The 54,168-nt window shown below is 63.2% G+C and carries 57 protein-coding genes and 1 pseudogene (1 of these 58 cut by a window edge); 33 read left to right on the forward strand and 25 right to left on the reverse strand.

Annotation, left to right across the window (positions count from 1 at the left end; all coding sequences use genetic code 11):
* Nucleotides 1–40, reverse strand: partial view of an EAL domain-containing protein gene (locus AC3CCE_RS04065; protein ID WP_352626121.1) — the 5' portion only. Its footprint begins 821 nt before the window's first position; only the first 40 of its 861 coding nucleotides appear in the window; it begins with the start codon at nt 38–40; the stop codon falls past the left edge of the window.
* Nucleotides 37–936: an EAL domain-containing protein gene (locus AC3CCE_RS04070; RefSeq protein WP_352626120.1), complete on the reverse strand. Its 900-nt coding sequence runs from the start codon at nt 934–936 to the stop codon at nt 37–39. The genes AC3CCE_RS04065 and AC3CCE_RS04070 overlap by 4 nt, the downstream gene beginning before the upstream one ends.
* 276 nt (nt 937–1,212) lie before the next feature.
* Here AC3CCE_RS04070 and AC3CCE_RS04075 point away from each other — a divergent pair, with 276 nt between their 5' ends.
* The gene (locus AC3CCE_RS04075; protein ID WP_352626119.1) at nt 1,213–2,415 is read left to right on the forward strand and encodes a pyridoxal phosphate-dependent aminotransferase; all 1,203 of its coding nucleotides are present in this window, start codon (nt 1,213–1,215) and stop codon (nt 2,413–2,415) included.
* Nucleotides 2,416–2,474: 59 nt separating this feature from the next.
* Here AC3CCE_RS04075 and AC3CCE_RS04080 read toward each other — a convergent pair whose 3' ends face one another.
* A complete protein-coding gene (locus tag AC3CCE_RS04080) occupies nt 2,475–2,870 on the reverse strand; it encodes a (R)-mandelonitrile lyase (RefSeq protein WP_352626118.1) in 396 nt (131 codons plus the stop codon).
* A 48-nt stretch (nt 2,871–2,918) separates the two neighbouring features.
* Nucleotides 2,919–3,470, reverse strand: coding sequence for a methyltransferase family protein (locus AC3CCE_RS04085; protein WP_352626117.1), 552 nt, complete (start codon nt 3,468–3,470; stop codon nt 2,919–2,921).
* 147 nt (nt 3,471–3,617) lie between these two features.
* On the opposite strand from AC3CCE_RS04085, the gene AC3CCE_RS04090 reads away from it, so the two are divergent.
* The 3 genes from AC3CCE_RS04090 to AC3CCE_RS04100 all read left to right on the forward strand — a co-directional run bounded on the left by AC3CCE_RS04090 (nt 3,618) and on the right by AC3CCE_RS04100 (nt 7,999).
* A complete protein-coding gene (locus AC3CCE_RS04090; RefSeq protein ID WP_352626116.1) occupies nt 3,618–4,478 on the forward strand; it encodes an alpha/beta fold hydrolase in 861 nt (286 codons plus the stop codon).
* 247 nt (nt 4,479–4,725) lie between these two features.
* Nucleotides 4,726–6,777 (forward strand): elongation factor G, encoded by a 2,052-nt coding sequence (locus AC3CCE_RS04095; RefSeq protein WP_352626115.1) that lies wholly within the window; start codon nt 4,726–4,728, stop codon nt 6,775–6,777.
* A 724-nt stretch (nt 6,778–7,501) separates the two neighbouring features.
* The gene (locus AC3CCE_RS04100) at nt 7,502–7,999 is read left to right on the forward strand and encodes a methyltransferase family protein (protein ID WP_352626114.1); all 498 of its coding nucleotides are present in this window, start codon (nt 7,502–7,504) and stop codon (nt 7,997–7,999) included.
* Nucleotides 8,000–8,021: 22 nt separating this feature from the next.
* Here AC3CCE_RS04100 and AC3CCE_RS04105 read toward each other — a convergent pair whose 3' ends face one another.
* Together AC3CCE_RS04105 and trxB are read right to left on the reverse strand one after the other, a co-directional pair.
* On the reverse strand, nt 8,022–8,918 hold the full coding sequence (locus AC3CCE_RS04105) for a LysR family transcriptional regulator (RefSeq protein ID WP_023671970.1): 897 nt from the start codon (nt 8,916–8,918) through the stop codon (nt 8,022–8,024).
* An 80-nt stretch (nt 8,919–8,998) separates the two neighbouring features.
* Nucleotides 8,999–9,973 (reverse strand): thioredoxin-disulfide reductase, encoded by a 975-nt coding sequence (trxB, locus tag AC3CCE_RS04110; protein WP_352626113.1) that lies wholly within the window; start codon nt 9,971–9,973, stop codon nt 8,999–9,001.
* 256 nt (nt 9,974–10,229) lie between these two features.
* On the opposite strand from trxB, the gene AC3CCE_RS04115 reads away from it, so the two are divergent.
* Nucleotides 10,230–10,709, forward strand: coding sequence for an Lrp/AsnC family transcriptional regulator (locus tag AC3CCE_RS04115; protein ID WP_023713930.1), 480 nt, complete (start codon nt 10,230–10,232; stop codon nt 10,707–10,709).
* Nucleotides 10,710–10,714: 5 nt separating this feature from the next.
* Here AC3CCE_RS04115 and AC3CCE_RS04120 read toward each other — a convergent pair whose 3' ends face one another.
* The 4 genes from AC3CCE_RS04120 to AC3CCE_RS04135 all read right to left on the reverse strand — a co-directional run bounded on the left by AC3CCE_RS04120 (nt 10,715) and on the right by AC3CCE_RS04135 (nt 14,186).
* Nucleotides 10,715–11,362, reverse strand: a complete 648-nt coding sequence (locus tag AC3CCE_RS04120) for a D-glycero-alpha-D-manno-heptose-1,7-bisphosphate 7-phosphatase (protein WP_352626112.1) — start codon at nt 11,360–11,362, stop codon at nt 10,715–10,717.
* Nucleotides 11,355–11,927, reverse strand: coding sequence for a D-sedoheptulose-7-phosphate isomerase (locus AC3CCE_RS04125; RefSeq protein ID WP_352510497.1), 573 nt, complete (start codon nt 11,925–11,927; stop codon nt 11,355–11,357). The genes AC3CCE_RS04120 and AC3CCE_RS04125 overlap by 8 nt, the downstream gene beginning before the upstream one ends.
* A gap of 8 nt (nt 11,928–11,935) precedes the next feature.
* A complete protein-coding gene (rfaE1, locus tag AC3CCE_RS04130) occupies nt 11,936–13,429 on the reverse strand; it encodes a D-glycero-beta-D-manno-heptose-7-phosphate kinase (protein ID WP_352626111.1) in 1,494 nt (497 codons plus the stop codon).
* Nucleotides 13,430–13,553: 124 nt separating this feature from the next.
* Complete coding sequence (locus AC3CCE_RS04135) at nt 13,554–14,186, reverse strand: LysE family translocator (RefSeq protein ID WP_023671977.1); 633 nt, start codon at nt 14,184–14,186, stop codon at nt 13,554–13,556.
* A gap of 134 nt (nt 14,187–14,320) precedes the next feature.
* Here AC3CCE_RS04135 and rfaD point away from each other — a divergent pair, with 134 nt between their 5' ends.
* Genes rfaD through waaC form a run of 3 tightly spaced genes read left to right on the forward strand, consistent with a single transcriptional unit; the run spans nt 14,321 to nt 17,222 of the window.
* On the forward strand, nt 14,321–15,271 hold the full coding sequence (rfaD, locus tag AC3CCE_RS04140; protein ID WP_023691545.1) for an ADP-glyceromanno-heptose 6-epimerase: 951 nt from the start codon (nt 14,321–14,323) through the stop codon (nt 15,269–15,271).
* Complete coding sequence (gene waaF, locus AC3CCE_RS04145; RefSeq protein WP_023821652.1) at nt 15,244–16,251, forward strand: lipopolysaccharide heptosyltransferase II; 1,008 nt, start codon at nt 15,244–15,246, stop codon at nt 16,249–16,251. Before rfaD ends, waaF begins: the two co-directional genes overlap by 28 nt.
* Entirely contained in the window at nt 16,248–17,222 is a 975-nt protein-coding gene (waaC, locus tag AC3CCE_RS04150; RefSeq protein WP_352461932.1) for a lipopolysaccharide heptosyltransferase I, read from the forward strand. Before waaF ends, waaC begins: the two co-directional genes overlap by 4 nt.
* A gap of 24 nt (nt 17,223–17,246) precedes the next feature.
* Here waaC and greA read toward each other — a convergent pair whose 3' ends face one another.
* Nucleotides 17,247–17,720 carry a transcription elongation factor GreA gene (gene greA / locus AC3CCE_RS04155; RefSeq protein WP_023671981.1) on the reverse strand — a complete coding sequence of 158 codons (474 nt, stop codon included), beginning with the start codon at nt 17,718–17,720 and terminating at the stop codon, nt 17,247–17,249.
* A gap of 288 nt (nt 17,721–18,008) precedes the next feature.
* Nucleotides 18,009–18,545, reverse strand: coding sequence for a tetratricopeptide repeat protein (locus tag AC3CCE_RS04160; RefSeq protein ID WP_023689712.1), 537 nt, complete (start codon nt 18,543–18,545; stop codon nt 18,009–18,011).
* A 226-nt stretch (nt 18,546–18,771) separates the two neighbouring features.
* Here AC3CCE_RS04160 and AC3CCE_RS04165 point away from each other — a divergent pair, with 226 nt between their 5' ends.
* The 3 genes from AC3CCE_RS04165 to AC3CCE_RS04175 all read left to right on the forward strand — a co-directional run bounded on the left by AC3CCE_RS04165 (nt 18,772) and on the right by AC3CCE_RS04175 (nt 21,394).
* Nucleotides 18,772–19,197, forward strand: a complete 426-nt coding sequence (locus AC3CCE_RS04165; protein ID WP_023683751.1) for a DUF3775 domain-containing protein — start codon at nt 18,772–18,774, stop codon at nt 19,195–19,197.
* Between the two features lie 198 nt (nt 19,198–19,395).
* Nucleotides 19,396–20,472 carry an extensin-like domain-containing protein gene (locus AC3CCE_RS04170; RefSeq protein WP_352626149.1) on the forward strand — a complete coding sequence of 359 codons (1,077 nt, stop codon included), beginning with the start codon at nt 19,396–19,398 and terminating at the stop codon, nt 20,470–20,472.
* A gap of 130 nt (nt 20,473–20,602) precedes the next feature.
* Nucleotides 20,603–21,394, forward strand: coding sequence for an extensin-like domain-containing protein (locus AC3CCE_RS04175; protein ID WP_023695766.1), 792 nt, complete (start codon nt 20,603–20,605; stop codon nt 21,392–21,394).
* On the opposite strand, the gene AC3CCE_RS04180 is transcribed toward AC3CCE_RS04175, so the two are convergent.
* The gene (locus AC3CCE_RS04180; RefSeq protein ID WP_023821585.1) at nt 21,391–22,134 is read right to left on the reverse strand and encodes a gamma-glutamylcyclotransferase; all 744 of its coding nucleotides are present in this window, start codon (nt 22,132–22,134) and stop codon (nt 21,391–21,393) included. The genes AC3CCE_RS04175 and AC3CCE_RS04180 overlap by 4 nt on opposite strands.
* A 112-nt stretch (nt 22,135–22,246) precedes the next feature.
* Here AC3CCE_RS04180 and AC3CCE_RS04185 point away from each other — a divergent pair, with 112 nt between their 5' ends.
* Both AC3CCE_RS04185 and AC3CCE_RS04190 read left to right on the forward strand, forming a co-directional pair.
* Nucleotides 22,247–22,954, forward strand: a complete 708-nt coding sequence (locus AC3CCE_RS04185; RefSeq protein ID WP_023728212.1) for an LssY C-terminal domain-containing protein — start codon at nt 22,247–22,249, stop codon at nt 22,952–22,954.
* 70 nt (nt 22,955–23,024) lie between these two features.
* Nucleotides 23,025–24,335 carry a hemolysin family protein gene (locus AC3CCE_RS04190; RefSeq protein WP_023728213.1) on the forward strand — a complete coding sequence of 437 codons (1,311 nt, stop codon included), beginning with the start codon at nt 23,025–23,027 and terminating at the stop codon, nt 24,333–24,335.
* Nucleotides 24,336–24,363: 28 nt separating this feature from the next.
* On the opposite strand, the gene AC3CCE_RS04195 is transcribed toward AC3CCE_RS04190, so the two are convergent.
* The gene (locus tag AC3CCE_RS04195; protein WP_352626110.1) at nt 24,364–25,242 is read right to left on the reverse strand and encodes a DMT family transporter; all 879 of its coding nucleotides are present in this window, start codon (nt 25,240–25,242) and stop codon (nt 24,364–24,366) included.
* A 258-nt stretch (nt 25,243–25,500) separates the two neighbouring features.
* Here AC3CCE_RS04195 and AC3CCE_RS04200 point away from each other — a divergent pair, with 258 nt between their 5' ends.
* The gene (locus AC3CCE_RS04200) at nt 25,501–26,796 is read left to right on the forward strand and encodes a glucoamylase family protein (RefSeq protein WP_023733329.1); all 1,296 of its coding nucleotides are present in this window, start codon (nt 25,501–25,503) and stop codon (nt 26,794–26,796) included.
* A 165-nt stretch (nt 26,797–26,961) separates the two neighbouring features.
* On the opposite strand, the gene AC3CCE_RS04205 is transcribed toward AC3CCE_RS04200, so the two are convergent.
* The gene (locus AC3CCE_RS04205; protein ID WP_023671992.1) at nt 26,962–27,567 is read right to left on the reverse strand and encodes an NADPH-dependent FMN reductase; all 606 of its coding nucleotides are present in this window, start codon (nt 27,565–27,567) and stop codon (nt 26,962–26,964) included.
* 89 nt (nt 27,568–27,656) lie between these two features.
* On the opposite strand from AC3CCE_RS04205, the gene AC3CCE_RS04210 reads away from it, so the two are divergent.
* Complete coding sequence (locus AC3CCE_RS04210; protein WP_023683744.1) at nt 27,657–28,025, forward strand: winged helix-turn-helix transcriptional regulator; 369 nt, start codon at nt 27,657–27,659, stop codon at nt 28,023–28,025.
* 500 nt (nt 28,026–28,525) lie between these two features.
* Here AC3CCE_RS04210 and AC3CCE_RS04215 read toward each other — a convergent pair whose 3' ends face one another.
* Nucleotides 28,526–28,921: an acyl-CoA thioesterase gene (locus AC3CCE_RS04215; RefSeq protein WP_023671995.1), complete on the reverse strand. Its 396-nt coding sequence runs from the start codon at nt 28,919–28,921 to the stop codon at nt 28,526–28,528.
* Nucleotides 28,922–29,144: 223 nt separating this feature from the next.
* On the opposite strand from AC3CCE_RS04215, the gene AC3CCE_RS04220 reads away from it, so the two are divergent.
* The 3 genes from AC3CCE_RS04220 to AC3CCE_RS04230 are packed head-to-tail and all read left to right on the forward strand — an operon-like array spanning nt 29,145 to nt 32,886.
* Nucleotides 29,145–30,761, forward strand: coding sequence for a GMC family oxidoreductase (locus tag AC3CCE_RS04220; RefSeq protein WP_023701603.1), 1,617 nt, complete (start codon nt 29,145–29,147; stop codon nt 30,759–30,761).
* Complete coding sequence (locus AC3CCE_RS04225) at nt 30,758–31,972, forward strand: mandelate racemase/muconate lactonizing enzyme family protein (protein WP_023711165.1); 1,215 nt, start codon at nt 30,758–30,760, stop codon at nt 31,970–31,972. Before AC3CCE_RS04220 ends, AC3CCE_RS04225 begins: the two co-directional genes overlap by 4 nt.
* Complete coding sequence (locus AC3CCE_RS04230) at nt 31,969–32,886, forward strand: NAD(P)-dependent oxidoreductase (protein ID WP_023713938.1); 918 nt, start codon at nt 31,969–31,971, stop codon at nt 32,884–32,886. The genes AC3CCE_RS04225 and AC3CCE_RS04230 overlap by 4 nt, the downstream gene beginning before the upstream one ends.
* Nucleotides 32,887–32,978: 92 nt before the next feature.
* Here AC3CCE_RS04230 and AC3CCE_RS04235 read toward each other — a convergent pair whose 3' ends face one another.
* Nucleotides 32,979–33,917, reverse strand: a complete 939-nt coding sequence (locus AC3CCE_RS04235; RefSeq protein WP_023744313.1) for a diacylglycerol/lipid kinase family protein — start codon at nt 33,915–33,917, stop codon at nt 32,979–32,981.
* A 658-nt stretch (nt 33,918–34,575) separates the two neighbouring features.
* On the opposite strand from AC3CCE_RS04235, the gene AC3CCE_RS04240 reads away from it, so the two are divergent.
* Nucleotides 34,576–34,812, forward strand: a complete 237-nt coding sequence (locus tag AC3CCE_RS04240) for a hypothetical protein (RefSeq protein ID WP_352626109.1) — start codon at nt 34,576–34,578, stop codon at nt 34,810–34,812.
* 118 nt (nt 34,813–34,930) lie between these two features.
* Here the strand turns inward: AC3CCE_RS04240 and AC3CCE_RS04245 are convergent, their stop codons facing one another.
* Nucleotides 34,931–35,563 (reverse strand): hypothetical protein, encoded by a 633-nt coding sequence (locus AC3CCE_RS04245; protein WP_352626108.1) that lies wholly within the window; start codon nt 35,561–35,563, stop codon nt 34,931–34,933.
* A gap of 285 nt (nt 35,564–35,848) precedes the next feature.
* Here AC3CCE_RS04245 and AC3CCE_RS04250 point away from each other — a divergent pair, with 285 nt between their 5' ends.
* From AC3CCE_RS04250 to AC3CCE_RS04260, 3 genes are all read left to right on the forward strand, one after another.
* Entirely contained in the window at nt 35,849–36,364 is a 516-nt protein-coding gene (locus AC3CCE_RS04250; RefSeq protein WP_352626107.1) for a hypothetical protein, read from the forward strand.
* Nucleotides 36,365–36,464: 100 nt separating this feature from the next.
* Nucleotides 36,465–36,959 (forward strand): YegJ family protein, encoded by a 495-nt coding sequence (locus AC3CCE_RS04255; protein ID WP_352626106.1) that lies wholly within the window; start codon nt 36,465–36,467, stop codon nt 36,957–36,959.
* 11 nt (nt 36,960–36,970) lie between these two features.
* Nucleotides 36,971–37,972, forward strand: a complete 1,002-nt coding sequence (locus AC3CCE_RS04260) for a serine hydrolase domain-containing protein (RefSeq protein WP_023691556.1) — start codon at nt 36,971–36,973, stop codon at nt 37,970–37,972.
* A 28-nt stretch (nt 37,973–38,000) separates the two neighbouring features.
* Here AC3CCE_RS04260 and AC3CCE_RS04265 read toward each other — a convergent pair whose 3' ends face one another.
* Nucleotides 38,001–38,978 (reverse strand): hypothetical protein, encoded by a 978-nt coding sequence (locus AC3CCE_RS04265; protein WP_352626105.1) that lies wholly within the window; start codon nt 38,976–38,978, stop codon nt 38,001–38,003.
* A gap of 46 nt (nt 38,979–39,024) precedes the next feature.
* Nucleotides 39,025–40,071, reverse strand: a complete 1,047-nt coding sequence (locus tag AC3CCE_RS04270) for a CapA family protein (RefSeq protein WP_352626104.1) — start codon at nt 40,069–40,071, stop codon at nt 39,025–39,027.
* 146 nt (nt 40,072–40,217) lie between these two features.
* Between AC3CCE_RS04270 and AC3CCE_RS04275 the strand changes: the two genes are divergently transcribed.
* The 4 genes from AC3CCE_RS04275 (at nt 40,218) to AC3CCE_RS04290 (ending at nt 46,970) form a co-directional block, all read left to right on the forward strand.
* Nucleotides 40,218–41,483, forward strand: coding sequence for a hypothetical protein (locus AC3CCE_RS04275; RefSeq protein WP_352626103.1), 1,266 nt, complete (start codon nt 40,218–40,220; stop codon nt 41,481–41,483).
* 122 nt (nt 41,484–41,605) lie between these two features.
* Nucleotides 41,606–44,782, forward strand: coding sequence for an excinuclease ABC subunit UvrB (gene uvrB, locus AC3CCE_RS04280; protein WP_352626102.1), 3,177 nt, complete (start codon nt 41,606–41,608; stop codon nt 44,780–44,782).
* 339 nt (nt 44,783–45,121) lie between these two features.
* Nucleotides 45,122–46,648, forward strand: coding sequence for an ABC-F family ATP-binding cassette domain-containing protein (locus AC3CCE_RS04285; RefSeq protein WP_352626101.1), 1,527 nt, complete (start codon nt 45,122–45,124; stop codon nt 46,646–46,648).
* Nucleotides 46,649–46,796: 148 nt separating this feature from the next.
* A complete protein-coding gene (locus AC3CCE_RS04290; protein ID WP_023672009.1) occupies nt 46,797–46,970 on the forward strand; it encodes a hypothetical protein in 174 nt (57 codons plus the stop codon).
* A 48-nt stretch (nt 46,971–47,018) separates the two neighbouring features.
* On the opposite strand, the gene AC3CCE_RS04295 is transcribed toward AC3CCE_RS04290, so the two are convergent.
* On the reverse strand, nt 47,019–47,633 hold the full coding sequence (locus AC3CCE_RS04295) for a glutathione S-transferase family protein (protein ID WP_023728227.1): 615 nt from the start codon (nt 47,631–47,633) through the stop codon (nt 47,019–47,021).
* A 220-nt stretch (nt 47,634–47,853) separates the two neighbouring features.
* Between AC3CCE_RS04295 and AC3CCE_RS04300 the strand changes: the two are divergent.
* Nucleotides 47,854–48,195: pseudogene (locus AC3CCE_RS04300) on the forward strand (VOC family protein); the annotation flags it as partial.
* Here AC3CCE_RS04300 and AC3CCE_RS04305 read toward each other — a convergent pair.
* Entirely contained in the window at nt 48,102–48,467 is a 366-nt protein-coding gene (locus AC3CCE_RS04305) for a hypothetical protein (protein ID WP_352630522.1), read from the reverse strand. The pseudogene AC3CCE_RS04300 and the gene AC3CCE_RS04305 overlap by 94 nt on opposite strands.
* Between AC3CCE_RS04305 and AC3CCE_RS04310 the strand changes: the two genes are divergently transcribed.
* Entirely contained in the window at nt 48,354–48,707 is a 354-nt protein-coding gene (locus AC3CCE_RS04310) for a DUF1428 domain-containing protein (RefSeq protein WP_023683729.1), read from the forward strand. The two genes, AC3CCE_RS04305 and AC3CCE_RS04310, sit on opposite strands and share 114 nt — an antisense overlap.
* A 7-nt stretch (nt 48,708–48,714) precedes the next feature.
* Here the strand turns inward: AC3CCE_RS04310 and AC3CCE_RS04315 are convergent, their stop codons facing one another.
* The gene (locus tag AC3CCE_RS04315) at nt 48,715–50,349 is read right to left on the reverse strand and encodes a tetratricopeptide repeat-containing sulfotransferase family protein (RefSeq protein WP_352626100.1); all 1,635 of its coding nucleotides are present in this window, start codon (nt 50,347–50,349) and stop codon (nt 48,715–48,717) included.
* Nucleotides 50,350–50,552: 203 nt separating this feature from the next.
* On the reverse strand, nt 50,553–50,735 hold the full coding sequence (locus AC3CCE_RS04320; protein ID WP_352626099.1) for a hypothetical protein: 183 nt from the start codon (nt 50,733–50,735) through the stop codon (nt 50,553–50,555).
* A gap of 319 nt (nt 50,736–51,054) precedes the next feature.
* Here AC3CCE_RS04320 and AC3CCE_RS04325 point away from each other — a divergent pair, with 319 nt between their 5' ends.
* The 3 genes from AC3CCE_RS04325 to AC3CCE_RS04335 are packed head-to-tail and all read left to right on the forward strand — an operon-like array spanning nt 51,055 to nt 51,762.
* Nucleotides 51,055–51,324: a hypothetical protein gene (locus tag AC3CCE_RS04325; protein ID WP_023748162.1), complete on the forward strand. Its 270-nt coding sequence runs from the start codon at nt 51,055–51,057 to the stop codon at nt 51,322–51,324.
* The gene (locus AC3CCE_RS04330; protein WP_023695785.1) at nt 51,321–51,587 is read left to right on the forward strand and encodes a hypothetical protein; all 267 of its coding nucleotides are present in this window, start codon (nt 51,321–51,323) and stop codon (nt 51,585–51,587) included. The genes AC3CCE_RS04325 and AC3CCE_RS04330 overlap by 4 nt, the downstream gene beginning before the upstream one ends.
* A gap of 37 nt (nt 51,588–51,624) precedes the next feature.
* A complete protein-coding gene (locus AC3CCE_RS04335; RefSeq protein WP_352626098.1) occupies nt 51,625–51,762 on the forward strand; it encodes a hypothetical protein in 138 nt (45 codons plus the stop codon).
* A 554-nt stretch (nt 51,763–52,316) separates the two neighbouring features.
* On the opposite strand, the gene AC3CCE_RS04340 is transcribed toward AC3CCE_RS04335, so the two are convergent.
* Nucleotides 52,317–52,733, reverse strand: coding sequence for a Kazal-type serine protease inhibitor domain-containing protein (locus AC3CCE_RS04340; protein WP_023748161.1), 417 nt, complete (start codon nt 52,731–52,733; stop codon nt 52,317–52,319).
* A gap of 484 nt (nt 52,734–53,217) precedes the next feature.
* Here AC3CCE_RS04340 and AC3CCE_RS04345 point away from each other — a divergent pair, with 484 nt between their 5' ends.
* The gene (locus tag AC3CCE_RS04345) at nt 53,218–53,430 is read left to right on the forward strand and encodes a cold-shock protein (RefSeq protein ID WP_006202520.1); all 213 of its coding nucleotides are present in this window, start codon (nt 53,218–53,220) and stop codon (nt 53,428–53,430) included.
* A gap of 352 nt (nt 53,431–53,782) precedes the next feature.
* Nucleotides 53,783–53,995 (forward strand): cold-shock protein, encoded by a 213-nt coding sequence (locus tag AC3CCE_RS04350; RefSeq protein WP_023672019.1) that lies wholly within the window; start codon nt 53,783–53,785, stop codon nt 53,993–53,995.
* The last annotated feature ends 173 nt before the right edge of the window (nt 53,996–54,168 follow it).

Genomic DNA, 54,168 nt, shown 5'->3' on the forward strand with positions numbered 1-54,168 from the left:
CTTCGCCGATATCGCGACGCCTCTCGCGCTGCCCGGTCATGGCCCGGTCCTGCGCCCGAACACCCTGCCCGGCCGCGCTGGAGGCGCTGCAGTCGGGCCGGCAGGCGTCTTGCCAGGCTCGGCCGCCGCGACAGATGGCTGCCCATCCTTGCCGAAAGCGCGAAAGCTGGTCGGCGCCAGTTCCGGCTTGGCCAGCACGAAGCCCTGCACCATCGATGCGCCGGATTTCTCGGCCAATTCAAGCTGCCAGCCTTCCTCGATGCCTTCGAACACCGTGCGGATGCCCTGTAGTTCGAAGTTCGTCACCATGGCAGTCAAGAGGGCAAAGCCGGCGCCGGATTCCATGAGCTGCGTGATCCAGTGCGCATCGAATTTGACGATGTCGGGCTTGAGCTCCTTGATGCGGTTGATGTCGGATTCATCGGCGCCGTAATCGTCGACGGCAATGCGAAAGCCATTGGCCCGCAGCGCCTCGACAAAGCTGTAGAGCGTTTCCTGCGACGCCGACTTCTGCTCGGTCACCTCGCAGACGATGCGGCGCGGATCGATCCCGGCTTCGTGCAGCACCAGCCGCATGTCGCGCAACGCGTTGTCGGCGATGGAGCGCTCGGTAAACACCGACGGATCGAAATTGACGAAGATCGAGGCTTCTTGCGGCAGGCAGGCGCCGGCGTTGAGCAAATGCAGCGTGCGCGTCAGCGCCTCGATGTGCAGGCGGTCGCCGGCCGGACAGGTGCGGAAGAAGTTCATCGGCGATTGCGGCTCGCCGTCACGAAACGGCCGGATCAGCCCCTCGAATGCTGCGATCGAGAGCTTGCCCTCCTTGAAGGCGAAGATCGGCTGAAAGGCGCTCTGCAGCGTGTAGGGACCCCAGACACCTGAAGCGGTGCCGTCATCGTGACGGATGATGTGGGCAAGCCCGGTGCTGCGCGACAAGGGTCCCTCGCTCCGCGAGACAGGCGAAATGGCTGGCGATCCTGCCGTCAAAGGTTTTAGCGGCCGTTGATGAATTTATTCTTGCCGGGGATAAGCCTATCGATTGCCGAGCCCGCTGCGCAGAGCGAAACCGTCATGCACGCGCTCCAAAAGCCGATCTTCACAGGTCCTTGACCCCTGGCTCATCCGACAACGCTTGCACTTGCCGGGTCGATGCGACATGAGAAGCGCCGCAGCTGTTTGCGGTTGCGCCGACCCCTCTGGAGATATCTGGTCATGGCCTTTCTTGCCGACGCCCTTGCCCGCGTAAAGCCTTCCGCCACCATCGCGGTGACGCAGAAAGCCCGCGAGCTGAAAAATGCCGGCCGTGACATTATCGGCCTCGGCGCCGGCGAACCGGATTTCGACACGCCCGACAACATCAAGAATGCGGCGATCGAGGCGATCCGCCGCGGCGAGACCAAGTACCCGCCGGTTTCGGGCATCGCGCCGCTGCGCGAGGCGATCGCGAAAAAATTCAAGCGCGAGAATAATCTCGACTACAAGCCCGAGCAGACCATTGTCGGCACTGGCGGCAAGCAGATCCTGTTCAACGCCTTCATGGCGACGCTGAACCCAGGCGACGAGGTCATCATCCCCCGCCCCTATTGGGTCAGCTATCCCGAAATGGTGGCGATCTGCGGCGGCACCTCGGTGTTCGCCGACACCTCGATCGACAATGGTTTCAAGCTCACTCCCGCCGCACTGGAAAAGGCGATCACGCCGAAGACCAAATGGCTGTTGATGAACTCGCCGTCGAACCCGTCCGGCGCCGCATACACGGAAGCCGAGCTGCGCGCGCTAGCCGACGTGCTCTTGAAGCATCCGCATGTCTGGACACTGACCGACGACATGTACGAACACCTGACCTATGGCGACTTCGCCTTCAGGACGATCGCCGAGGTCGAGCCGAAACTCTACGAGCGCACGCTGACCATGAACGGCGTCTCGAAAGCCTACGCCATGACCGGCTGGCGCATCGGCTATGCCGCGGGTCCCGTCCAGCTGATCAAGGCGATGGACATGATCCAGGGCCAGCAGACCTCGGGCGCCTGCACCATCGCGCAATGGGCCTCGGTCGAGGCGCTCAACGGCCCGCAGGATTTCGTCGCCAGGAACAAGGCGATCTTTCAGGGCCGTCGCGACCTCGTCGTGTCGATGCTCAACCAGGCGCGCGGCATAACCTGCCCGTCGCCGGAAGGCGCTTTCTACGTCTATCCGTCCTGTGCCCAGCTGATCGGCAAGAGGACCAAGGCCGGCAAGGTCATCGACACAGACGAGACCTTCTGCTCGGAACTGCTCGAGGCCGAGGGTGTCGCGGTGGTGTTCGGCTCTGCCTTCGGCCTCGGCCCCAACTTCCGTATCTCTTACGCCACGTCGGAGAGCCTGCTGGAGGAAGCCTGCACGCGCATCCAGCGGTTCACGGCATCGCTGACCTGAACTGGCGGCACCGAGACATGAAACCCGGCTTCGAGCCGGGTTTTTGTCAGGAGCAGACCTCAGCCGCCATACTGCTCGCTGGTGACCGCTTCCATCCAATCTGCGTGGACGCCGTCCAGCGCTTCCTGCATGGCGACGTGGGTCATTGTCGTCTTTGGAGCCGCGCCGTGCCAGTGCTTCTCGCCGGGCTCGAACGAGATCACGTCGCCCGCCTTGATCTCCTGGATCGGCCCGCCCCATGTCTGCGCAAGGCCCGCGCCCGCAGTGACATAAAGCGTCTGCCCCAGCGGATGCGTGTGCCAGTGGGTGCGCGCACCGGGCTCGAAGCTGACCAGCGTGGCTCTGAGCCGGGCCGGCGCTTCCTTCTCGATGATGGGCGTCTGCAACACGCGGCCGGTGAAATACTTCTCCGGTGCGATGATGGTCGGCACGCTGCCGCAGGCAATGATCTTCATCTCTGGTGATCCCTACGTTTGGCAGAAGCTACCCTGCTCCGGTGCCGGCTACCACCCCAGCCGGGGCCAGAACAGGCCGGCACGTACGCGATAGTCCGCGTAGGCTCCGGCCAGCGGCGTGCGCGAAAATTTCTTCTCTTCGTCCAGCGCCGCAAACACATAGAGGATAGCGATCCCGGCGACCGGCACCAACGCCCAGACCGACCAGGTCGCGATCCCCCAGCCGATCCAGAAGACGATGTAGGACGTATAGAAGGGGTGGCGGACATGGCCGTAGGGGCCGTGGGTCAGCAGGCTGTGCGGATCGTCGGGTGCGAAGACGAAGCGCAGCCGCACCTTGCGCGACGTGACGATCGCCCACCAGAACAGGGCAGAGCTCGCCAGTTCGACGGCAAGTCCGGTGAGCTTTGCCGAACCCGGCTGCGATTGGATCCAAAGGATGGCGAGAAAGAACAGCGCCGTGGCGATGACCGCCGCCGAAATCACCATGGCGCCTGGAGACATCGCCTGCGATTGGAAATGCGCCCGCATCGACCAGACATATTGGCCAAGCGTCGCGATGCTGCAGATCGAGACAAGAAGATCGAGGACTGGTTCCATTGTCGGGATTCCGCGCGTGATTGCCATGGAGCCAGCGATCGTGCCGGCTATCTCTTTAGAAATCCTTTCTTAACCACATGTCTAAAGAACATATAGAGCCAGCGATGCGATGTTGGCGGTCAGGCAAATCTCAAGGTCTAATCCAGCATGAGCATCACTCACCGCACCATCCGCACGCCGCAGGCCGACTTGCGCCTCAGCCAGTCGTCTGGTTCCGGCATGCCCATCGTCATGATCCACGGCTCGGGCAGTTCGCGCGCCGTGTTTGCCCGTCAATTCGACAGCCCGCTTGCCGACGCCCATCGGCTGATCGCCTTCGACCTTCCCGGCCACGGCGAGTCCTCCGATGCCCGCGACCCGGCGACCGCCTATACGATTACCGGCCTTGCCCAGACCACAGCCCGGCTTCTCGACGCTTTGGGCATCGGCCACGCCATCATCTTCGGCTGGTCGCTCGGCGGCCATGTGGCGGTCGAACTGGCCAGCTTTCACCATGCGGTCAGCGGCCTGGTGCTGACCGGAGCGCCGCCGGTGTCGCGGGGGCCGCTTGGCATGCTGCGCGGCTTTCACGCCAACTGGGACATGCTGCTCGCCTCCAAGAAGGTCTACTCCGAACGCGACATCGAGCGTTTTGAGGCTCTGTGCTACGGCGACACCGCCAGTCCGTCTTTCCGCGAAGCCATCAGGCGCACCGACGGCCGGCTTCGCGCCGGCGTGGCGCGCTCCATGTTTGCGGGCAAGGGCGCCGACCAGAAACAGGTGGTCGAGCACGCTCCGTTCCCGGTTGCGGTGATCAATGGCGAGCATGATCCGCTGGTGCGGCTGAGTTACTTCGAGACGGTGGCCTACAGCTCGCTGTGGGAACAATGCCATGTCATATCAGGCGCCGGCCATGCACCGTTCTGGGAACGCCCAGACCTGTTCAACCCGTTGCTGTCGCGCTACGCCGAGATGGTGGTGAAGCAGAGTGCAGCCGCCACGCCCACGCGCCGCACCCAGGCAAGCTGAAATCGCCGGACGGTTCTGATCCCGGGGTCTTGCCTCGGCCGCCTGACGGCGCACCGGATTCCTATTTTCCTTGCCCTGCCGGCTAACCCGTGGGACGATGGGCTTGGGCAGGTGGCTAAATGAAAACAACCCCGCCCGCGACGGTCGAACAGGCCGGCCGCCGCTCACGACAGGGTGCGATCGGCGCAAAACCGTTTCCACTTTTGCTGATCGCACTCCAAGGGCAACGCCTGAGTGGAGGTCAGCCATGGGTACTCGCGCCGGAGGACGACGCACGGGACCGAAATGCATTGCCATAGTCGGTCCCTTTGCAAGCGGTAAGACGACACTTCTCGAAGCCATCCTCGCCCGTACGGGCGCCATCCCCCGCCAAAATCCCGTTTCATCGGGAAGCACCGTTTCCGATCATTCGCCCGAAGCGCGGGCGCACGGCATGAGCGTCGAGGCGACCTTTGCCACCACCGAATTCATGGGGGAGCAGATTACCTTCGTCGACTGTCCCGGATCGATCGAATTCTCCTTCGAGGCCGAGCCGGTGCTGGCAGCCTGCGATCTCGCGGTGGTCGTCGCCGAGGCCGACGAGAAGAAGATCCCAGCCTTGCAGCTCATCATGCGCAAGCTCGACGATCTCGGCGTGCCGCGCATCCTGTTCCTCAACAAGGTCGACAAGGCAATCGCCGGCGTACGCGATACGCTGAAGATGCTGCAGCCGACGAGCGCGGCGCCGCTGTTGCTGCGCCAGATTCCGCTGCGCAAGGACAATGTGGTGATCGGTTCCATCGACCTGGCGCTGGAGCGCGCCTACATCTACCGCGAATATGCCGAAAGCCAGGTTGCCGAAATTCCAACTGACGACAAGGCGCGCGAACTGGAGGCTCGCTTCTCCATGCTGGAGACGCTTGCCGACCATGACGACCAGTTGATGGAGCAGTTGCTGGAGGAGATCGAGCCGCCGAAAGACGCGGTCTTCGACGATCTGTCCGCCGACCTGCGCGCCGGCGCCATAACGCCGGTGCTGATCGGCACCGCCGAAAAAGGCAACGGCGTGCTGCGCCTTTTGAAGGCGATCCGCCATGACGCACCGGATGTCGAGGCGACGCGCAAACGGCTCGGCGTCCCCGACGGCAATCACACCGTGGTCCAGGTGATGAAGACCATCCACACCGCGCATGGCGGCAAGCTGTCCGTGTCGCGCGTACTCTCCGGCCAGATCGCCGATGCAGCCGAACTCTATTTGTCGAATGGCGAGACGGCGAAGGTCTCCGGCATCTACAAGATGCTCGGCAAGGACCAATCCAAGCTCACCGCTGCCAAGGCCGGCGACACGGTGGCGTTGGGCAAGCTGGACGAGGTCAAGACCGGCCAGACGTTGAGCTCCACGAAGGGCGGTATCAAGCCGCTGGTCACGCTGACGCCGCCGCAGCCGGTCTTTGCCTTTGCCCTGCGGCCGAAGGAGCGCAAGGACGAGGTCAAAATGTCGGCGGCCATCCAGCGCCTGGCCGAGGAAGATCCCTCGCTCACCTTGCGCCACAACCAGGACTCGGCCGAGACCGTGCTGTCCGGCCATGGCGAGATGCATCTGCGGGTCGTGCGCGAGCGGCTGGAAGGCAAGAATCAGATTCCGGTCGAAGGCCATGCGCCTGCCGTCCCCTATCGCGAGACGATCCGAAAGACGGTGCAGCAGCGCGGCCGCCACAAGAAGCAGTCCGGCGGCCATGGCCAGTTCGGCGATGTGGTGATCGAGATCAAGCCGCTGCCGCGCGGCTCCGGCTTTCAGTTCTCGGACACCATCACCGGCGGCGTCGTGCCCAAGACCTACATCCAGTCGGTCGAAACCGGCGTGCGCGATTATCTGAAATCCGGCCCGCTCGGCTTCCCTGTCGTCGATGTCGCCGTCAACCTCTCCGACGGCTCCTACCACGCCGTCGATTCCTCCGACATGGCTTTCCAGATGGCGGCCAAGCTGGCCATGAAGGAAGGCATGGCGGCCTGCTCGCCGGTGCTGCTCGAGCCGGTCATGAAGGTCGAGATCGTCACGCCGTCCGAAGCCACTTCGAAGATCATCGCGCTGATCCCGCAACGGCGCGGGCAGATCCTTGGCTACGACGCGCGGCCTGACTGGCCGGGATGGGATGTCGTGGAGGCGACCATGCCGCAGGCCGAGATCGGCGGCCTGATCATCGAACTGCGCTCGGCGACCTCCGGCGTCGCCAGCTATCGTTGCGCCTTCGATCACATGGCCGAGCTGACCGGACGGTTGGCCGACGAAGCGATGAACGCCAACGGCAAGGCTGCCTGATAGGCCGAAGAATGATCCGCACAAAAAACGGCGCCCAGATGATCCGGACGCCGCTCTTATTGCGGACCGTCTTCTTGGGAGGAAAACGGCAGGTCCGCCGCACGTATCCGCCGCGCCATACGGCACTGACAGACGAATAGGTTCGGACGCGGTAGCCGCCTGAGCCCGGATCTTCCGAGTGATGCCCCCATCTCCCGGTCGAACCACACCGCGTCCTATGATCTGCTTAAACGATGAATCGCGCCTGCGGCATGTTACCTGAGGTTACATGTCACTGTTACGCGGCGATTTTGCTCGATTTTTCGCTGGCTACGGCAGGCCCGGAAACAAAAAAGCCGGATCAATGAAGATCCGGCTGAGTTTGATTGGAAGTGCCTGTTAAGGCTAACCTCCAGAGGGGAACACTCGAGGGCACTAATGGGAGGAGAACGCGCCCAGGAGATGATCTATATATGTGCTGTTCATGCCCAAGAAACAAGCATCTATTTTGCAACACACGCATGCAAAAAGGTACAGGCTGTGGTCTACCCATGTCTAGGGGCCATAGGACCACGAAAAGTTGCCAAATGAATGGCGCGACCGTGCTGTTGCCTTCGCAGAACCGCAAGTCGGGCTGATTCTCGCGCTCGCGGGCAAAAAGCCGAATGACGTTGAATCGGGCAACAGGCGTTTATTTTTGCGGCAGCGGGATGGGAAGGGTCGGCCGGAAGAAGGGAGACCTGACATGCGGACACCCCAGGCGATCGCCGGCAGCGCGGTCTTCTTCATCGCCGCACCTTGTGTCGTCGCCGGGCTGGTGCCCTGGCTGCTCACGGACCGCTACCGTCTGCCGCTGTCGACGGTGCCCGGCTTCGTGCCGGCCGGCTCCATCCTGATTGTCGCGGCCATCGCCCTGCTCGTCCATTCCTTTGCCCGCTTCGCGCTCGAAGGCCTCGGCACGCCGGCGCCTGTCGCGCCCACCGAGAGACTGGTGATCGGCGGCGTGTACCGCCATGTCCGCAACCCGATGTATGTCGCAGTACTGTCGATCATCCTGGGCCAGGCGTTGCTGTTTTCAAGCTGGAGCGTCGCTGCCTATGCTGCCATCGGCGTGATCGTCATGGGCTCTTTCGTCAGGTTCTATGAGGAGCCGACTCTCGCCCGCCGCTACGGTGGCGAATACGAGACCTACCGCCGCAATGTTCCCGGCTGGCTGCCACGGCTGACGCCGTGGCGGGGGTGACCAGCACCTCCCAAGGCCATGTTTAAAATGACCAGCTGCGCGCTTTGGCGATGATGAAGTCGCGGAAGACGTGCAGCTTGGCCTGGTTCTTCATTGCATCGGGATAGGCGAAATAGGTGTCGAAGGACGGCACCTCGGTCTCCGGCAAAAGCTGCACCAAATCCGATTCCTTGGAGATCACGTAGTCGGGCAGCATGGCGATGCCGGCGCCGCCCTGCACGGCGCGCTTGATCGACAAGATGTCATTGATCTGCAGCGTCGGCACCCTTTGCCCACCGTCGAAATCGCCGATCGTTTCCAGCCAGTTCAGCTCCGACAGATGCGACGGCACCGGCACGCCGAAAGTGACGATGCGATGGTTCTTCAGATCGGCGACCGAGGTCGGCTTTCCGTGCTTGCCGACATAGGACGGCGAGGCATAGAGGTGGAAATGCACGGTGAACAGGCGGCGCTGAATAAGGTCGGGCTGCTGCGGCTGGCGCAGCCGTATCGCGCAGTCGGCCTGGCGCATGGTGAGGTCGAGTTCCTCATTGGCCAGGATCAGCTGCAGGCTGATTTCCGGATAGAGCTCGATGAATTCCTGTACCCGCTCGGTCAGCCAGCCGGCGCCGAGCCCGACGGTGGTCGTTACCCTCAGCACGCCGGAGGGCCGGTCCTTGGCCTCGGTCAGCTTCGACTTGATGGTCTCCAGCTTCATCAGCACGTCATGCGCCGTGCGGAACAGCATTTCGCCCTGCTCGGTCAGCACCAGGCCGCGGGCATGGCGATTAAACAGCGGCACCCCGACATCATGTTCGAGCGCGCTGACCTGGCGTGAAATCGCCGATTGCGACAGGTGCAAAGTCTCGGCGGCATGGGTAAACGACCCAGCCTCCGCCGCTGCGTGAAACACGCGAAGCTTGTCCCAGTCCAACGCCATTGAGCTCCCCTCGTTCTGTTTTTGGCGTCTGAATGAAAAATCAGGCTTTTGAACGGCTTGCGACGCCGTCTTGATAGATTTTATTCCGCCGCTTCGCGGTGCACCTCGATGCCGGCCAGGTATTTTTCCGCCTCGAGCGCGGCCATGCAGCCGAGCCCGGCGGCGGTCACCGCCTGACGGTAGATATCGTCGGTCACGTCACCGGCGGCGAACACGCCGGGCACATCGGTGCGGGTCGAATTCGGCGCCGTCCACAGATAGCCGTTCGGCTTCTGCTTCAGCTTGCCGACAAACAATTCCACCGCCGGCGCATGGCCGATCGCCACGAACACGCCGTCCACCTGGAGATGGGTGACCTCGCCGGTCACCGCATTTCTGAGCTTCAGCCCTTCGACCGAAGGCGGCAGCGGCGTCTTGCCGAGCCGGCCGGTGATCTCGTCGACGATCGTGTCCCAGATGACTCGGACATTGTCCTTTTTCAACAGCCGCTCACGCAGGATGCGCTCGGCGCGGAAATCGTTGCGCCGGTGGATGACGGTCACGCTCTTCGCCAGATTGGAGAGATAGAGCGCCTCCTCCACCGCCGAATTGCCGCCGCCGATGACAGCGACATCCTTGCCGCGATAGAAAAAACCATCGCAGGTGGCGCAGGCCGACACGCCGAAGCCCATGAAGGTCTGTTCGGTGGGGATGCCCAGCCATTTCGCCTGCGCGCCGGTGGCAATGATCAGCGCGTCGGCCGTGTAGGTGGTGCCGGAATCGCCCGTGGCGCGGAACGGCCGCACATTGAGGTCAACCTCGGTGATGATGTCGTTGATGATATCGGTGCCGACATGCTCGGCCTGCTTCAGCATCTGCTCCATCAGCCACGGGCCCTGGATGGGATCGGCGAAGCCCGGATAGTTTTCGACATCGGTGGTGATCATCAGCTGCCCGCCCTGCTGCAAGCCTGCTACGAGCATCGGCTTGAGCATGGCGCGCGCGGCGTAGACTGCGGCGGTATAGCCGGCCGGGCCGGAACCGATGATAAGGACAGGCGCGTGCTTGGTGGTCATCTAAAGCCTCTGCGGGGCAGACAATCGAGTGTGCCTTGGAAAACGACGTGAAATGTTGCTGGTAATGTAAGGGTTGCCAACCACACCAGCAAGACGATCAGGCCGTCGTCCCCGGAAAGCTTCGGCCTACAGGCTTATTCGCGCAATGGCCGCTTTCGTTACGGTTGCGAAATCGCCCGACCAAAGGGCTGGCATCGACACAAAAGTCGTTTAAGGACGAGAGTGCGAAAGATTCTTGCGCTAAGCCGAGACCGCCATGCCCCTGAAAGCCGACCTCGACGCCATCGACTGGAAGATTCTGCGCGAGCTTCAGGCCGACGGGCGCATGACCAATGTCGAACTGTCGAGCCGTGTCGGCATTTCCGCCCCGCCCTGCCTGCGCCGTGTCCGGCGGCTGGAGGAAACCGGCATCATCAGAGGCTATCGCGCCTTGCTCAACGCGCCGGCGCTCGGCATGGATGTCGTCGCCTTCTGCCTGATCGGCCTGCATCACCAAGCCGACGCGGAGCTCAAAGCTTTCGCCGAGCGCACTCGCGGCTGGCCGATCGTGCGCGACGCCTGGATGGTCTCGGGCGAATCCGACTTCCTGCTGCATTGCGTGGCGAGCGATCTCGGCACGTTCCAGACCTTCGTCATTGAAGAACTGGCCTCGGCCCCCAATGTCGACACGGTGCGCACCGCGCTGACCATCCGCCGCGTCAAGGACGAAGGGCTGGTGGCGTTCAGCGCCCCATGATCGTCCTAGATTCGGGCGAGCGACTCGATAGCCCCCAAAAGCCATACCAGATCATCGGGGTTGCGCAGCGGCAGAACCTCGAAGCCCGGCTCATTACTTCCCTCGCCATCCACCAGCCAGCCGCGCGGCAGGCCGGCACGTTGTCCGGCCAGCATATCCGCGGGATTGTCGCCGACGATCAGCGAGCGTTTGAGATCGAGGCCGAGGCGCTGCCGGGCCTGTAGCAGCATGCCCGGATTGGGCTTGCGCTTCGGATGGTCGGCGACCGCCAGCGGACCGCTGCCCGCCTCGTGGTACGCGCAGGCCAGAACCATGTCGACGAAGGCATCGCGGGCGGCAAGCAGCTTGAGAACCCGGCCGTTGACCGCGGCAAATTCCTTCCAGCCGAAATAGCCGCGCGCGACGCCTGACTGGTTGGTGACGATGACCACCGGGATGTTGCCCCGGTTGGCGGCGGCGATGACCGGCACGATGCTGTCGCGCAGCGCCATTTTGGCTGGATCGTCGGGATAGCCGGTGTCGACATTGATGGTGCCGTCGCGGTCGAGGAACAGCGCCGGCGCGTTGGCTGGAAACACCCGCGAACCCACCCGCTCAACCCACAGGCCGGGCTCAGCCAGCGGGTATGGACCGTAGGCCCCGGTGTCAGCCATTCGACAGACGGTCTTCCACCACCTCGCAGAGATAGTGGTAGAGGCAGAGATGTCCCTGCTGGATGATCGGCGTCGAGGTCGAGGGCACGTTGAGCAGTATGTCGGTGAGCGGCTTGAGTTTGCCACCGCTGTCGCCGGTGAGGCTGACCACCGTCATGCCCATCATGCGCGCCTGTTCGGCGGCAGCCAGAATGCTCGGCGAATTGCCGCTGGTCGAGATCGCCAGAAGCACGCCGCCGGCCGCGCCATGCGCTTCGACCTGGCGCGAAAACACGGTGTCGAAGCCATAGTCATTGCCCCAGGCGGTCAGCATGCCCGCGTTGGCCGGCAGCGCAATCACATTGTAGGCCTTGCGCTCCTTAAGGAAGCGGCCGACCAGTTCGGTGGCAATGTGGATGGCGTCGCTGGCCGAGCCGCCATTGCCGCAGACCAGCAGCGCCTTGCCCGAGGAAAGCGCGGCGACGACCGCACTCACAGCACGTTCCATCTCGGCGGTCAGGTCACGCTCGACTGTCGCGGTGATCGCGGCCGCCGAGCGGACCAGATAGTCATTCAGTCCGGACATGAAATCCCTCAGTTGGTACCGCCGCCGGCGCGCAATTTGCCGATCGTGCCGGTGGTGCTCTTGCCGGCGACAAGGTCGACCAGGACGACGCGCCCGCCCGCCTTCTGCATCACATCGGCGCCGACAACGGTTTCGACCGTGTAGTCGGCGCCCTTGACCAGAATGTCGGGCAGAAGCGCCTCGATCAGCGCCAGCGGCGTATCCTCTTCGAACACCACGACCGCATCGACCGAGGCCAGGGCGGCGAGCACGCAGGCACGATCATGCTGATCGTTGACCGGGCGCCCGGCGCCTTTCAGCCGACGCACCGAGGCATCGCTGTTGAGGCCGAGCACCAGCCGGTCGCACTGGCTGCGCGCCGCGTGGAGAAGACTGACATGGCCGGCATGCAATATGTCGAAGCAGCCATTGGTGAAGCCGACGCTCAGGCCCTCGTCCTTCCACGCCGCCACCATGCGCGCGGCCGATGCGGCATCGAGGATGGCGTCCTTGTGGGCGGTGGGGCCGTGCGAGCGGAACAGCGCGCCGGTGAGTTCCTCCACGGTCAGCCGCGCGGTGCCGCGTTTGCCCACCACCACACCGCCGGCGGCATTGGCGATGGAGGCGGCCATGACGCGATCGGCGCCCGCGGCCAGAGCCAGCGCGAAGCTCGCGATGACCGTATCGCCGGCGCCCGAAACGTCGAACACTTCGCGCGCCTGGGTGGCGATGTGGCGCGCCTCATCCGCGCCGACGACGCTCATGCCCTTTTCGCTGCGGGTGGCGACGACGAAGTCGAAGCCATGTGCCGAAATCAGCTGGCGTGCCGCCGCGACGATCTCGTCGTCGGCGAAAACCGGGCGACCGACAGCTTCGCCAAGCTCCTTGCGGTTGGGCGTGATGGCGGTCGCGCCGGCATAGCGCGCATAGTCGCGGCCCTTGGGATCGACCAGCACCGGTTTTCCCGTCTCGCGGCAGATGGCGATCAGGTCGGCGGCGACGCCGTCGAGCAAGATGCCCTTGCCATAGTCGGACAGAATGACGATGTCGGCGCGCGTGAGTGCGGCGCGAAAATGCCGGACCAGGTCCGCCCGTTCCTTGTCGTCGAGCGGCTTGATCTCTTCCTCATCGAAGCGCAGCACCTGCTGATTGAGCGCGCTGAAGCGGCTCTTCGACGACGTCATGCGACCGCGCTCCTGCGCCATATCAGCCGTATCGGCGCCGAGTTCGCGCAGCATGCGCACCAGATTGTCGCCGGCCACATCGGTGCCGATCACCGATATGGGAATAGCGCTGGCACCCAGCGAGACGATGTTGGCGACAACGTTGCCTGCGCCGCCCATCGTCGAGGTCTCGCCGCGCCCGTGCAGCACCGGGATCGGCGCTTCCGGCGAGATGCGCTCGATGACGCCGTTGACGAAACGGTCGAGGATGAAGTCGCCGACCACCAGCACGGCAACGTCGCCAAAGCGGGCAATGGCGCGGTGCAAAGGTTCGGGCGAAGGCGGATTGTGCTTGATCATGTCACTGGCAATGCGAGGGAAAGGCCGACCTCAATCACGCTGAAAATTGTCAATTTACGGGCCGGATCGTTCATGGCGAAGCCGATATACCGCAAATCCGCGCAGCGCAACGTCAGGGCGGCCGTCAGCTCTTCTGCAACGCGACGTGGACGCCCAGTCCGACCAGCACCGCCCCGCCCGCCCGCTGCATGATGCGCTGCGCACGGCTGGAGCGCTTCAGCCGGGCGATCACCATGCCTGCCAGCAACACGCAGACAATATCTGCCGAAGAGAACATTAAATTGACGATGGTGCCCAGCACGACGAATTGCAGCCACACCGGGAACCCCGCCGAGGCATCGATGAACTGTGGCAGGAACGCCATGAAGAAGATCGCCGTCTTCGGATTGAGCACTTCGACGGTGATGCTCTCGAAAAATGCCCGGCGCGCCGATTTGCGCTCGATCGCCGGCAGCGCCGTGTCACCGTCCCCGCGCTTGCGGAACAAGGACACGCCAAGCCAGATCAGATAGAGCGCGCCGATGAGCTTGACCGCCATGTAGAGCGGCGGCACCGCATGGAAGAGCACCGACAGCCCGGCGGCAGCCGCAAAGACATGGAAATAACCGCCAAGATGGATGCCAAGTGCCGCCGTCAGCCCCGACCAGCGCCCGCGCGCCATGGTCTGCGCGGCGGCATAGAGCATCGCCGGTCCTGGAATATAGGCAAAGATCGCCGTGGTGGCGAAAAACGCAATGAGCAGTTCGGTCGACGGCATTTTTTGTCCCCTAGCTTGCGGGCCTCGAATAAAGCGGGCCGCTTCGCGGTCTCACTGTGGCGTCGTGGTGCTTCATCGACAGTACGCTTGGCCTCCCTTATAAGGACCGGAATCGCAAGCAACCAGAGGCCTTCATGATCATCGTCACGGGCGGGGCCGGCATGATCGGCTCCAACATCGTCGCCGCACTCAATGCCGAAGGCCATGATGACATCCTCGTCGTCGACGACCTCACCGACGGCCACAAGATCGCCAACCTGGCCGATTTGCAGATAGCCGACTATCTCGACAAGGACGAATTCTTGGCCACCTTGGAAGCCGGCGACCTAGGCCGCGTCGAGGCCGTCTTCCACCAGGGCGCCTGCTCGACCACCACGGAATGGAACGGCAAGTTCATGATGGACGTGAACTACGCCTTCTCAAAGCGCTTGCTGCATGGCTGTCTTTCGCTGCGCATACCGTTCCTCTATGCCTCCTCGGCTTCCGTCTACGGCGGCGGTTCGGAGTTTCGCGAGGACCCCGCACTTGAGCGGCCGCTCAACGTCTACGCCTATTCGAAGAAACTATTCGACGACTATGTCAGGCGCACCGTGTTCGACACCGATCATTCGCAGGTCGCCGGCCTGCGCTACTTCAACGTCTATGGCCCGCGCGAGGCGCACAAGGGCGCCATGGCCTCGGTCGCCTTCCATCTGTTCAATCAGGTCGGGCGCGGCGAAAACCCAAAGCTGTTCGGCGCCCATGACGGCTTCGGCCCCGGCGAACAAAGCCGCGACTTCATTCATGTCGGCGATGTCGCCGACGTCAATCTGTGGCTGTGGAAGCGCGGCTCGAGCGGCATCTTCAACTGCGGCACCGGCCGCGCCCAGCCGTTCCGCGCCATTGCCGAGACCGTGATCGATACGCTGGGCAAGGGCGAGATCGAGTTCATTGAATTCCCCGATCACCTCAAGGGCAGCTACCAGAGTTTTACCCAGGCTGATATGTCCCGTTTGCGTGCAGCCGGCTATAATGGGCAATTCCGCAGCGTGGAAACCGGCGTCAGAGACTATGTCGAATGGCTGAAAGCCCAACGATCCTCGTGATCGGCCCACGCTGGGTGGGCGATATGGTCATGGCTCAGTGCCTGTTCTCGGCGTTGAAGGAGCTCCATCCCAACGCCGCCATCGACGTGCTTGCCCCGGCCTGGGCGGCCCCGCTGGTCAAGCGCATGCCCGAGATTCGCCAGCAGATCGATTTCCCGCTGCAACCCGGCGCGCTCGAATTCATCATTCGCCGCCGCTTCGGCCGCCTGCTGCGCGGCCGCTACGATATGGCCTACGTCCTGCCGGGCAGTTGGAAATCGGCGCTGATCCCGTTCTTTGCCCGCATTCCGCGCCGTTTCGGCAATCTCCGGGAAATGCGCTACGGCCTGCTGACCGACATCGTGCCGCTGCCCGATGCCGTCAAACGGCTCACCGCGCAGGCCTATTTCGGTCTTGCCCAGGGTGGCCATTTCCGGGCGCCGCACCTGACCGTCGATGGCGGCAATCAGAAAGAGTTGCTCGCCCGCTTCGACCTGCAGCCGGGAAAATTCGTCGCCATGATGCCCGGCGCCGAATTCGGTCCGGCCAAACGCTGGCCTAGCGAAAGCTATGCCGGCCTCGCCGGAGAGATGATGGCGAAAGGATTCGAGGTCGCGTTGTTCGGCTCGAAGAACGATCGCGACGTCACTGCCGAGATCGCAGCACTCGCGCCCGGTGTCGTCGATCTGGCAGGAAAGACGCGACTGGAGGACGCCATCGACCTGATCGCCGCGGCCAGGCTGGCGGTGTCCAACGACAGCGGGCTGATGCATGTCGCGGCCGCCGTCGGCACGCCGGTCGTTGCCGTCTACGGTTCGACCTCGCCGGAAAACACGCCGCCGTTGGCTGAACAGCGCGAACTGATCTGGTTGCATCTGTCCTGTTCGCCCTGCCACCGGAAGATCTGCCCGCTCGGCCACCTCAACTGCCTGAAGACGCTGGACGTTGCCCGAGTGGCAGCGGCGGCGGACAGGTTGCTGGAACTCCCGGCCGCCGCATGAAGGTGTTGATCGTCAAGACCTCCTCGATGGGCGACGTCATCCACACCTTCCCCGCCGTCGAAGATGCACGCCGCAAGCGCCCCGATATCGCCTTCGACTGGTGCGTCGAAGAGGCCTTTGCCGGCATCGTCGCGCTGCATCCGGCGATAGCAAAGATCCATACCGTCGCCATCCGGCGCTGGCGCAAGCATCTGTTCAACGCCGGCACATGGCGGGAGGCGACAAGCTTGCGCCGCGCTCTGCAAGCAGGCGAGTACGACCTCGTCATCGATGCGCAGGGGCTGCTGAAATCGGCCCTGGTGGCGAAACAGGCAGCGGCACCAATCGCAGGTTTCGACCGCGCAAGCGCGCGGGAGCCCTCGGCAACGTTGTTTTACCAGCGCAAATACGCCGTGCCGCGCAACCTGCACGCCATCGAACGCACGCGCCGGCTGTTCGGGCTGGCGCTGGGCTACGAGCCCGATCTTTCGGCGCTCGCATCCGGGATTGTGCCGCCTCCCGGCGGCCTGGCCGGCATTGACGGCAAGACGGCCTTCCTGCTGCACGGCACCAGCCGCGAGGACAAGAAATGGCCCGCCGAAGACTGGATCGAAACGGCTCGCCTGCTGGTTGGTAGCGGAATGACGCCGGTCACCACCTGGTCGAACGAGCGTGAGAAGGCGGTGGCCAATGCGATCGCAAAAGCCGTGCCGTCAACGATCGTGGTGCCGAGATCGCCGCTGGCAGACATTGCCGCGATCCTTGGCCGCTCGACGCTGGTTATCGGCGCCGACACCGGTCTGACCCACCTCGCCAGCGCCTTTGGCCTGCCGACGGTCGCGGTGTTCCTTGCGACCGAGCCGGGTTTGACCGGCCCGCGCGGGCAGTATGCCTCAACGCTGCTGGCCGCATCGGGGGAGCACCTAACGCCGGCGAAGGTGGTGGCGGAAGCTGAGAAGCAGCTGGCGCTCAAATCACGAGCACCAGCCTAGAGCCTTTCAGAAGGATCTGAGGTGCTAGATGAACTGCACCTGGACGATCTCGTAACCCCTGGCGCCGCCAGGGGCGTTGACCTCGATGGCGTCGCCGACTTCCTTGCCGATCAGCGCGCGCGCGATCGGCGAGGAGATCGAAATACGGCCCGATTTCACATCCGCTTCCTGGTCGCCGACAATCTGGTAGGTCTTCTTTTCCTCGGTGTCCTCGTCGACCAGCACCACCGTGGCGCCGAACTTGACCTTGTCGCCGCTAAGCTTGGTGACGTCGATCACCTCGGCCCGAGCAATATAGTCTTCCAGTTCGTTGACACGGCCCTCATTGAGGCTCTGCGCCTCTTTGGCGGCATGATATTCGGCATTTTCGGACAGGTCGCCATGCGAGCGCGCTTCGGAGATCGCCTCGATGATGCGCGGCCGCTCCTCCTGCTGGCGCCAACGCAGCTCTTCCTTCAATGACGCGAACCCCTCGCCTGTCATCGGGACCTTGTTCATGATGCCTGACCTTTCCTGCCGCCACCCCCGCATTTCGGGGAAAGCCTTGTCGATGGGTATAAAAAGAAAACGGGTCCGGCAGCCTCGGGCTAACGGAACCGTTTCACCGCAATTTTCCCCAATATAGCGATCCTCGCGCGTTTTTCACGCTCAAAAAGCAGGCTTTTTGAAAAATCATGAGCCGACTTGCGCAATTGCCGTCACGGCATGTGCAGCGTGTTGCAGTTGCGACAACAAAAACCGGCTGCGATTGCTCGCAGCCGGCCCAGAGAAGCCGTTGGGGTGGGGTCAGCTTCTCATGAAATGGTAGATCTGTTCGGCCAGCATGCCGTATTCGCGCGAATCCTTGCCCGTCCGCTTCTCGATCTCGGCCAGTTGCGCCTGAGCGCCGGCCAGATCGCCGATCTGCAGATGGGCCTCGCCGAGATATTCGCGCACCAGCGTGTAGTCCGGGTTGATGCGGAGCGCTTCCTCGTAATAGCCGAGGCCGACGGTGACACGGCCGGAATGGCGATGCGAATAGCCGAGATAGTTGAGGATGCGCGGATCCTGCTTGTTGGCGGCAAGGCTGAGCACGGCGATTGCCTCATCATAACGCCCGGCCATGGCCAGGTCGTGACCAGCATCATAGATGTTGTCGTCGTCCAGCATGCCGTACTTCGGCGCGACGCATTTCTGCTTTTTCTTGTCCCAGACCTGCCCCTTCTTGCACTGGGTGGTGGTCTCGGTACCACCGCCACCGCCGCCGGCCGCAAACACCGGAACCGCAAAGAACTGCAGCGCGACAACCGCCGCAGCCGCCTGGATCAACACTCTTTTATGCATCGAAGCCTCCTTGAGGGGATAATGACAAGCTTGAGGGAAAATGACGATAATGAAAAGCTAACGCCGGGATGCAGACTTTTCATCCCGGAAACCCGCAGCCGCCGAAACTATTTGTGCGCCATGCCTAACTTGAATTCGGTCAAAGGCGGGAGCCAAGGATCAGAACATGACGTGACGCGCGCTGCAAATCCGCTATCATTCGGGAAATGATCAGCGGGGGTGCCGAGTGCAACAGCGCCGTGAGCGGGAATGGGAGCTATCGATCGGCCCGGACACCGTGCGCCTGTTCATTCTCAAGGCAAAGGGACTGAGTGCTGCCGTCAACGAAGACTATGCCGACGGTGCCGAGCATGAGGTCGAGCTCGATGGTGAATCACATGCCAATCACCACCATGACGGTCTGGCGGAGGAAAGCGCGGAAGACCTCACCGAGGAAGAGCTGCGCGAGCTGATCAACGACCTCAACGTTGACGAAGCGGCCGAGTTGATCGCGCTGGCCTGGGTCGGCCGCGGCGACTATGACGCTGCGGAATGGTCCGATGCGGTTGCCGCCGCGCGCGACCGCGCCAACAAGCGCACGGCGAAATACCTGCTCGGCATGCCGCTTTTGGCCGACTGGCTGGAAGAAGGGCTGGAAGCGATTGGCGCGTAACGGCGTGGTTACCGTTCGTGATGGGCCGCAGGCAACCTCCGGGCGCTCGCGCCGTTGAGGACGATGGGGTCTGTTGTACTTTCCCGAACATGCAGGGTTGCACTGGTCATGGTCGTCACGGCTCTGCTGCTGACGCCCCTGCTGACGCAAGCCGACGCCAAACAGCGCAAGAAGCATTACACGCCGCTGTCACAGCGGTTGGAGCAGCTGTTTTCACCGCGGGTCGACTCGCATCCTAAGCCGCGCAGCAAGCACCGCCAGAAGCCCAGTCCAAAGCGGCACATCACGCCAAAGCAGGTGGAACAAAAGACCCCGGATAAAGAGCCCTCGCCCGCCGATGTTCCGGTGCAGCCCTCGCTCGTTGTCCCGCTGCCCGAGGCGCGTCCTTCAGAGGCGCCGAAGACCGGCGCGGCACCGATCGAAAAGCAAAAGGCCGAAGGTCCGAACCCCCTTGGCGCGCCCAACCGGTCCAATGACGATCGATTCAACGAAGAAAAGTCCCGTTTTAAAAAGCAGGCGCGGCCCGGACCGTCAGCCCCGAAGCCGTCGACCGATAAGCAAAGCGAGCCCGAGCCGCCGGCCGCGGTGCCGATTCCGACACAAAAGCCAGACACTCCGGAACCTGAAGCTCAGCCGCCGGCCGTTGCTCCGCAGCCACCTGAAAAACCCGATGCCGGCGACAAGAAGATGCTGCCTGATCCGCGCTCGGCCGATGTGCCCGATGAAAAAATGCCGGCGGCGGAAGTCGCCTGTCGCGAGCGGCTGACGGCCCTTGGTGTCGAATTCGAGGAGCATAAGGCGGAAAGCAATCCCGACATCGGCTGCTCGATCCCCTATCCCCTGCTGCTGAAGTCGCTCGGAAAATCCATCGCCATCGGCCCCGCGACCGAACTCAACTGCCCGATGGCCGAGGCGGCAGCCCGCTTTGCCGCCGAAATCATACAGCCGGCGGCGAAAGCCGAGTTCGGAGCCGACCTGAAATCGATCAACCAGGCATCGGCCTTTGTCTGCCGGCCGCGCAACGGCACGCGCCATCTGTCGGAACATGCCTTCGGCAACGCGCTCGATATTGCCAGCTTCACGTTGTCGGATGGCAGAAAGGTCGAAGTCGGTCCAACGCCGCCCGAGAAGGACGGCAAATTCCTCAATGCGGTGCGCAAGGCCGCCTGCGGACCGTTCAAGACCGTGCTTGGACCGGGCGCGGACCCGGACCATTCCCTGCATTTCCATCTCGATCTCGAACCGCGCCGGAATGGTGGCACTTTCTGCCAGTGATGGCCCTTCAGTGATCGTCACCGGTGATGGTCTGGCTGCCGCATTTCGGCCGCAGGCATGAACGGGAACGCTGAGTTTTCCTTTACCCTTGATCGTTAAAATCCCACCGATCAAGGACAGGATTCCGCCCATGGCCGCAATATTTCGCGCCGCGAAGGCAAAAAGCGCAGCGATACTGGCCGCCGGTCTTGCGCTGGCCGCCGTTTCGGCTTGCAACACTGGCAGCGTGCTGTCGCTGCAGCCGGCCGTCGATGTCGGCTCGCAGACCGCGGCCGTGCCGCAATATGAAGGCATGCAGAAGCTCGTCCCGTCCAATCCCTATATGACTGCCGCCTATCCGCACATGGACGAGCCGATGTCGGAGTCGGAGCCGCAGCAGATGCCGGCCAGCGAAACCGATTGCCGTGGCGAGCTGAAGCGGCTTCGCGTCGTCTACACCGATGTCCAGCCGATCCATGAGGGACAGTGCGGCATAGACTGGCCGGTCAAGGTCTCCGCCATCGGCGGCATCCAGATGAAGCCCGCCGCGACATTGACCTGCGACATGGCCGCAAGTTTCGCCGCCTGGACCAGCAACGAACTGGTTCCTTCCGCCCGCTGGCGCTATTTCTCGGGCGTCAAGACCATCCACCAGGGCTCGAGCTATTCCTGCCGCAACATCGCCGGCGAAGGTGTCCTGTCCGAGCACGGCAAGGGCAACGCCCTCGACGTCATGAGCATCGAGCTCAACAACGGCGACGACATCGACGTGCGCAAGCCCGGCCTGTTTGCCTTCCGCACCCGCGGCTTCCTCAACAATGTGCGCGCCGACGGCTGCCAGTATTTCACCACCGTGCTCGGTCCCGGCTACAATTACGATCACCGCAACCATTTCCATTTCGACATCAAGAACCGCAAAAGCGGCTACCGCGCCTGCCGCTAAGGCGTTTCACCGTTCAGAAATGAGTCGGGATTGGCGTTCCTGGTGGAAGCGATGATTTGCTGGGCCACCAGATCCTGGATGCGCCAAAGGTTCCTGTCGCGGATACCGCTTTCTTCCAACTTGCTGACGGTTCGGAACAGGTATTGAGCCGACGAGCCCCAATGCCCGGCAGCCCGCGCCAGCGTGTCGGCAACCTGCTCCAATGGCAGCCGGCCGGCATAGGCCCTGCCGTCTGGCGCGGCGACGAAAGCCAAGGCCCGCAACGGCCCATCCTTGGTCTTGACCTTGATCCAGCATGGCACGTTAGTCGGCGGATTGGCATCGATCTCGCGGCGCATCAACTGGCCAAGTTGCCCGACATGGTCTTCCGCGGGCAGCCGATAGACGATGCCGTTGCAGCTGCCGCCTCGATCGAGCGCCAGCATCAGCGCCGGCAAATCACGGGTTCCGCGCCAACGGGTCAGCGTCAGGCAAAACGAGCGGTGCCATCCTGGCGCCGTGGCCGGGCGCTGCTCGACATGGGCAAATTCGGGGTTCCAGATCAGCGACCCGTAGGCAAAGACCCATAGCGCTTCAGGCCGATGCTCCGACAGAAGTTGCTCGACAAGACTATCGAACTCCGCGTCTGTATGCTCGGTTGTTCCGGGCTCGGGACCCGGATCCGGTTCGACACGCTCGACCCTTGCGACAAGGTCCGCGGTCAATGCCATCGAGCTGCGACCCACCGGCTTCTTATCCATTGCTGCTCACCCCCCGCAAAAACGATGGCCGACGATAGAACGGCTGCTCGCCGCTGGCCATTGATTTCCAGGGTCCGTCAGGCACAGATACCGCACGGATCGAGCCGCTTTCATGAGCCGACGAAGCCTGCAACGACGCGCATTGACCTGGCTCGCCGCTCTTCTGGCGGTCTGGCTGGCCCTCGCCTATGTCGCTGCGCCGGAATTCTGGACGGTTCGCGACCGCGGCTTTCGCACGCAGACTTTCGAGATGGTGACACACACGCCGCAAGGCATTCCGGGCGACCCGATCAATATCGGCCTTGTCGGTACCGAAAAAGAGATGGTCCATGCCTTCGCCATGGCCGGATGGGATACGGCCGATGGCGTGACGCTAAAGACCGCGATCGAAATCGGTGAGAGCGTGCTGTTCGACCATCCCTATCCTGACGCCCCGGTCAGCCGGCTGCTGTTCGAAGGCCGCGCCCAGGATCTCGCCTTCGAAAAGCCGGTCGGCGGCAGCGCCGACCGGCGCCATCATGTCCGCTTCTGGCGCAGCGATGCGACCGGCGACGACGGCCGAACGCTCTGGATGGGCTCGGCCAGCTTCGACCGCGGCGTTGGTCTCAGCCACGATACCGGCGCCATCACCCACCATATCGCCCCTGACATCGACGCCGAGCGCGATCTCGTGATCCACGACCTGTCGGCGGCCGGCATGGTGACCTCGGCGAGCGACATCCCGGGCATCGGCGCCACCAGGACCGGACGCAACGGCGGCGGCGATCCCTATTTCACCGACGGCAAGGCTGTTGTCGGGGTGCTCAGGCAATTCCCCTGAACCACTGTCATTTTCCAAAAATCATCGCGGACTATTTTCCTGCGGCCCGCCGCAATGCTATTGAGCCCTGATGCTATACGTCGAAATCGCCACCGTGGTCGTCCTCATCTGTGTGAACGGCCTTCTGTCGATGTCCGAGCTCGCCATCGTGTCGTCGCGCCCGGCGCGGCTCAAGGCGATGATCGACCGCGGCGTCAATGGCGCCGGGCGTGCGCTGACGCTCGGCTCCAATCCCGGCAAATTCCTGTCGTCAGTGCAGATCGGCATCACTCTGGTCGGCGTGCTGTCGGGCGCCTTCTCCGGCGCCACGCTGGGCGACAGGCTGTCGGTGTACCTGGCCTCGACCGGCATGCGCGAAAACATTGCCGATCCGCTCGGCGTCGGCATTGTCGTTGCGATCATCACCTATTTCTCGCTGATCGTCGGCGAACTGGTGCCCAAGCAGATCGCGCTGCGCGATCCCGAGCGTGTTGCGGCCCGCGCAGCGCCTGCGATGACCATCCTCGCCACCGTCTCGGCGCCGCTGGTGTTCCTGCTCGACATTTCCGGCCGCGCCATATTGTGGTTGCTCGGCCAGCGCGGCGAGAGCGAGGAAAAAGTCACCGACGAAGAGATCAAGATGCTGGTCGCCGAGGCCGAGCACCACGGCACCATCGAATCTGACGAGCGGCGCATGATCGCCGGCGTCATGCGGCTCGGCGATCGCGCCGTGCGCGCCGTGATGACGCCGCGCACCGAGGTCGACTGGATCAATTTGCAGTCCGATGAGGGTGCCATCCGCAAGCTCTTGATGGAGACCCAGCATTCGCGCCTGCCGGCCGGCGACGGCGGCGTCGACGTCATGGTTGGCGTTGTTCAGACGCGCGACGTGCTGGCCGCCCTGCTCGCCGGCCGCGCACTCGATCCGAGCAAGCATGTGCGCGCCGCCCCCATCGTCTACGACCAGGCCGACGCGCTGGATGTGCTGCAGAAGCTGAAGGAATCCGACGTGCCGATGGCGCTGGTGCATGACGAATACGGCCATTTCGAAGGGATCGTCACACCTGCCGACATTCTCGAGGCCATCACCGGCGTCTTCCGCGCCGACCTTGATGCCGGCGACGAGGAAAACGCCGTCAAGCGCGAGGACGGCTCATGGCTGCTCGCGGGATACATGCAAGCCGACGAGATGGCTGACGTTCTCGGTATCGACCTGCCGGAAAACCGCGACTACGAGACCGTCGCCGGTTATGTGCTGTCGCACATGCACCATCTGCCGGCGACCGGCGAATGCGTCGACGCGCAAGGCTGGCGTTTCGAGGTCGTCGACCTCGATGGCCGCCGCATCGACAAGCTGATCGCCACCCGGCTGCCCAGCGGCCATCGCGAAGTGGTGCGTTGACGCTCTGCCGTCAAAGCGAATAGCGCCCTCAGACCGCGGCTTCGATCGGTTCGGCAAGCTTCGGATTGGAGCGCGAGGCGATCAGGCAACTGGCCACGATCAGGGCCGCTCCAGCCAGCGTGGTCCAGGTCGCCGCCTCGTCGAAGAACAGCCAGCCAAACACGATCGCCCAGATGAAGGCGGAATACTCCGTCGGGATTAGATATTGCGCTTCGGCCCGCGCGTAGGACCAGCTCATCAGGAACTGGCCGGAGAGCGACAGCCCCGTCACCCCGGCCAGTGGAAGCCAGAGATTGCCCGGCAGGGCAACCGCGAGCCAGGGAGCGGCGGGGAGAAGGACGGCGGCAACGCACAGGTTCTGGAACAGCATGATCTCGACTGGTTTGGCTACCAGCGCCTGCCGCCGCGAGAGGATCAGATTGTAGGCGTAGAACACCGTCGATGCGAGCACCGCCACCGTGCCAAGCAGGGCATCCCCGGTATAGTTCCCTTGCCCGAACTGTCCGGCCATGATGATGACGACGCCGGCGATGCCCGCCAGCGACGCCCAGATCGCCTGGCGCTGTATGCGTTCGCCCAAAAGCAGCGCCGCCAGCAGGAGAGCGAACAGCGGCGCGACGAAACTAAGCCCGATCCCATCCGCCAGCGGCAATCTGGCAAGGCCCCAGAAGAACGACAGCAGAACGATGCCCACGACCACGGCGCGCAGCGCGTGTAGCCGCAGCACGGAAGGCGTGGGAAGGGAACGCGGCCCCGCCGCCCAGGCCGTGCCCGCGACCACGCTCGCAAGCATGCTTCGCCACAGCACCGTGTTGTAGACACCGACGGCGATCACCAGGATTTTCATCGCCGCATCCATGGCGGACAGAAGGAAGATCGCAAGTGCACAGACCAGCACCGGGGTCATGGGGGAAACGACGCCTGACGGGCTGGGTAACTTCACGGGGCATGCTCATGTGATGGATCGCAGCCGGATATATCAGGGGAGGACGGCCAGGCCAGATGGCAGGGCCGTGCATATGGCGGTCCAACCGATCTTCGCAGCCCCTCGATTTGAATTCGGTGCGTCGGCAGCGCCTTTCGCTATCGGCCCCAGCCTGCCCTCACCCATGATTGATCCGCTGGACGAATGGCAAAAGCAGCCAAAGCCTCTATATCGATTGTCATGGATGCATCGAACGAACACGCGCTAAACGACGAGCTTCTCCAAGATATCCAGCGCCTGTCCTTCGAGTATTTTCTCAACGAGGCCAACCCTGCCAACGGCCTAGTCGCCGACCGCAACACGCAGGCGTCGCCTGCCAGCATAGCCGCCGTCGGGCTCGCTTTGTCGTCCTATCCCGTCGGTGTCGAGCGCGGTTTCATGACGCGCGATGCCGCAATCGAGCGGACGCTCGCCACGCTTCGCTTCTTCTGGAACGCCCCGCACGGGCCGGAGCCCGATGCCACCGGCTACAAAGGTTTCTACTATCATTTCCTCGACATGAAGACCGGCCGCCGCGTCTGGAATTGCGAACTGTCCACGATCGATACCGCCCTTTTGCTTGCCGGTGTTCTGGCCGCCGGCGCTTATTTCGACGAGGACGATGAGCTCGAACTGGAAATCCGCCAGCTTGCCGATGCGCTCTACCGCCGTGCCGACTGGCGCTGGGCGCAGAACGGCGGCGCCACCGTCACCCATGGCTGGCGGCCTGGAAAAGGCTTTCTCCGCTACCGCTGGGAAGGATTTGACGAGGCGCTGATCCTGTACGTCCTGGGTCTCGGTTCGCCGACCCACTCGCTAACTCCCGAGAGCTACGCGGCCTGGCTGTCCACTTACAAATGGAAGACCATCTACGGCCGCGAGGTGGTCTATGCCGGCCCGCTTTTCATCCACCAGTTCTCGCATATCTGGATCGATTTTCGCGACATCCGCGATGCCTTCATGCGCGATCACGACCGGGACTATTTCGAAAACAGCCGCCAGGCGACGTATCTGCAGCGCGATTACGCAATCCGCAATCCGAGGGGGTTCGCGGGCTATGGCGAGAATTGCTGGGGCGTCACCGCCAGCGACGGCCCAGGTCCGATCGCGCGGCGAGCCGATGGACGCCGCTTCTTCGGTTATCTCGCCCGCGGCGCACCGTTTGGCCCCGATGACGGCACGCTGTCGCCATGGGCGGCAATCGCCTCCTTGCCTTTTGCGCCGGAAATCGTGCTGCCGGCGCTGCGCCATTTCCACGAGATGGACCTGCGCGACGGCAACCCTTACGGCTTCACCGCGAGCTTCAACCCGACGATCGCTGCCGACGACGGCCGCGCCTGCGGTTGGGTATCGCCGGACCATGTCGGCATCAACCAGGGGCCGATCGCCCTGATGATCGAGAACTACCGGTCCGACTTCCTGTGGCGATTGATGCGCCGCGTGCCGGCCATCACCACAGGACTGCGCCGGGCCGGGTTTTCCGGCGGTTGGCTGTGACAGGCGGCGATCCTTCGCGCGGGATCGTCAAGGCATCAGCGCGACCTTGCCGGTCCGACTCCACCATCCGGCCAAGGGAGCCGAGAGCGCCTCTTCACGTGAATGAAAAAGGGCGGCGCAAACGCCGCCCTTTGGAAAAATCATCGGTCCTTGGGAGGACAAGGCTCAGGCCGCCTGGGCTTCGCCGGCAATCGCGTCGGCCTGACGCGCTGCCTTGAGCACGCGGGCCCACCAGGCAACGTCGTTGACCAGCGCCGTGGCAGCCTGGTTCAGATGCTCGATCTCCTCGAGCTTCTTCTCGCCCTGGCGCACCGCCAGGAAATCGCTCCAGGCAATGTGAACGGCGGATTTGACCGGCGCCATCTGCAATTCGACCGCGGCAAGACGCAAATGTTCGACAGCGCGCGAGCCGCCGACGCTGCCATAGCCGACGAAACCGGCCGGCTTCTTGTTCCATTCATTGGCGGCGTAATCGATGGCGTTCTTCAGCACGGCCGTCGGGCCATGGTTGTATTCGGCGGCGGTGAAGATGAAGCCGTCGAATTCGGCGACCTTCTTTTGCCAGCGCTGGGCAACTTCGTTCTGCGACGGCGCCCAGGCGGACGAGGCGACCTCGTCGAAGAAGGGCAGCGGCCAGTCGCGCAGGTCGACGGTCTCGACGTCGATGTCGGCATGGGATTTCGCGATCTTGGCGATCCACTGGGCGGGCACATCGGCGAAACGCGCGGCGCGTGTCGAACCGACGACGATGGCGATTTTGGGCTTGGACATGGGGCTCTCCATATATGCAAAAGCTGGTATCGTTTGGATACCGGCGCTATATGAGATACTGACAAATGGCAGCGCAAGGAGGCACCGTTATGTTACTGAGGCACCCGCACAACACCGAAGACTGCCGCGCCGTCTCGGAAATCCTGCAGCGCGTCGGCGACAAATGGACCGTTCTGGTCGTCGGCAAGCTGGGCGGCGGACCGCTGCGTTTCAATGAGTTGCGCGCCGCTGTCGGCGGCATTTCGCAGAAGATGCTGACCACCACCTTGCGCGGTCTTGAGCGCGACGGCTTCGTCACCCGAACCGTGTTCCCGACCATCCCGCCACGCGTCGACTATGAGCTGACGGAGCTCGGCCATGAGCTGCTGGTGCCGGTCGGCGCGCTCGGCGAATGGGCGCGGAAGAACACCTCGCGGGTCCAGGCGGCGCGTGAAAGATTCGATGGCGTGCACGCCTGAAAACCGTTGCCCAGCAATAGTTTACGGATTTTGCCGTCGACGACGCGTACCCGGGTTTAACTGGATCCGCCCTGGCATCGTTGGTCGCGCCATCGCGACATAGCTGCAGCGTTTCGTTCGCCGGCGCATGATCATTTTGAGGCTGACGAGGTCTTCCGCTGACGGGCCCTCAGGCCTTTGACGCAGGGTTGCTGCAACACACTGCGCCGCACGTCTCTACCCTTGCAGACCGCTGGGCAGTCCGCTCGTTGCCAACGGTCCGGTCGTGCGTGCAGGCAACGCTTGGAAGCTCTTTCCTGATCTCGGTATAAGCGGTCGTGCCAAGCAGCCAGATCACCGCGACGAGGGCCGCCACGAGCCAGCCGTTCAGCATGTGTTGACGCATTGTCTTCCCTCCGCCGCCCGCAGAATCGGATGTGAAGGCAACCATTGGATGTCGCGCAGCGCATCGCCCGCGCGGGGGATGTTACATAAGCGCAAGCTTGGCAGAATCGACGATGTCAACTTTCGGTTGGAATCGGCTTCGGCTTGCCGTCGCTATCCAGCGCCACCATGACGAAATCGGCGTGGGTGACCTTCTCCATCAGGTCGGAGAGGTAGCGTTGCGCCCAGGCCTCGACCTTGAGCGTCATGGAGGTGCGGCCGACGCGCTCGACATGGGTGTAGATGCACAGCGTGTCGCCGATCTTCATCGCCTTGGCGAAGGACATTTCCTTGACCGCCGCCGTCACCACGCGGCCCTTGGCCCGCTCGGCCGCACGGATGCCGCAGGCAAGATCCATCTGCGCCATCACCCAGCCGCCAAAGATGTCGCCGGCCGCATTTGCATCGGCCGGCATGGCGAGCGTACGCAAGGTCAGATCGCCGATCGGCCGTCCGTCCGCGTAATGCACCATCCGAGATTCCCCTAAAGCGATAGCCCTTGATCCCGTAGCGTCACGGGCCCAAGAGGTCAACGCGACGGGCGAGGCTCCCGGCGCAATGTCGGTTCCATGGTGGCTTTTCCGACCAGGCGTCTCACGGTCGCTTTTTTCACAAGCCATGCCGGAAGCCGCAGGGGCGCGGCCAAGCCGTCGCGGATAGGCTGCGCTCAGTTTTGCGGAGCCGCCAACACCAATCATGCAGACTTATGACTTCATCATCGTCGGCTCCGGCTCGGCCGGCTCGGTTCTGGCCGACAGGCTGTCGATTTCGGGCCGCTTCTCCGTGCTGGTGCTGGAGGCCGGCGGCAGCGACCGCCGCTTTTATGTCCAGATGCCGCTCGGCTACGGCAAGACCTTCTTCGATCCGGCGGTCAACTGGAACTACAAGCCCGAGCCGGACCCCGGCCTTGCCGGCAATGTCGACCATTGGCCGCGCGGCAAGCTGCTTGGCGGCTCCAGCTCGATCAACGCCATGGTCTGGATCCGTGGCGCGCGCGAGGACTTTGACGACTGGCGCGATGCCGGAAATCCCGGTTGGGGCTATGACGATCTGTTGCCGGGCTTCAAGGCGCTTGAGGACAATGAGGCCGGCGCCGACAGATGGCGCGGCACCGGCGGGCCGCTGCATATCACCGACACGACGAACGCCGTCCATCCGCTGACCAGGCGCTACCTCGCAGCCGGCCAGCAGGCTGGGCTGCCGCTCAACCCTGACTTCAACGGCGCCGCCCAGGAAGGCGTCGGCGTCTACCAGATCTCGACCAGGAATGGCCGCCGCATGTCGGCCGCGCGCGCCTTCCTGCGCCCGGCGATGAAGCGCGCGAATGTGCGCGTCGAAGCCAATGCGCTGGCGACCAGAATCCTGTTCGAGGGCAAGCGAGCCGTCGGCATCGAATATCTGCAGAACGGCGAGACCAAGACGGCGCGGGCCGGCCGCGAGGTGATCCTGTCCGCCGGTTCGATCAACTCGCCGCAGCTGCTGCAACTGTCCGGCGTCGGCCCCTCGTCACTGCTCAAGGGGCTTGGCATCCCGGTCGTCCACGGCAACGAAAATGTCGGCGCGCATCTGCAGGACCATGTCGGCATCAACTATACCTTCAAGGGAAACGTGCCGACGCTCAACCAAATCCTGCGGCCCTGGTGGGGCAAGCTGCTGGTCGGCATGCGGTACATCCTCACCCGCTCCGGCCCGCTGTCACTGTCGATGAACCATGGCGGCGGCTTCTTCCGAACCGACCTGGCGTTTTCGCGCCCCAACATGCAGCTTTATTTCCAGGCTTTCTCGACCGTCATTCCGAAGAGCGGCGAGCGGCCGATCCTGACGCCGGATCCGTGGCCGGGCTTTTCCATCGGCCTCTCCAACTGCCGCCCGTCCAGCCGCGGCGAGATCATGATCCGCTCCAGCAATCCGCTGGACTATCCCAGGATCGTCGCCAACGCCTATTCCACCAACGCCGATGTCGACGAGATGCTGGCGGCGGTGAAATTCGTGCGCAAGATAGCCTCGATGCCCGCCATGGCCGAGATCATCACTGAGGAGGTTTTGCCGGGCCCATCGATCCAATCGGATGCCGATCTGATCCAGGATTTCAGGAAGCGCTCAGGCACCGTCTATCACCCGGTCTCGACGTGCCGCATGGGGCCGGGCGCCGGGGCCGCCGTCGTCGACCCGCGCCTGAAAGTGCACGGGCTCGCAGGTCTGCGTGTCATCGACGCCTCGATCTTTCCCGCCAACATCACCGGCAACACCAACGCCGCCTCGGTCATGACCGGATGGAAGGGCGCCGAACTGGTTCTGGAGGACCAAAAATGAAGATCACCGACGTCAAGACCTGGGTAGTCGGCAACCCGCCGCCCGGCATCGGCGGCAAGTATTTCATCTTCGTCAAGCTGACCACCGATGGCGGCGTCGTCGGTTACGGCGAGGCCTACAACGCCACCTTCTCGGCTCACATAACAGCGAAGCTGGTCGAGGACATGGCCGAGCGTTACCTGATCGGCCACGATCCGCATGACATCGAGACCTTCTTCCGCCGCGCCTATTCCTCAGGATTTACCCAGCGCCCCGACGTTACCGGCATGGGCTGTTTCTCGGCGCTGGAAATGGCCTGCTGGGACATTGTCGGCAAGGAAGCCGACAAGCCGGTCTACAAACTGCTCGGCGGCCAGGTGCACGAGACGCTGCGCTCCTACACCTATCTCTACCCGCACACCGGCAGCGTCCATTCGGAGGACGCGCCGGACGGCAGGAACGTCTATAACGACCCTGAACTGGCGGCGGCCTGCGCGCTCGAATATGTCGAGCAGGGGTTCAACGCCGTCAAGCTTGACCCGGCCGGTCCTTACACCGCCTTCGACGGCCACCAGCCGCGCCTGATCGACATCGATGTCTCCACCCGCATGGTCAAGGCGATCCGCGAAGCCGTCGGCACCCGCGCCGATATTCTGTTCGGCACGCATGGCCAGTTCACCGCGTCGGGTGCGCTGCGGATGGCACGCGCGATCGAGCCCTACGATCCCTTGTGGTTCGAAGAGCCGGTGCCGCCCGACATGCCCGAAGTGATGGCTCAGGTGGCGCGAGGCACGTCGATCCCGATCGCCACCGGCGAGCGGCTAACGACCAAGTTCGAATTCGCCCGAATCATCGAGAACCGCGCCGCCACCATCCTGCAACCGGACCTTGGCCGTTCCGGCGGCATTCTCGAAACCAAGAAGATCGCCGCCATGGCCGAGGCATACCACATCCAGATCGCGCCGCACTGCTATTGCGGGCCGATCGTCGGCGCCGCCAACATCCAGCTGGCGGTGACGCTGCCCAATTTCCTCATCCTGGAATCGCTGAAGCAGTGGGACGGTTTCCACGCCACGCTCTTGAAGAAGAAGATCGAGTGGCAGGACGGCAATGTCATTCCGTCGAAGGAGCCCGGCCTCGGCGTCGAGCTCAACGAGGCGGTCTGCGAGGCGCATCCCTACACCGGCAAGGACCTGCATTTGCAGATGATGCAAATGCCGCTGATGCCGTGAGCGAACGTTACGCCTTCATCGGCCTTGGCCATCTCGGCGGCAACCTCGCCGCCAGCCTGTTGCGCAACGGTTTTGTCGTCATCGTCTTCGACCGCGACCCCGCCGCCGTCGAGCGCCTGGTTGCGCTCGGCGCCATCGCAGCGAACAGCCCGGCTGAAGCGGCAGCGCTAGCCGGCAACGCCATCACATGCCTGCCCTCGCCCGAGGTCAGTGAAGCGGTGCTGGCTGGTCCCGGTGGACTGCTGGAAGGATTGCCCAAGGGCGGCACATGGATCGAGATGTCGACGAATGGCCGCGACGAGATTCTGCGCCTCGCCGCCCTCGCCTCGGCCAAGGGCGTCGAAACGCTTGAGTGCCCGGTCACCGGCGGCGTGCATCTGGCCGCGGTCGGAAAGATCACCGCGCTTGTCGGCGGCGATGCTGCGCTTTACGAGCGCCATCGTCCGGCCATCGAAGCGATGTGCGCAAAGTCGTTCCTGATGGGTCCGGTCGGCTCGGCGGCGGTGATCAAGGTCATCACCAACATGCTGGCCTTCATCCATCTCGTCGCCGCCGGCGAGGCGCTGATGTTGGCCAAGCAAGGCGGCCTCGACCTCGCGCAATCCTACCACGCCATCGTCGCCTCCTCCGGCAACAGCTTCGTCCATGAGACCGAAAGCCAGCTCATCCTCAACGGCTCCTACGACATTGGCTTCACCATGGACCTGGCACTGAAGGACCTCGGCTTTGCGCTTGCGATGGGCAGGGAGTTCAGACTGCCACTCCAACTGGCGCCGCTTGTGAGTGAGATTTTCCTGATGGGCAAACAGGAATATGGCGGCGGCGCCTGGTCGACCCAGATCGTCAAACTGCTCGAGGATGCCGTCGACATGGATCTGCGCGCGCCCGGTTTCCCAGCCAAGCTGGAAAGCTAAGCCGGGTAAATATGTCCTGCGATTTCAGGCCCTTGGCCGGTTCGCCGGAATCGCCGCTCAAACCACCTGAATCAATCCCTCAACGCCTTGATTCAATATCTCAGCGTCAGCGCTCCGGGCAGGATCTCAAACGTCGCGGGTATACGCCCCGGCGACTCGCCATCTATGTCGACCAGCGCGCCGTTCTTCTCGACATCGCCGCTAGGTTCGACCACCACTTTCCGGCCACGCAATATGGTGATGGCCGGATGGTTGCGGTGCCGGCCGCCATAGAGCAGCCGAATATCCCAGATCAGCTTCAGCTTGCCGGCCGCGCGCAGGATGACGATGTCGAACTGGCCGTCGGCGAGTTCGGCGTCCGGGGCGATCATCATGCCGCCGCCGAAGAACTTTCCGTTGGCAACCGCCACCAGCGCCATGCGCGCCTCGACCGGGGTGCCATCGTCGACGGTGATCCTGACGTCCTGGAAGCGGTAGCGGATGAACTCGACCACGGTGCGCCAGAAAAACAGCGCCTTGGCCGACATCCTGCCCTTGCGCTTGTCGGCATTGACCGCACGGTCCGTGGCGCCGGACAGGCCGAGGCTGGCGATATTGATGAAGTGCCGGCTGGCCAGCGCGCCATGGTCGTCGATGTAGCAGATGCGCCCGGCATCGACCTTGCGCGCCTTGGCTTCGGCGATCCGCTTCAACGCCGCATCCACCTCTTTCGGCAGGCCAAGTCCGCGCGCGAAATCGATGCCGGTGCCGCAAGGCAGCAAGGCAAGTTCGGTTGTCCGGCCGCTCTCATCGAATGCCTGCAGCAATCCGTCGGCCACCTCGCTGGCGGTGCCGTCGCCGCCGGCCGCGATCACCAGCCCGAAGCCGCTTGCCGCGAGGTCGAGCGCCAGCCTTTCGGCGTCGCCCTCGGCCTGCGTCTCGCGCAGCTCGAATTCGCCGAAATGCTTTTTCAGCGATGCGGCGACCTCCGGCCAATGCCGTTTCAGCCGGCCGCCGCCGGCAATCGGATTGAGCACCACCCCGACTTTCAATGCGCACCCTCCCCGCACCGAGCCGATAGGCTCGATGCTTTGCCTGCATTGAAGCCCGCGCCAGCCGGCGGAGCAAGGGGCACAGCCGATCAGGCGCCAAAAAGCCGGCGGGCTGTCTAATGCAGCTGGAGTCGAAATTCCGAGCTTTGTGGCAAACGATCCCCGATAATCCCGTTATCCACAGGCTCACGCCCATTCCCCAAAACCCTTACCCGGCGTAAGTTTAACCATCTCAGGCGGCTACCGATCGCCACGCCGAAAGGCAAAGCGAAAAGGCGGATTTCCTGAGGCCCGTACGGCCCGAAGCGAGAGCAGGCTTGCTTGTTCGAGGGACGGATGCCGAGACCTACGGGGCCGCGGAAAGCGTGCGAACGCCAACGGCGGACCGATGCTGCCATGAAGGACGGCGAAAACCTTCGATGGCGCGCCGAACGAAGCTCGCAAGGGTGGAGAACGGCGTGGTCTGGAACGGGCACTGCCTTCGGGCGGTGACTGGCAGGACCGTCAAAATCAAGGCCGGCATGGCGCGACGACTTTGCGGAAGTTGCTGCCGCGACCGTGTCCTGATCTGACAGGGAGGCGCTGGGAGAAATCCCGGCGCCGACTGTCTTTTGGGCCAAGGTCCGGTCGGCGAAGCGACGCGTAAGAAGCCGATACTTTGCTGGAACGAGATTTCGGCGCTGACGGAACCATCTTCATCACCAGGCGCGATCAGCAATTCACCGACATGATCCCGCGCCTGATCGACAGAGGCGTGTCCTTCGTCGAGATCGGTGCCAATGACGCGATCATGCTCACCGTGCTTTCGGCGGCGGACTTCGCTCCGCCCGAAGGCGCCCGGGCGCTGTTCAGCCAACCGTTCCGATCGATCCGGCCACCCGTCGCACCGGGCTGATCGTCGCCGTGCGCAAGCTGCACATCGTGCTGCCGGCGCTGTTCGAAGCAGGCGCGAGGCTGGAGCGCGTCTACAACTGAAGCCGCGCCCTGCACCGCGGCCTGCCCGGCGGGCCAAGCTACTTCTTCGGGCCGATGCCCGGGATCAAATTGAGGCCAGCGTTTATATATTCCGGCCGTATGGCGCCGCTGATGAGCGTGAAGGTGGCGAGCATGATGCTGGCCAGCGCACCGTCATGCCATGGCCTGAGGGCCAGCGCGTTGACGGCATAGGCCCAGAATGGGAAGGCGAGCATCGACATGACGATGTTGGCTCCCGGAGCCTCCGCATTGTCGGCTGAATCGCTGACCGATTTCAGATACACCGGCGTCATCGCCAGCGCGACGATCAACATGATCCATGAAATGGTCCAGACGCTGATACCGGCCATTTCAATCTTATAGATGGCTGCCTGCACCTTACCCGGAATGTCCCCCGGATTGCCTTTGGTCTCTTCCGCCACCGCATCGGTCAACGCCTTGGCAACCGGCTGCTCAGTGGCATTGACCAGGATGGAGTTGACGAAGATGAAAAATGCCACGACTTCGGCAGGCACGTACTTCGCAACCCGGTCGAGATAGCCGTCGCCGCCTTTCGATCCTTGATCTTCTTTCTTGTCATCGTCGACGCCGAGCGGAGCATCGCCTGGAATGCCCTCGAGCGTTGAATCCCTTTTTGGCACAGGCTCGGCGGACCGGACAATTCTTCCCATGACTAACCCCTCCTATATTGTTGTATCGCCCGTGAGTATCGTAGTAGAAAACTGGGCCAAGATACAGTTGTCGCGGCCATAGCCGACAAGATTTATTCGGGCTTCTTCCTGCAAATGCATCACGGCCCCGCCCTATCTGCTACCGGGTGTCTCGAAATCCACCTATAGTGAGCCGTACCCGAAAAACGCATCCCCCGGCTCATCGCGTGATCGCGGCCAAAATCCCGCCTTGTTCGCGCGCGATGGAAGGACTGGCTGCCGGGGGGCAATCCGAAGGACAAGACCGTGATCAAGACCGCCCTTGTCGCCATGACCATTGTCGGCTGCGACTGCGACGCCAAGCTTTGCGAATATATCGGCGAGACGCCGGCGAAGTGGGCGACTATCGCCGACTGCGAAGCGGCGATGAAAAGCCAGATGCTGCACCAGAAGAACTTCGACTATCCGCTGGTCTCTGGCATCTGCCGCAGCAAGGCATCGGCGTCTTCTTCGCAACTGGCGGCGGCCGCATCCCGCCCGGAACTGAAGCCGGCCAGCCGGAATGTCCAAACCCCGTTGCCGCCGGAACTGAGCCATCGGCCGAGCGTTCCCGTCGGCTCCCCGACGACGGCCATGGAGGCAGCAGCGGTACGGCCCGTCGCCTACGAGCAAGTGGTCGATGGCGGAACAGGCGTGCTCTACCGCACCAGGAACGGCTACGCCGTGGTCAAGACAGATCTCGGCCGCGTCGCGTCGGCAACGGTCGGCATGGCCAAGCGGTCCGCGAACTGGCTGGCAGGCCTGGTGCCGAGCGGGTTGTGAGCGGCCTGCCGGTCGGACCGTACCACGCTGTCGCACTGCCGTTGAAAACTCTAGATAGATGCATGATGGTGTCAGCATCGACACGCAGGAGCGCCATTTCATGAATCATGCAGTTCGAACCATGCTGTCCCTGGTGCTGGCGTTGGCGCCGATTCCGGCCGGTGCGCAGGATTCCGGCCAGGGCGGCGACAAGGTTGTAGGCGTCGCCAAGGACGATCCGGACATGGCGGCGGCCATTGCGCAGGCGCGCGCCAGCCTCGATGAATTCCTGTCCTTGTCGGATGCGCCGCCAGCCGGGACAACCAGCTACAAATTGAAGGTCGAGGTCAGGGACGGAGACGCCTCGGAACATTTCTGGATCATCCCCTTCCACAAGACCGCGACCGGCTTTGCAGGAACATTGGCCAATGAGCCGCAAGCGGTGCACAATGTCGTGGCCGGCCAGGAACTCGAATTTAACCGGGACGATATTTCCGACTGGGGCTACACCAGAAACGGTCGCCAGGTCGGCAGCTTCACCGTCTGCGTGATGTTCAAGACGATGGCGCAAGAAAATGTCGAATATTATCGCCAGAACTACGGCTTCGACTGCTGAGGCGCGGCGACATGAAAGGGGCTGAATATCCCGGCGAAAAATGGAACGTCGTATCGGCGGCCGATGCCGGATGGAACGTCGATCTCCTCGCCGAGGCGAAAGCAGCGGCACGGCAATTTGGTTCGATAGCGTCTGTGGCCATCCATCGCGGATCTGTCGTCGCATCCAGCGGTTCGGCCTCGAAAAAAGTCGTCATCCGCTCGGTCCGCAAAAGCCTGCTGAGCGCTCTAATCGGCATCGAGGTCAAGCGCGGACGCATTCGTCTGGACAACACGCTGGGCGAGCTCGGCATCGATGATGTCGCGCCGTCGTTGAGCGAAGCCGAAAAGCAGGCAACAGTCGGCGATCTCATCAAGGCTCGGTCCGGGATTTACCACCCGGCGCTCGCCGAATCCGAACAGATGAAAGCCGACCGGCCCGTCCGCGGCAGCCACCCCAGGGACAGCCACTGGTATTACAACAATTGGGACTTCAACGCCCTTGGGACCATCTATGAGAGGGCAACCGGCCGCTCCGTTTTTGACGGCTTCCATGCCGACATCGCCGTCCCGCTCGGCATGCAGGATTTTCACCCTGACGACGGCGCGTATTTGCGCGGCCCCGAATCGGAGCACCCCGCCTATCATTTTCGCATGACCGCGCGCGATCTTGCCCGATTCGGCCTTCTGTACCTGCGCAAAGGCAGCTGGCGCGGCACGGAGATCGTGCCGCGGGCGTGGATCGAAGACAGCACAAAGGCTTATTCGATCACTCCAGACGGAAGCGGCTATGGTTACATGTGGTGGACGACCGGCCGTGATGGCGAAGCCCAGTCCGAAGCCACCGTTCTTCGCAATGCGGATTTGCCCAGGGTTCGCTATTTCGCCCATGGCGGTTTCGGTCAGATGATCGGCGTCTTGCCGGCAGCCGAACTGGTAGTCGTCAATCTCGCGGTCAGCCGCTCCAGATCCGCCGAGGAGCAGCGCAGGCTCGGCGATATTGTCCGCCTTGTCGCGAGAGCCGCACCCGGATGAATGGCGGCTTGTTGCAATCGGGAACTGCCTAGCTTGCGGCCGCCTCGCCATCCTTCGCGCCAATCTTGCGCACCAGCGCCGCGGTCGCCAAGATCGCGCCCATATCGGCGATCATCGGCGCGATGTGCTTGGTGTAATCGAGCGGCACGGAAATGGCGGGCAGTTCGAAGAAATTCTTCGGCTGCGGCAAGAGCAGGAAACCATCGCTGCCATTAAGCGCCACCCGCGCCGGATCATCGCGCCATGTCTCGTGCAGCCATTTCAGCGCCTGCGCCAGCCGGCCGCTCACCAGCGGCTGCGCGGCGGCGACATTGTCGGTGCGAAATTCGTAGTCGCCGTCGAGCAGCGGATCGCCGCTGGACAGTTCCTGCATCTTGCCGGCGAAGATGCCGCGGAAGAAACCGACCACCGCGTTGCTGCGGCGCGTCGCGACCAATATGCCGGGGAACGGCGCGATTGTCTCGAACGCAACGATGACGCCCTTGAAGACCGTCGACGAGCCTTTGCCCGACCCTTGGCGCAACTCCGCCTCGTAGAGCTCGAACGGAAAATCCTCGTAGCGGCCTGACACGATGTCGTCGAAGCTCTGCCGGTTGAAGGGGCCGACCACGGCGCGCGGCAGCCGGTCGAAGGAATTCGGCGTCACGCTGTGCTGATAGCGCACATCCCTGATGAAGCCGAAGATGATCGGCAGCAGCGTGTCACGGAACGATTGCTGCAGCCGCGTCGCCGGCCTGATCGCCAGGAAGTACAGCAGCAGCGCCGCGAAGAAACCGCCGACATAGAGGAACACATGCGGCGTCGAGAACCATTGCTCGTTCAAGTCGGCGACCTTGTTGAACAGCCAGGCCACCAGCACGACAAAAACCAGCAGCAGCCCCAGAAACACCGGCACCCGCCAGCGCACCTGGCGGTAGGCCGAAGCCCGTCCAGCCTCATAGATCTCGATATTCTTCCTGATGCCGGCGACCACCGCTTCATCAGGCATGAACTCAGCTGCTTCCATCGCCCCCTCGCAAAGTCCTATTATACCTATGATAACGGGAAAGTTGTCAGTCGCCAAAGATCGCCTTCAGCCTGGCCTGGACCTTGCCCTTCACCCGGCCAGTCAGCGCCTCGACCGGAACCAGCCGCTCATGCCCGCCTGCGCGCAGCCGCATGAAGGGATGCATCCGGTACCCGGCGATCGCACCGCGCATGCCGAGATCTGCGCTGACATCGACGACGAAAATGCCGGCGATGCGGCCGGGCCAGGGCTGCCGCGCCAGCGCCGTGCCGAGGAAGTCGCCAAGCCCGTAAGCCACGAGCGTCTTGCCGACCCATTGCACCGGCTGCACGACATGGGCGTGGTGCCCGGCAATCAGCCCCACGCCGTGACCGGCCAGCAACCTCGCCAGCGTTTGCGTTTGCGGCTGCGGAAAATGCCGGAACTCCCAGTCCCAGTGCGGCACCGCACAGGTGAGATCGATGTTCTTGTCGGCCGCGCCTCTCGGCCATGCCGCCGGATCGCCTTGCATCGAGACAAGCTCGGTGAATGGCCCGGCGTCACCATTGCGCCACAGTGTGAAGGCGGCAAAGCCGATCGTCAGCGGCCCGGCCTTGACCTGCTCGACCGGTCCTTTTTTCGCGGTGCCGATGGTGCGGATTCCAAGCCGCTTCAACGCCGCAACGGTCTCGTCGAAACCGGCGACGCCCTGGTCGAGCACATGGTTGTTGGCCAGCGACAGCACGAGCTTTTCACGCGCGATGCCTACGGCGGCAAGCGCCGCGGCAAGAAACCGCTCGCTCATCGCATGGTGCGTGCCAAGCCGCGTGCCAAACGCCACTCTCGGCCGCTCGACGACCGGACTTTCGCAATTGCCGATCACCAGATCGGCTGAGCCCAAGAGCTTTGCGATTTCCGGATCGCACTCCGGCGCACTATGGTTGGCCACCGCCGAAATATCACCGACAAAGGCCAGCCGCACCTTCCGCCCCGGCGGCGGATCGATGATCGTCGTCGCCGCCCTCGGTGCAAAATCCCTGACATCGCCGCCGAGAGACGGTTTCAGGAAGCGCGGCAGCCATGACAGTTTGTAGGAAAGCGGATAATTCGACACGCGACGCCCAATCGTTTGCCCAATCGGTTAGCTTGTGTAGACGGTCTGCCCGGGAAGTGTCGACCGTCAGTCCTTGAAACACTGCCGCCGGCAGACACGGCGCCAAATGCGTGTAATGTCTGCGCATCGCATAGTGGAGGGATGAGATGACACGTTTTGCAGGCCTGCTGGCGTCCGCCCTCCTCCTGTTGCTGCTTTTATCTTCGGCCCGCGCCGCCGCGCCCGAAGCGGCAACCGCTTTGTTCGAGGCCAAAACGGTGACGGAGCGCAACGCCGCGCTTACCACGCTCGAGGCTGCAGCCCAGGGCGATCCGGCGTCAGCCTATGCCGCCGGCGCCGGCGAATTCTTCACCGCCCTGGAAATCCTGGCCGGCGGCCTGCACCGCCACGGGTTCGAAAGCCCGCAATCCTTCATGCTGCCGCTGATGCGGCTGCCGATTCCGGACAATCCCAATCCCGAACCGCTGACCTATGAGCAGTTCCGCGCCATTCTGGTCGCCTTCCGCGACCGGCTGGAGACATCCGCGGCGACTCTGGGCTCGGTGCCCGCCGATGCCGGCATCGGCATGGTCGTCGACCTCACCCATGCCGGCATCGATCTCAACGAAGACGGTGCCATCGCGCCGGATGAAAGCATGGCCGCCATCATGGCCTCGCTGTCGCGCGGCGGTATCTCGTCGGACGGCGCCGCTTCCTCGCTCACATTCCGCTTCGACCGCGCCGACGGTTTCTGGCTGCAGGGCTATGCCGAATTCCTGATGGCGCAGGCCGATTTCTGGCTGGCGCATGATTTCAGGACCATGTTCGACGGCTCGTTCCACATGCTGTTTCCGCGCGCCAAACTGCCGCTGCAGGACATTCTCGTGCCTCCCGCCGGCGACATGGGCAGCAGCATCTTCTCATCGGAATGGCGCATCGCGGATTTCATCTCCATGGTTCACCTCGTCAACTGGCCGGTGGTCGAGCCCGAGCGCCGTCAAGCGGCGCGCCGCCATCTGCTCGAAATCATCCGGCTGTCGCGCGAGGACTGGAAGGCGATCCGCGCCGAGACCGACAATGACCGCGAATGGCTGCCGGGACCGCAGCAGAAGGGCGAGAACCCGCTCACCGGGCTCGAAGTCGGCGAGGAGCAGGTCGAGGCCTGGCTCGCCACTCTGACCATGGCCGAAGACCTTTTGGAAGGCCGCAAGCTGCTGCCGCATTTCCGCATCACGGCCAGCACCGGCCAGGGCATCAACATGAAGCGTTTCTTCGAAGAACCGAAGCCTTTCGACCTCGTGCTGTCGATTACCGGCCCGGCCATCGCGCCCTACCTCGAGAGCGGTGAGATCGTGACCAGCGGCGAGTTCGACCAGATCCAGCGCCAGTTCGGTGGCGGTGGGTTTTTGACCTTCGCGCTGTGGTTCAATTGAGCAGGCGGCCTGGCTTCGCGTAACACAGCTCCTGACACCCTTGTGTCAGGAGCTTCGACCCGCTTAGCGCCCTTCGCCACTGCACTCTTTCCATTTTGGCGGACTCTGCCCATATTTGGGGCATGGCCAAACTCCCTGACAAAAAGACACCGTCTCCGGCGGGTGACAACGGCGCTTCGCCGCCGAAGCGGCGCAGCCCGCTGACCGATTTCCTCGATGCCTCGGAGCCTCTGCACAGAGGCGGCTTCGCCGAGGCGCCGCAGGCCGACTTCACCGGCGCGCCGCTGAGCGGCTCGATTGCCGACTGGGCCGAGCAGATCGAGCAGGAGGCCGAGAAGGAAGGCCGTCTCACCGGTAAGGGCGATGGTAGATCGCCAAAGTCCGCGAAAAAGATCCCGGAGCGGTCCGCTGCGCCCGGCCGCAGTTCGCGCGGCACCTCGATGGGCGGCGCGGCCACGGCCCGCGAACGCACCGCAGCCGGCCTCAATCCGGTCGCCGGCCTCGACATCTCGCTGGAAGACGCCGAGACCATGGCCTCGGGCAGCGTCACCGCCACGGTCGCGGCGCTGTCGGCGCTGATCGAATCCGGCAACCCCTTGCACAAGGACGGCGTGCTGTGGACGCCGCACCGCCCTGCCCGCCCGGAAAAATCCGAAGGCGGCATCGCCATCAAGATGGTGTCGGATTTCGAGCCGGCCGGCGACCAGCCGACCGCCATCAAGGATCTTGTCGAGGGCGTCGATAACAATGACCGCACGCAGGTGCTGCTCGGCGTCACCGGCTCCGGCAAAACCTTCACCATGGCCAAGGTGATCGAGCAGACGCAGCGCCCTGCTTTGATCCTGGCGCCCAACAAAACGCTGGCCGCGCAGCTCTATTCCGAGTTCAAGAAATTCTTCCCCGACAATGCGGTCGAGTATTTCGTCTCCTATTACGACTACTACCAGCCCGAAGCCTACGTCCCGCGTACCGACACCTTCATCGAGAAGGAATCCTCGATCAACGAGCAGATCGACCGCATGCGGCATTCGGCGACCCGCTCGCTGCTCGAGCGCGACGACGTCATCATCGTCGCTTCGGTGTCCTGCATCTACGGTATCGGCTCGGTCGAGACCTATACGGCGATGACCTTCCAGATGCAGATCGGCGATCGGCTCGACCAACGGGCGCTGCTCGCCGACCTCGTCGCCCAGCAGTACAAGCGCCAGGACATCAATTTCGTGCGCGGCTCGTTCCGCGTGCGCGGCGACACGATCGAAATCTTCCCGGCCCACCTTGAGGACCGCGCCTGGCGCATCTCGATGTTCGGCGACGAGATCGAGGCGATCACCGAATTCGATCCGCTCACCGGCCAGAAGACCGGCGAGCTGAAGAGCGTCAAGATCTACGCCAACTCGCACTATGTGACGCCGCGTCCAACGCTCAACCAGGCGATCAAGTCGATCAAGGAGGAGCTCAAGCACCGGCTGGTCGAGCTCGAGCGCGCCGGCCGCCTGCTGGAGGCACAGCGGCTCGAACAGCGCTGCCGCTTCGATCTTGAGATGCTGGAAGCCACCGGCTCCTGCGCCGGCATCGAGAACTATTCGCGCTATCTCACGGGACGCCAGCCGGGCGATCCGCCGCCGACATTGTTCGAATATATCCCGGACAATGCGCTGGTCTTCATCGACGAAAGCCACGTCACCGTGCCGCAGATCGGCGGCATGTATCGTGGCGACTTTCGGCGCAAGGCGACGCTGGCGGAGTATGGTTTTCGCCTGCCCTCCTGCATGGACAACCGTCCGCTGCGCTTCGAGGAATGGGACGCCATGCGACCGCTCTCCGTCGCGGTTTCTGCGACACCCGGCGCCTGGGAGATGGAACAGGCCGGCGGCGTGTTCGCCGAGCAGGTCATCCGCCCGACCGGCCTGATCGATCCGCCGGTCGAAGTCCGCCCGGCGAAAAGCCAGGTCGACGATGTCGTCGGCGAAATCCGCGACACCACGGCCGCCGGCTACCGCACGCTGGTCACCGTTTTGACCAAGCGCATGGCCGAAGACCTGACCGAATATTTGCATGAGCAAGGCGTGCGCGTTCGCTACATGCACTCCGACATCGACACGCTGGAGCGCATCGAGATTCTGCGCGATCTCCGCCTCGGCGCTTTCGACGTGCTGGTCGGCATCAACCTGCTGCGCGAAGGCCTCGACATTCCCGAATGCGGTTTCGTCGCCATCCTCGACGCCGACAAGGAGGGCTTTCTGCGCTCCGAGACGTCGCTGATCCAGACCATCGGTCGCGCCGCCCGCAACGTCGACGGCAAGGTCATCCTCTATGCCGACCAGGTCACCGGCTCGATGGAGCGGGCGATGGCCGAGACCAACCGCCGCCGCGAAAAGCAGATGGAATGGAACGCGGCCAACGGCATCACCCCGGAATCGGTGAAGTCGCGCATCTCCGACATTCTGGACTCGGTCTACGAGAAGGACCATGTCCGCGCCGATATCTCGCAGTTCACCGACGGCGCCGGTGCGATGATGGGCAACAATCTCAAGGCTCATCTCGACGCCATGGAAAAGCAGATGCGCGACGCCGCCGCCAATCTCGACTTCGAGAAGGCCGCCCGCATCCGCGATGAGATCAAGCGGCTGCGCGAAATGGAACTGTCCATCTCGGAAGATCCGCTGGCCAAATACGCCGACATGGAAAGCCCGGTCTCGGGCCGCGAGAAGGGCAAGCACAACAAGGGCGTGGCCAAGCACCGTACGGCTGAGGAACAGGAGCGTTTCCGCAAGTTTGATGAGGCACGTGCCGCCGAAGAGGCGGCCAGGGCTGCCCGGTCCAACCTCTTCCGCAAACCGGCGCTCGACGAAATGGGCGCCGAGGGCGCCGTGCCGGTGAAGAAACCGCTATTTGCCAAGCCGTCGATCGACGATATGGGGCCTGGTACCGACATGCCGACACCGTCAGGCGCGGTGTCGCGCTCGCTGTTCAAGAAACAGTCGGCGCAGGAAGCGCACGGCTCCGACTTCGGCATTCCGGGCGGCGCCACCAAGCCACTGTTCAAGAAGAATTCGCTCGACGAGATGACCGTGCGGCGCACGGAAAAGCCGGTCGAAGGGAAAGTGCCGGCCAAGCCCCAGCCAATCTCCCCCCGAGTGGGGGAGATGCCCGGCAGGGCAGAGGGGGGCGCGAAGGAACGCGACGATTCCCCAAAACCATTCGTTCGCCAGCGCGCCGGCATCGGCTCCTACGAAGACCCAGGCGACGCCCGCCGCGAAAAGCGCCGGCCGGGCAAGATGGGACGGCCGGGGAAATAGCACCTCTTTCCTTCTCCCCTTGTGGGAGAAGGGAAGAGCGCTCCACCACCGCCGCATCCGTCGCCCACTTTCCTCCACCGCCGCCTTTGGTGTAATCGCTCCACACACTCAAAGTTTTGTCTTGAAAGGAGGGCTGCGTGTCTATCGATCACCATCGTCAGCGTGGCCCGATTTCTGCCCTGCGAGTTCGCTTGCAGGGTTGACCAGGGACATTACGGGTTTTTCCCGTTTCGATTTTTTGGTCTGCCCTTCGTGGTGCGCAAAGCTGAGCCTGATGGCCGGCAAGCACACCGTCAAAGTGCATCCGGAGTTGTCTCCGGCGAGACCAGAGAAATCACAATGGCCCTGATCAGCCTCAAATCCTTCGGCGTCACCATGAGTGCGCCGCTGTTTTCCAACCTCGACCTCACCATCGGCGCCGGCGACCGGCTCGGCATCGTTGCCGCCAATGGCCGCGGCAAGTCGACCTTGCTCAAATGCCTGACCGGCGCGCTGGAGCCGACCTCGGGCGACATTTCTCGCACGCGCGGCCTGCGTGTCGGCCATGTCGAGCAGTCGGTTCCACCTGCCCTTCTTAGCCGCACCTTCCATCAGGTGGTGGCCGATGCCTTGCCGGCCGAGCAGGCCGACAGCGAGATGTGGCGCGTCGATCTGGTGCTGGATTCGCTCGACGTGCCCGAGCCGATGCGCGAACGGCCGATGCAGGCGCTGAGCGGCGGATGGCAGCGGCTGGCGCTGATCGCCCGCGTCTGGGTCACCGATCCGGATGTGCTTTTGCTCGACGAGCCGACCAACCATCTCGACCTCGCCAAGATCAGCCAGCTGGAAAGCTGGCTGAACGCCCTGCCGCGCGAGGTGCCGGTGGTCATCGCCAGTCACGACCGCGCCTTTCTCGACGCTGTCACCAACCGCACGCTGTTCTTGCGCCCGGAGGACTCGCCGGTGTTTGCACTGCCCTATTCCAGGGCGAGGCAAGCGCTCGACGACCTGGACGCTTCGACGGCGCGCCGGTTCGAGCGCGACATGAAGGTGGCGCAGCAGCTGCGCAAGCAGGCCGCCAAGCTCAACAACATCGGCATCAATTCCGGCAGCGACCTTTTGACGGTGAAGACCAAGCAACTCAGGGAACGGGCGGAGAAGCTGGAAGACGCCGCGGTATCGGCGCATCGCGAGAAATCAGCCGGCGCGATCCGGCTGGCCAACCGCGGCACCCATGCCAAGGTGCTGATTACGCTGGACGACGCCGCGGTGGAAACTCCGGACGGCACGCTGCTGTTCAAGACCGGCAAGCGCCACATCTGCCAGGGCGACTGCATCGTGCTGCTCGGCCGCAACGGCGTCGGCAAGTCGCGTTTCGTCGATCTGATCCGCAACGCCATCGCCGAGCCGGACACGGTGCCGAACGTCAAGGTGACGCCGTCGACGGTGCTCGGTTACAGCGACCAGGCGCTGGCCGGCATCAGTGGCGACGACACGCCGCTGGCCATGGTCTCGCACCGCTACGATGTCGGCGAGCAGCGCGCCCGCTCGCTGCTTGCCGGCGCCGGCGTGGTCATCGAGATGCAGGAGAAAAAGATCGGCGTGCTGTCCGGTGGCCAGAAGGCGCGGCTGATGATGCTGGCGCTCAGGCTCACCCACCCCAACTTCTACCTGCTGGACGAGCCGACCAACCATCTCGACATTGACGGCCAGGAAGCGCTGGAGGAGGAACTGCTCAAGCACCAGGCGAGCTGTGTGCTCGCCTCGCATGACCGCTCCTTCATCCGCGCCGTCGGCAACCGCTTCTGGCTGGTCGACAAGCGGAAGCTGACCGAAGTCGATGACCCCGAGGATTTCTTCCGCTCGGTGGCTGAAACGGTGGGCTGAGGAACTACCACCATGGGCCGCACCGTGTTGCGGTCCATGCTTTCGCATCTCCCGCAAATATTTTCAGCGTTCTGTCGGATCGGCTGAACCTGCTGCGTCCTTGGGATGCCGACACGATGATGCCGGCTTCATCTGAGGAGAACGCATCATGTCCATTTTGTCATCCATAGGCCGCGTCGCCGCCCGTTACGCACAGAACCGCGCCCGCTATCGCAGCGAGCGCGAGCTTCTGGCCCTGCCGATCGAACTGCGCAAGGATATCGGCTGGCCGGAAATCCTCATCGACGCGCAAAACGGCCCGCGGATCTGCAGGGCGCCCTGACCATGCGGTCGGGAAAATCGATGCAGGCCGCCGCGGGGCGACCGTTGCTCAGTCATGCGTATCGCCCGACAGCGGCGTCGCCTGCATCGATCGACGCTTTTCGAACGCCTCGAACCAGCGCGTCAGCCGCGCCCGCGCGCGAAAGGACGGCAGCTGGCGGAACGTCATCCAGGACAGCGTGGTGGCAAGCGCTATGTGGCCGACATGGAGCGATGTCTCGTCGTCCAGCGCGCTTTCGATCCAGTCATAGCTGGCCTCGATTTTTTCCCGGTAGCCTTCGGCAAGCGCTGCATAGCGCAACTGTTCGGGCCGCCTTTCCGTCTCCCAGCGCAGGCCTATGCCCGTCTGCGCCAGGCCTTGGGCGACCGCCTGCAGCCGCAACGCCTGCCAGCGCGCTTCGCCGTCCTGCGGCAGCAATTTGCGGCCGTCATGCAGCGTATCGAGATAGGCGCAGATGACATCGGAATCGAAGAGCGGCGATGCATCCGGCCGCAGCAGCACCGGCACCTTGCCGAGCGGGTTTTCGGCGTAGACACGGGCATTGCGCAAGGTCGGGCTGGTCTCGTGATGAATGACCTCGAGCCGGTCGGCAAGCCCGACCTCATGGGCGAAGACGAGCGCCTTGCGCGCAAAGGGCGAATGGGTCTGGTAATAGAGGATCATTGTCGTCTCAGCGGGTTGGAGAAGCAGTCCCCTTTTCTAGCCTGCTCATACCGAGGATTGCGCTCTGATTGGGCGCCGCCGACGCAAGTTCATTTCACCCCAAAAATCGCATCGGCCCAAAAAATCGCATCAGACATGTAGGATTGCCGCCGCCTCGTTCGTCCTGAGGTTCGCAAAGGCCAGACCAAGCGCCCAGACCAAACCCAAAGAGGAACAAGACATGACCGACCAGACCCCCATTCAGCCGGCCGCGAAAGTTCTCGGTGGATTGACCCCCTATCTGCAGCTGGACGGCGCCTTCAAGGCCGCCGAATTCTACAAGAAGGCCTTCGGCGCCGAGCAGGTGTTCTTCTATCCGCCCGATGAGCAGGGCCGCACCATGCACATCCATCTCCACATCAACGGCTCGACGCTGATGATTTCCGATTTCTACCCCGAAAACGGCATGCCTGCCGTCAAGCCGCAGGGCTATACCATGCAGCTCCATCTCGGCGCCGACGAGATCGATGACTGGTGGAAGCGCGCGGTCGATGCCGGCTGCGAAGTCGCAGTGCCGCTGCAGCTGATGTTCTGGGGCGACCAGTGGGGCAACATGCGCGATCCCTTCGGGGTCGAATGGGCGATGAACGCGCCGGCGAAGAAAGACTGACCACCGCTGACAAAGCTCCTCACCGGCTGACGCCGGTAAGGAGCTTTGTGAGATACTCCAAGGAGAACCTGATGTCCTATGTCGATGGTTTCGTGCTCGCCGTGCCGAAGGCAAATATCGATGACTACAAGAAGCTGGCCAACCTCGCAGGCCCGATATGGAAGGAACACGGAGCGCTCGCCTATGTCGAATGTATCGCCGACGACGTGCCCTATGGTGAGTTGACCTCGTTTCCGCGTGCCGTTCAGGCAAAAGACGACGAGATCGTCGTCTTTGCTTGGGCCGTCTATTCGTCCAGGCAAAGCCGCGACGCGGTAATGGCCAAGGTGATGGCCGATCCCCGTTTGACACCCGATTTGGGGCCCATGCCCTTCGATATGAAGCGCATGATCTTCGGCGGCTTCCAGCCCTTCATCGAGCTTTAGCCGCTGCTCAGTCCAGCTTGTCCAGCAGCGGCTTCAACCTGTCGCCATAGCGCTTCCAGAGATCGACCGAGCCCTGATACATCGGCTGGCGCACCTGCGCGGCCGAGGCCGTGCGCACCGGGCGGTCGGTCTCGTGGAACGACAGCGCCTTGTCGTCCCAGGACAGGCCGAGATGCCCGATCAGCGCCCGCGTCTGTCCCTCCTGGTCGGCCACGAAATCCTCGTAACGCACGTCATGGACGACGCCCGGCAGAACATCGTGCCAATGCGCCATGATGTCGGTGTAGATGTTGTGGAAATCGGCGAGCTCGCCCAGATCATAGCCGTAGCGGTGGTTGTCGCCGCGGAAATGCACCTTGTAGATCGAAAGGCAGGTCGCCGCCGCATCGCGCGCGCAATGGATGATCTTGGCTTTCGGCAGCATCATATGGATGAAGCCGATGAGCAGGAAGTTGCCGGGCATCTTGTCGGTGACATGCCTGAAGTTGGGATAGCGCTCATGCAGCATGTCGAGATAGGCTTGGCCCGCCTCCGCAAACTCCGCGTCGGATACATCGACCAGTCCCCAGGGGAAACCTCCCGGCATGGTCAGCGGAAATTGCTTGCCGACCGCGGTTTTCAACATGCTGAGCTCGCCCGCGCCATAGACTTGTGGATGGCTGGCGATGATCTGTTCGACCAGCGTGGTGCCGGAGCGCGGCATGCCGACGACAAAAATCGGCGTGTCGTCGGAGATTGCACTTGGCTTGTGCTTTTCGAAAAAGCCGGCGTTGAACACCGTCTTCATCGCCTCGAATTCGGCACGCGTCCTGACCGGATCATAATCGATGCCCTTGCGGCGGATCGCATTGCCCTCGGCGAAATAGCCGAAGGCCCTGTTGTAGTCCTTCAAATCGTCATTGGCCTTGCCGAGACCGAACGAGAGCTGCATGCGCGCCAGGCTGTCGACCGGCGCCTTGGCATGCTGGGCCTCCATGCCGGCGAGTTCGGCGTCGCGCTCCTTCTGGCGCTTGACCTGCGTCAGCATCAGCCACGCTTTGGCCATGCCCGGCGTGATCGCCACCGCCTGCCGGAACAGATCGGCCGCTTCATCGAGCTTGCCTTTTTCCATCAGCCCGACGCCGAGCCCGTGCAACAGGTCGGCATCCCGGGGCCGGATCATCAGCGCCTCGCGAAAGGTCGCCAGCGCCTCGTCCAGACGACCGGCTTCCTGCAACGTTTCGGCCAGCCCGATGCGGGCGCGGACATGGAAGGGATTGCGCCCGATTGTGCCGCGATAGATGTCCTCCGCAGCCTCGAACTGGCCGAGCTGTTTTAACGCCGAACCCAGATTATCGCGTGCCGCGAGCTGGTCGGGCTTGAGATCTACCGCGCCGCGGAAGAAATCGGCGGCCGCTGCGATGCGGCCGAGATCGCGCATCACGGTGCCGAGATTGTTGAGGAAATCGGGATTCTTCGGCTGCAGACGCACCGACTGCTCGATCAGCTCCAGCCCTTCGGCGCTGCGCCCAGTCTGGTGCAGCAGCAGGCCCAGGAAATGCGCCCCCCCCGGGTGATTGGCCTTGCGCGCCAGCACCTGCCGGTACAGCGTCTCAGCCTCCTGCCGGCGCCCGCCCTGATGCAGCTGCAGCGCCTGCTGCACATATTGGTCGAGGCCCAGCGGCGGCTGTCCGCCAGCTCCAGCACCCGCCGCTCTTCTCTGATCTCTGTTGATGGGAAACCTGCCGTGTTTGTCCGCTTGCCGGACCTAAGGCATGGAAGAGATAGATTCAAGGGTGCGGCCGGATATCCTCTTCGGTCCGGACAAGGTGTTGCTGCGGTTGAACCCAAAGCAGCGCAGCCCGGTCAAATCAGCCGGTTGCTCTCGGCGAGCCGGCGCTCCCGCCGTTGCGTGCCGTCGGTGTCGGCAATCTTGCGCCGTGCCGCTTCGTCGCTTCTTATCGTCAGGCGCACTGATATTGCCTTGGGGAAGAGGACGATTGGCTCGATTATTGCGGTCGGACGATCCGGCGTTTTCATGATTCTCATATATTTTTCCCTTTCGTAAAAATAATCTTAGGCACTGGAATGATTATTCCGATGCTCTCTAAATAAGAAACTGGCTGATATTGTTCCAGGATAGCAGATTTATTAGAGGTTTATACGAGAAATTTTTATATCGGTCGAGCCGTGGCGGAAATCAGCTTGAATAATCAGAAATTTCGGATTATTGGTCTGAGATCGTTTTTTGGGCCAAGCTTGGCATATAGCGGCGTCGGAGATACTCGACCCGCCAAACTCATTCCAATCGCCGATGGTTGAGTTCCCGGTTGATGCCGGAGAGCATCGACGAACCAGAGCCAAGCCAATGCCGGATCGCACCACCCATTCCATCGCCCATTTCGCGGCACCCTTCGTGCTTGGCGGGCTGGAAGGGCAACTGCCAGCCGGCGACTATGACATCGATCACGACGAAGAGCTGATCGAGGGCATGTCGCGGCTTGCCTGGCGTCGCGTCGCTACCTTCATCCATTTGCCGGCAAGGGCGGTGAAGAACCCGGCCACCAGCCAGCTTGTCGCCATCGACTACCTCGAACTCGAAACAGCGCTGAGGCGCGACCAGGAGAACGCAGCATGATCCGCTTCCAGCAGAATGCGCGTCCGCGCACCGACACGCCCTCGCACCTCTTCGCCATCGGCCAGACCGTGCGCATGAAGAGCCGCAGCGGGCTCGCCCAGAAGACGGCCGAGCTGTTTCAGATCAAGAGCAGATTGCCGGTTAAGGATGGCTCGCCGCAATATCGCATCCGCAGCGAGGAGGAGACCTATGAGCGGGTCACCACGGAAGACAACCTCGAAGTGGCGGACGCCCCGGCTGTCCCCGACAGCCCGGCCGTCTGACACCGCACCCACCCAGCACGTACGAAGGAGCAGACAGATGGCCAAGGGTCAGCAGCGCAGCAATCGCGAAACGCGCAAGCCCAAGAAAGACAAGGTGGTGGCCAAGGCCGCCTCCCCGTTCGGTTCCTCGGTCAAGCAAGCCGAGAGCAGCCTGAGGCCGAAGTCGAAGGGCTGATAAGGCAGGGGCGCGCCTGGCGTACCTGCCGGCAATGGACTGACGATCTCGGACTGACGATCTCGCGCAAAACTCTGCAACGGAGGCTTGCTTGACGTTCTTCGTCGAGCCGCTCGCGCGACGTCGAGAAAGCCACGCTCGACAAGGTATCGCTGGACGCGCCGAACCTGCGCGCCGCCCTGCAGGGCGCCACCGCGCTGTTCCACAGCCTCGCCATGCCGCAGATCCCCGACCGTCTGCGCATTTGCGACGAGGACGGCGCAGAGCTTTATGCCGGCCCGGCCGACGGGGCGTATTCGGCGTAGGCAACCACTCCGATCCGCGACCTTGCCTTCTCCCTTGGGGGTGAGAAGCGGTCCGCGCAGCAGACGAAAAGCCAATTGTTGGCTTTTCGAGTTTCGAACGCCCTGAGCCTGCGAAGGACCAAGGGTGGTCCGGTCCACCCGCCCGGTCCCCGCTGCTTCGCAGGGTCCCGGCATTCGCCGCCTTTTATCGTGCCAGTGGGACGGTGAATTCGCCTCCGGCGGACTCACCCGACAGGGGAGAAGGAAAAATCAGCAGGGGCCGTCCTCGACGACGCGGTAGTCGGCGGCACGGGCCTCGCAGGCGTTGGGAAAGGTGCGCAGCTCGCCATGGCGGCGGGCGCAGACCGGGGCGTATTCGCGCGTGCAGAATGTCGGCTCTTCGCCGCCACCACCGCCACCACCGCCGCCGTCGCGGCAAGGGCCGTCGCGAACGATGCGGTAGCCTTCCCGTTCGGCAAGGCAGGCATTGGCGAAGGTCTGGCGGTCACCGCCGCGCCGCGCGCAGACCGGCTCGTATTGCCTGGTGCAGAATTCCGGTTCCGGCCGTGGCGGGCGCGGACGTGGTCCCGGCCCGTCATCGACGACGACGGTGCAGGCCGCAAGAAGACCCGACAGGAAGAGAATAATAAAACCCTGGCGCGAGAAGATCGTCGCAAGAAATCTCATGAATATGCCTCCCTCGAGACCCCCGTCCCCGGCGCAAAACGCGCCTGTCGATCCTCGCCATTCCCTTGCCAAATGCAACCCCCGTTTGCGGCGCGGGAGCCATGCGATGCCCGGCCCGCGCATTGCTTTGGCCCTGGACCAGACCGCTGGACCATGCGTGGCCGGGCTCTGGCTGATGAACTCTTAAGAACCCAGGTTTATCGAAGCGCCTTCGTTGGGATGCGTCGATGGACGCGGCCCGCGGCGCTATCTTGCAACGATCACGTTTCCGTGCGATAAATTTTGTGTTCGGGCATTTGCGACCCGGAGAGCGGAACGTTTTGGACGACCTTTCCCCGATACTGTGAATCTCTGACGGCCCCGTTTTCGGCGGGGGGTTTTACCATGCGCAAATGCAGGACTGCCGAAGCAACCACCGGGACTTGCCCACGATGCCAGGCGGCGGGCAAACCACAAGACTGACACGGGTGAAGGAGTTTCCCCAATGGCCCAGACCGGCACCGTTAAATTCTTCAACGCGACCAAAGGCTTCGGCTTCATCACGCCCGACGGCGGCGCCAAGGATGTGTTCGTCCACATTTCCGCGATCGAGGCCTCGGGCCTGCGTACCCTCGTCGACGGCCAGAAGGTCACCTTCGACGTTGAACCCGACCGCATGGGCAAAGGTCCGAAGGCGGTCAACCTCCGCGCGGCCTGAACCGGCGGTGCCCGCGCGCCCGTCAGGGCGCTCGAAAAAGCACCTCAAGCGTGTTTGAACCGGCTTTGTCAGCCGTCCAGAGTCTCGAAGGCGCGACGTTTCTGGTCGCGCCTTTTTCATGTCCGCCGTCGCCGCAGGCAAAGGACGCTCTACCGGTCCATGGCGTGGCTGATCGCCGGAGCAATCGTCTGGCGCGAATTGCCTTCGGTGCAACAATCTATTTGACCAGCCTTCAGCGTTGCCGCCCTGGCCAAAACTTTCTCTTGCCGATAGCGCTAAAATAAAGGACAAATTTCCCTTCGGGCATTTGCCGGCCCGAAACTGGACTTTATGGGATCAAAGGGAGCTTCCCATGCCGCAGACCGGCACTGTCAAATTCTTCAATCATGCCAAAGGCTTCGGCTTCATTACGCCCGACGACGGGCAGAAGGATGTCTTCGTTCATATTTCGGCCGTGCAGGCTTCGGGTCTTTCCGGTCTGGAGGATGGACAGAAAGTGACATTCGACACCGAGCCGGACAAGCGCGGCAAGGGTCCGAAGGCCGTCAACCTGTCGGTCGGCTAAGCCGGCTCAAGACAGTCCGGACGGAGATTGACGAGGCGGAGCGCCTTGCGTACGCGCTTGGTTTTGCCGCAAGAACTGGATCGTATCAGCCAATTCCGTTCAGCCCCCGTTCAGCCACGGTCTTCTATTAATCGTCCCCCAGGCTGGACCGCATCCCCCGAAAACTATCCGGG

The organism is Mesorhizobium sp. P160187, assembly GCF_057766425.1.

Bases quoted from the DNA above. Each gene is read 5' to 3' on its own strand.
- AC3CCE_RS04075 (WP_352626119.1), top strand. From the start codon at position 1,213: ATGGCCTTTCTTGCCGACGCCCTTGCCCGCGTAAAGCCTTCCGCCACC.
- AC3CCE_RS04080 (WP_352626118.1), bottom strand. From the start codon at position 2,870: ATGAAGATCATTGCCTGCGGCAGCGTGCCGACCATCATCGCACCGGAG.
- AC3CCE_RS04085 (WP_352626117.1), bottom strand. From the start codon at position 3,470: ATGGAACCAGTCCTCGATCTTCTTGTCTCGATCTGCAGCATCGCGACG.
- AC3CCE_RS04090 (WP_352626116.1), top strand. From the start codon at position 3,618: ATGAGCATCACTCACCGCACCATCCGCACGCCGCAGGCCGACTTGCGC.
- AC3CCE_RS04095 (WP_352626115.1), top strand. From the start codon at position 4,726: ATGGGTACTCGCGCCGGAGGACGACGCACGGGACCGAAATGCATTGCC.
- AC3CCE_RS04100 (WP_352626114.1), top strand. From the start codon at position 7,502: ATGCGGACACCCCAGGCGATCGCCGGCAGCGCGGTCTTCTTCATCGCC.
- AC3CCE_RS04105 (WP_023671970.1), bottom strand. From the start codon at position 8,918: ATGGCGTTGGACTGGGACAAGCTTCGCGTGTTTCACGCAGCGGCGGAG.
- trxB (WP_352626113.1), bottom strand. From the start codon at position 9,973: ATGACCACCAAGCACGCGCCTGTCCTTATCATCGGTTCCGGCCCGGCC.
- AC3CCE_RS04115 (WP_023713930.1), top strand. From the start codon at position 10,230: ATGCCCCTGAAAGCCGACCTCGACGCCATCGACTGGAAGATTCTGCGC.
- AC3CCE_RS04120 (WP_352626112.1), bottom strand. From the start codon at position 11,362: ATGGCTGACACCGGGGCCTACGGTCCATACCCGCTGGCTGAGCCCGGC.
- AC3CCE_RS04125 (WP_352510497.1), bottom strand. From the start codon at position 11,927: ATGTCCGGACTGAATGACTATCTGGTCCGCTCGGCGGCCGCGATCACC.
- rfaE1 (WP_352626111.1), bottom strand. From the start codon at position 13,429: ATGATCAAGCACAATCCGCCTTCGCCCGAACCTTTGCACCGCGCCATT.
- AC3CCE_RS04135 (WP_023671977.1), bottom strand. From the start codon at position 14,186: ATGCCGTCGACCGAACTGCTCATTGCGTTTTTCGCCACCACGGCGATC.
- rfaD (WP_023691545.1), top strand. From the start codon at position 14,321: ATGATCATCGTCACGGGCGGGGCCGGCATGATCGGCTCCAACATCGTC.
- waaF (WP_023821652.1), top strand. From the start codon at position 15,244: ATGGCTGAAAGCCCAACGATCCTCGTGATCGGCCCACGCTGGGTGGGC.
- waaC (WP_352461932.1), top strand. From the start codon at position 16,248: ATGAAGGTGTTGATCGTCAAGACCTCCTCGATGGGCGACGTCATCCAC.
- greA (WP_023671981.1), bottom strand. From the start codon at position 17,720: ATGAACAAGGTCCCGATGACAGGCGAGGGGTTCGCGTCATTGAAGGAA.
- AC3CCE_RS04160 (WP_023689712.1), bottom strand. From the start codon at position 18,545: ATGCATAAAAGAGTGTTGATCCAGGCGGCTGCGGCGGTTGTCGCGCTG.
- AC3CCE_RS04175 (WP_023695766.1), top strand. From the start codon at position 20,603: ATGGCCGCAATATTTCGCGCCGCGAAGGCAAAAAGCGCAGCGATACTG.
- AC3CCE_RS04180 (WP_023821585.1), bottom strand. From the start codon at position 22,134: ATGGATAAGAAGCCGGTGGGTCGCAGCTCGATGGCATTGACCGCGGAC.
- AC3CCE_RS04185 (WP_023728212.1), top strand. From the start codon at position 22,247: ATGAGCCGACGAAGCCTGCAACGACGCGCATTGACCTGGCTCGCCGCT.
- AC3CCE_RS04190 (WP_023728213.1), top strand. From the start codon at position 23,025: ATGCTATACGTCGAAATCGCCACCGTGGTCGTCCTCATCTGTGTGAAC.
- AC3CCE_RS04195 (WP_352626110.1), bottom strand. From the start codon at position 25,242: ATGACCCCGGTGCTGGTCTGTGCACTTGCGATCTTCCTTCTGTCCGCC.
- AC3CCE_RS04200 (WP_023733329.1), top strand. From the start codon at position 25,501: ATGGATGCATCGAACGAACACGCGCTAAACGACGAGCTTCTCCAAGAT.
- AC3CCE_RS04205 (WP_023671992.1), bottom strand. From the start codon at position 27,567: ATGTCCAAGCCCAAAATCGCCATCGTCGTCGGTTCGACACGCGCCGCG.
- AC3CCE_RS04210 (WP_023683744.1), top strand. From the start codon at position 27,657: ATGTTACTGAGGCACCCGCACAACACCGAAGACTGCCGCGCCGTCTCG.
- AC3CCE_RS04215 (WP_023671995.1), bottom strand. From the start codon at position 28,921: ATGGTGCATTACGCGGACGGACGGCCGATCGGCGATCTGACCTTGCGT.
- AC3CCE_RS04220 (WP_023701603.1), top strand. From the start codon at position 29,145: ATGCAGACTTATGACTTCATCATCGTCGGCTCCGGCTCGGCCGGCTCG.
- AC3CCE_RS04225 (WP_023711165.1), top strand. From the start codon at position 30,758: ATGAAGATCACCGACGTCAAGACCTGGGTAGTCGGCAACCCGCCGCCC.
- AC3CCE_RS04245 (WP_352626108.1), bottom strand. From the start codon at position 35,563: ATGGGAAGAATTGTCCGGTCCGCCGAGCCTGTGCCAAAAAGGGATTCA.
- AC3CCE_RS04255 (WP_352626106.1), top strand. From the start codon at position 36,465: ATGAATCATGCAGTTCGAACCATGCTGTCCCTGGTGCTGGCGTTGGCG.
- AC3CCE_RS04260 (WP_023691556.1), top strand. From the start codon at position 36,971: ATGAAAGGGGCTGAATATCCCGGCGAAAAATGGAACGTCGTATCGGCG.
- AC3CCE_RS04265 (WP_352626105.1), bottom strand. From the start codon at position 38,978: ATGGAAGCAGCTGAGTTCATGCCTGATGAAGCGGTGGTCGCCGGCATC.
- AC3CCE_RS04275 (WP_352626103.1), top strand. From the start codon at position 40,218: ATGACACGTTTTGCAGGCCTGCTGGCGTCCGCCCTCCTCCTGTTGCTG.
- uvrB (WP_352626102.1), top strand. From the start codon at position 41,606: ATGGCCAAACTCCCTGACAAAAAGACACCGTCTCCGGCGGGTGACAAC.
- AC3CCE_RS04285 (WP_352626101.1), top strand. From the start codon at position 45,122: ATGGCCCTGATCAGCCTCAAATCCTTCGGCGTCACCATGAGTGCGCCG.
- AC3CCE_RS04290 (WP_023672009.1), top strand. From the start codon at position 46,797: ATGTCCATTTTGTCATCCATAGGCCGCGTCGCCGCCCGTTACGCACAG.
- AC3CCE_RS04295 (WP_023728227.1), bottom strand. From the start codon at position 47,633: ATGATCCTCTATTACCAGACCCATTCGCCCTTTGCGCGCAAGGCGCTC.
- AC3CCE_RS04310 (WP_023683729.1), top strand. From the start codon at position 48,354: ATGTCCTATGTCGATGGTTTCGTGCTCGCCGTGCCGAAGGCAAATATC.
- AC3CCE_RS04320 (WP_352626099.1), bottom strand. From the start codon at position 50,735: ATGAGAATCATGAAAACGCCGGATCGTCCGACCGCAATAATCGAGCCA.
- AC3CCE_RS04325 (WP_023748162.1), top strand. From the start codon at position 51,055: ATGCCGGATCGCACCACCCATTCCATCGCCCATTTCGCGGCACCCTTC.
- AC3CCE_RS04330 (WP_023695785.1), top strand. From the start codon at position 51,321: ATGATCCGCTTCCAGCAGAATGCGCGTCCGCGCACCGACACGCCCTCG.
- AC3CCE_RS04335 (WP_352626098.1), top strand. From the start codon at position 51,625: ATGGCCAAGGGTCAGCAGCGCAGCAATCGCGAAACGCGCAAGCCCAAG.
- AC3CCE_RS04340 (WP_023748161.1), bottom strand. From the start codon at position 52,733: ATGAGATTTCTTGCGACGATCTTCTCGCGCCAGGGTTTTATTATTCTC.
- AC3CCE_RS04345 (WP_006202520.1), top strand. From the start codon at position 53,218: ATGGCCCAGACCGGCACCGTTAAATTCTTCAACGCGACCAAAGGCTTC.
- AC3CCE_RS04350 (WP_023672019.1), top strand. From the start codon at position 53,783: ATGCCGCAGACCGGCACTGTCAAATTCTTCAATCATGCCAAAGGCTTC.